This window comes from Acidimicrobiia bacterium (genome assembly GCA_040902765.1).
Lineage (GTDB): Bacteria > Actinomycetota > Acidimicrobiia > Spongiisociales > UBA11373 > DATKBG01.
On record JBBDWO010000029.1, the window covers coordinates 1 to 55,831 of the forward strand.

Annotated in this window: 58 protein-coding genes; 29 read left to right on the top strand and 29 right to left on the bottom strand. The window is 66.6% G+C overall.

The genetic code is table 11. The annotated features are described in order from the left end of the window. Window positions 1-93 precede the first annotated feature (93 nt). Together WEA29_08820 and gap are read left to right on the top strand one after the other, a co-directional pair. Window positions 94-1,107, top strand: a complete 1,014-nt coding sequence (locus tag WEA29_08820) for a glyceraldehyde 3-phosphate dehydrogenase NAD-binding domain-containing protein (GenBank protein MEX2323853.1) — start codon at window positions 94-96, stop codon at window positions 1,105-1,107. Next, window positions 1,104-2,114 carry a type I glyceraldehyde-3-phosphate dehydrogenase gene (gene gap, locus WEA29_08825; protein ID MEX2323854.1) on the top strand — a complete coding sequence of 337 codons (1,011 nt, stop codon included), beginning with the start codon at window positions 1,104-1,106 and terminating at the stop codon, window positions 2,112-2,114. The genes WEA29_08820 and gap overlap by 4 nt, the downstream gene beginning before the upstream one ends. A 4-nt stretch (window positions 2,115-2,118) precedes the next feature. Here the strand turns inward: gap and WEA29_08830 are convergent, their stop codons facing one another. The 4 genes from WEA29_08830 to rpsP all read right to left on the bottom strand — a co-directional run bounded on the left by WEA29_08830 (window position 2,119) and on the right by rpsP (window position 5,054). Next, window positions 2,119-3,672, bottom strand: coding sequence for a glycerol-3-phosphate acyltransferase (locus tag WEA29_08830; GenBank protein ID MEX2323855.1), 1,554 nt, complete (start codon window positions 3,670-3,672; stop codon window positions 2,119-2,121). A 146-nt stretch (window positions 3,673-3,818) separates the two neighbouring features. Then, entirely contained in the window at window positions 3,819-4,352 is a 534-nt protein-coding gene (gene rimM, locus WEA29_08835; protein ID MEX2323856.1) for a ribosome maturation factor RimM, read from the bottom strand. Continuing rightward, on the bottom strand, window positions 4,312-4,560 hold the full coding sequence (locus tag WEA29_08840) for a KH domain-containing protein (GenBank protein ID MEX2323857.1): 249 nt from the start codon (window positions 4,558-4,560) through the stop codon (window positions 4,312-4,314). Before WEA29_08840 ends, rimM begins: the two co-directional genes overlap by 41 nt. Beyond that, window positions 4,557-5,054: a 30S ribosomal protein S16 gene (gene rpsP, locus WEA29_08845; protein ID MEX2323858.1), complete on the bottom strand. Its 498-nt coding sequence runs from the start codon at window positions 5,052-5,054 to the stop codon at window positions 4,557-4,559. The genes WEA29_08840 and rpsP overlap by 4 nt, the downstream gene beginning before the upstream one ends. Window positions 5,055-5,241: 187 nt before the next feature. Between rpsP and upp the strand changes: the two genes are divergently transcribed. The 6 genes from upp to WEA29_08875 all read left to right on the top strand — a co-directional run bounded on the left by upp (window position 5,242) and on the right by WEA29_08875 (window position 10,092). Further along, entirely contained in the window at window positions 5,242-5,859 is a 618-nt protein-coding gene (upp, locus tag WEA29_08850) for a uracil phosphoribosyltransferase (protein MEX2323859.1), read from the top strand. Continuing rightward, window positions 5,856-6,140, top strand: a complete 285-nt coding sequence (locus WEA29_08855) for an MGMT family protein (GenBank protein MEX2323860.1) — start codon at window positions 5,856-5,858, stop codon at window positions 6,138-6,140. Before upp ends, WEA29_08855 begins: the two co-directional genes overlap by 4 nt. Continuing rightward, the gene (locus WEA29_08860; protein ID MEX2323861.1) at window positions 6,137-7,441 is read left to right on the top strand and encodes a thymidine phosphorylase; all 1,305 of its coding nucleotides are present in this window, start codon (window positions 6,137-6,139) and stop codon (window positions 7,439-7,441) included. Before WEA29_08855 ends, WEA29_08860 begins: the two co-directional genes overlap by 4 nt. Continuing rightward, complete coding sequence (locus tag WEA29_08865; GenBank protein ID MEX2323862.1) at window positions 7,438-8,268, top strand: purine-nucleoside phosphorylase; 831 nt, start codon at window positions 7,438-7,440, stop codon at window positions 8,266-8,268. The genes WEA29_08860 and WEA29_08865 overlap by 4 nt, the downstream gene beginning before the upstream one ends. 98 nt (window positions 8,269-8,366) lie before the next feature. Next, the gene (locus WEA29_08870) at window positions 8,367-9,143 is read left to right on the top strand and encodes an electron transfer flavoprotein subunit beta/FixA family protein (GenBank protein ID MEX2323863.1); all 777 of its coding nucleotides are present in this window, start codon (window positions 8,367-8,369) and stop codon (window positions 9,141-9,143) included. 1 nt (window position 9,144) lies between these two features. Further along, complete coding sequence (locus tag WEA29_08875; protein ID MEX2323864.1) at window positions 9,145-10,092, top strand: electron transfer flavoprotein subunit alpha/FixB family protein; 948 nt, start codon at window positions 9,145-9,147, stop codon at window positions 10,090-10,092. 60 nt (window positions 10,093-10,152) lie between these two features. On the opposite strand, the gene WEA29_08880 is transcribed toward WEA29_08875, so the two are convergent. The 13 genes from WEA29_08880 to recG form a co-directional block, all read right to left on the bottom strand. Beyond that, window positions 10,153-10,404 (bottom strand): hypothetical protein, encoded by a 252-nt coding sequence (locus WEA29_08880; GenBank protein MEX2323865.1) that lies wholly within the window; start codon window positions 10,402-10,404, stop codon window positions 10,153-10,155. A gap of 67 nt (window positions 10,405-10,471) precedes the next feature. Then, window positions 10,472-10,855 carry a cytidine deaminase gene (locus WEA29_08885; GenBank protein ID MEX2323866.1) on the bottom strand — a complete coding sequence of 128 codons (384 nt, stop codon included), beginning with the start codon at window positions 10,853-10,855 and terminating at the stop codon, window positions 10,472-10,474. Beyond that, window positions 10,852-14,316 carry a chromosome segregation protein SMC gene (smc, locus tag WEA29_08890; GenBank protein ID MEX2323867.1) on the bottom strand — a complete coding sequence of 1,155 codons (3,465 nt, stop codon included), beginning with the start codon at window positions 14,314-14,316 and terminating at the stop codon, window positions 10,852-10,854. The genes WEA29_08885 and smc overlap by 4 nt, the downstream gene beginning before the upstream one ends. 89 nt (window positions 14,317-14,405) lie before the next feature. Beyond that, entirely contained in the window at window positions 14,406-15,080 is a 675-nt protein-coding gene (locus WEA29_08895; protein MEX2323868.1) for a hypothetical protein, read from the bottom strand. Next, window positions 15,077-15,907, bottom strand: a complete 831-nt coding sequence (gene mutM / locus WEA29_08900; protein ID MEX2323869.1) for a bifunctional DNA-formamidopyrimidine glycosylase/DNA-(apurinic or apyrimidinic site) lyase — start codon at window positions 15,905-15,907, stop codon at window positions 15,077-15,079. The genes WEA29_08895 and mutM overlap by 4 nt, the downstream gene beginning before the upstream one ends. A 5-nt stretch (window positions 15,908-15,912) precedes the next feature. Next, window positions 15,913-16,602 (bottom strand): ribonuclease III, encoded by a 690-nt coding sequence (gene rnc, locus WEA29_08905; protein ID MEX2323870.1) that lies wholly within the window; start codon window positions 16,600-16,602, stop codon window positions 15,913-15,915. Continuing rightward, window positions 16,595-17,575 (bottom strand): phosphate acyltransferase PlsX, encoded by a 981-nt coding sequence (gene plsX / locus WEA29_08910; GenBank protein MEX2323871.1) that lies wholly within the window; start codon window positions 17,573-17,575, stop codon window positions 16,595-16,597. The genes rnc and plsX overlap by 8 nt, the downstream gene beginning before the upstream one ends. Window positions 17,576-17,585: 10 nt before the next feature. Next, on the bottom strand, window positions 17,586-17,762 hold the full coding sequence (gene rpmF / locus WEA29_08915) for a 50S ribosomal protein L32 (GenBank protein MEX2323872.1): 177 nt from the start codon (window positions 17,760-17,762) through the stop codon (window positions 17,586-17,588). A gap of 15 nt (window positions 17,763-17,777) precedes the next feature. Beyond that, on the bottom strand, window positions 17,778-18,281 hold the full coding sequence (locus WEA29_08920; protein MEX2323873.1) for a DUF177 domain-containing protein: 504 nt from the start codon (window positions 18,279-18,281) through the stop codon (window positions 17,778-17,780). 249 nt (window positions 18,282-18,530) lie between these two features. Beyond that, window positions 18,531-19,052: a hypothetical protein gene (locus WEA29_08925; protein ID MEX2323874.1), complete on the bottom strand. Its 522-nt coding sequence runs from the start codon at window positions 19,050-19,052 to the stop codon at window positions 18,531-18,533. Then, a complete protein-coding gene (gene coaD, locus WEA29_08930; GenBank protein MEX2323875.1) occupies window positions 19,049-19,522 on the bottom strand; it encodes a pantetheine-phosphate adenylyltransferase in 474 nt (157 codons plus the stop codon). Before coaD ends, WEA29_08925 begins: the two co-directional genes overlap by 4 nt. Next, the gene (rsmD, locus tag WEA29_08935) at window positions 19,519-20,061 is read right to left on the bottom strand and encodes a 16S rRNA (guanine(966)-N(2))-methyltransferase RsmD (protein ID MEX2323876.1); all 543 of its coding nucleotides are present in this window, start codon (window positions 20,059-20,061) and stop codon (window positions 19,519-19,521) included. Before rsmD ends, coaD begins: the two co-directional genes overlap by 4 nt. Then, window positions 20,058-22,145, bottom strand: coding sequence for an ATP-dependent DNA helicase RecG (gene recG, locus WEA29_08940; protein MEX2323877.1), 2,088 nt, complete (start codon window positions 22,143-22,145; stop codon window positions 20,058-20,060). The genes rsmD and recG overlap by 4 nt, the downstream gene beginning before the upstream one ends. A gap of 160 nt (window positions 22,146-22,305) precedes the next feature. Between recG and rpmB the strand changes: the two genes are divergently transcribed. The 3 genes from rpmB to WEA29_08955 all read left to right on the top strand — a co-directional run bounded on the left by rpmB (window position 22,306) and on the right by WEA29_08955 (window position 23,083). Further along, window positions 22,306-22,494: a 50S ribosomal protein L28 gene (gene rpmB, locus WEA29_08945; GenBank protein MEX2323878.1), complete on the top strand. Its 189-nt coding sequence runs from the start codon at window positions 22,306-22,308 to the stop codon at window positions 22,492-22,494. A gap of 73 nt (window positions 22,495-22,567) precedes the next feature. Then, a complete protein-coding gene (locus WEA29_08950) occupies window positions 22,568-22,780 on the top strand; it encodes a cold shock domain-containing protein (GenBank protein ID MEX2323879.1) in 213 nt (70 codons plus the stop codon). Between the two features lie 69 nt (window positions 22,781-22,849). After that, entirely contained in the window at window positions 22,850-23,083 is a 234-nt protein-coding gene (locus WEA29_08955) for an Lrp/AsnC ligand binding domain-containing protein (GenBank protein MEX2323880.1), read from the top strand. Here the strand turns inward: WEA29_08955 and WEA29_08960 are convergent. Genes WEA29_08960 through WEA29_08970 form a run of 3 tightly spaced genes read right to left on the bottom strand, consistent with a single transcriptional unit; the run spans window position 23,080 to window position 25,301 of the window. Next, a complete protein-coding gene (locus WEA29_08960) occupies window positions 23,080-24,111 on the bottom strand; it encodes a D-alanine--D-alanine ligase family protein (GenBank protein ID MEX2323881.1) in 1,032 nt (343 codons plus the stop codon). The genes WEA29_08955 and WEA29_08960 overlap by 4 nt on opposite strands. Window positions 24,112-24,116: 5 nt before the next feature. Then, a complete protein-coding gene (gene fabI, locus WEA29_08965; GenBank protein ID MEX2323882.1) occupies window positions 24,117-24,908 on the bottom strand; it encodes an enoyl-ACP reductase FabI in 792 nt (263 codons plus the stop codon). Between the two features lie 39 nt (window positions 24,909-24,947). Beyond that, a complete protein-coding gene (locus tag WEA29_08970; GenBank protein ID MEX2323883.1) occupies window positions 24,948-25,301 on the bottom strand; it encodes a hypothetical protein in 354 nt (117 codons plus the stop codon). A gap of 46 nt (window positions 25,302-25,347) precedes the next feature. Here WEA29_08970 and WEA29_08975 point away from each other — a divergent pair, with 46 nt between their 5' ends. The 6 genes from WEA29_08975 to WEA29_09000 all read left to right on the top strand — a co-directional run bounded on the left by WEA29_08975 (window position 25,348) and on the right by WEA29_09000 (window position 28,994). Further along, the gene (locus WEA29_08975) at window positions 25,348-25,542 is read left to right on the top strand and encodes a hypothetical protein (protein ID MEX2323884.1); all 195 of its coding nucleotides are present in this window, start codon (window positions 25,348-25,350) and stop codon (window positions 25,540-25,542) included. A 10-nt stretch (window positions 25,543-25,552) separates the two neighbouring features. Then, on the top strand, window positions 25,553-26,098 hold the full coding sequence (locus WEA29_08980; protein ID MEX2323885.1) for a hypothetical protein: 546 nt from the start codon (window positions 25,553-25,555) through the stop codon (window positions 26,096-26,098). A gap of 68 nt (window positions 26,099-26,166) precedes the next feature. Next, a complete protein-coding gene (locus tag WEA29_08985; GenBank protein ID MEX2323886.1) occupies window positions 26,167-26,523 on the top strand; it encodes a type II toxin-antitoxin system RelE/ParE family toxin in 357 nt (118 codons plus the stop codon). A gap of 72 nt (window positions 26,524-26,595) precedes the next feature. After that, on the top strand, window positions 26,596-26,937 hold the full coding sequence (locus WEA29_08990; GenBank protein ID MEX2323887.1) for a helix-turn-helix domain-containing protein: 342 nt from the start codon (window positions 26,596-26,598) through the stop codon (window positions 26,935-26,937). A gap of 156 nt (window positions 26,938-27,093) precedes the next feature. After that, window positions 27,094-27,732 carry an NYN domain-containing protein gene (locus WEA29_08995; GenBank protein MEX2323888.1) on the top strand — a complete coding sequence of 213 codons (639 nt, stop codon included), beginning with the start codon at window positions 27,094-27,096 and terminating at the stop codon, window positions 27,730-27,732. Window positions 27,733-28,028: 296 nt separating this feature from the next. Continuing rightward, window positions 28,029-28,994, top strand: coding sequence for an LLM class flavin-dependent oxidoreductase (locus tag WEA29_09000; GenBank protein MEX2323889.1), 966 nt, complete (start codon window positions 28,029-28,031; stop codon window positions 28,992-28,994). Between the two features lie 143 nt (window positions 28,995-29,137). On the opposite strand, the gene WEA29_09005 is transcribed toward WEA29_09000, so the two are convergent. Then, the gene (locus tag WEA29_09005; protein ID MEX2323890.1) at window positions 29,138-29,644 is read right to left on the bottom strand and encodes a GNAT family N-acetyltransferase; all 507 of its coding nucleotides are present in this window, start codon (window positions 29,642-29,644) and stop codon (window positions 29,138-29,140) included. A 472-nt stretch (window positions 29,645-30,116) separates the two neighbouring features. On the opposite strand from WEA29_09005, the gene WEA29_09010 reads away from it, so the two are divergent. After that, the gene (locus tag WEA29_09010; protein ID MEX2323891.1) at window positions 30,117-30,704 is read left to right on the top strand and encodes a hypothetical protein; all 588 of its coding nucleotides are present in this window, start codon (window positions 30,117-30,119) and stop codon (window positions 30,702-30,704) included. Window positions 30,705-31,518: 814 nt separating this feature from the next. Here WEA29_09010 and WEA29_09015 read toward each other — a convergent pair. Next, the gene (locus tag WEA29_09015) at window positions 31,519-32,373 is read right to left on the bottom strand and encodes a putative phage abortive infection protein (GenBank protein MEX2323892.1); all 855 of its coding nucleotides are present in this window, start codon (window positions 32,371-32,373) and stop codon (window positions 31,519-31,521) included. Window positions 32,374-32,505: 132 nt separating this feature from the next. Continuing rightward, the gene (locus WEA29_09020; GenBank protein MEX2323893.1) at window positions 32,506-33,351 is read right to left on the bottom strand and encodes a DUF3800 domain-containing protein; all 846 of its coding nucleotides are present in this window, start codon (window positions 33,349-33,351) and stop codon (window positions 32,506-32,508) included. Between the two features lie 458 nt (window positions 33,352-33,809). Between WEA29_09020 and WEA29_09025 the strand changes: the two genes are divergently transcribed. Continuing rightward, the gene (locus tag WEA29_09025) at window positions 33,810-34,214 is read left to right on the top strand and encodes a hypothetical protein (GenBank protein ID MEX2323894.1); all 405 of its coding nucleotides are present in this window, start codon (window positions 33,810-33,812) and stop codon (window positions 34,212-34,214) included. Between the two features lie 267 nt (window positions 34,215-34,481). Here the strand turns inward: WEA29_09025 and WEA29_09030 are convergent, their stop codons facing one another. Both WEA29_09030 and WEA29_09035 read right to left on the bottom strand, forming a co-directional pair. Then, window positions 34,482-36,236 carry an RNA-directed DNA polymerase gene (locus WEA29_09030; protein MEX2323895.1) on the bottom strand — a complete coding sequence of 585 codons (1,755 nt, stop codon included), beginning with the start codon at window positions 36,234-36,236 and terminating at the stop codon, window positions 34,482-34,484. 74 nt (window positions 36,237-36,310) lie between these two features. Beyond that, complete coding sequence (locus tag WEA29_09035; protein MEX2323896.1) at window positions 36,311-36,757, bottom strand: hypothetical protein; 447 nt, start codon at window positions 36,755-36,757, stop codon at window positions 36,311-36,313. Window positions 36,758-36,863: 106 nt separating this feature from the next. Here WEA29_09035 and WEA29_09040 point away from each other — a divergent pair, with 106 nt between their 5' ends. The 5 genes from WEA29_09040 to WEA29_09060 all read left to right on the top strand — a co-directional run bounded on the left by WEA29_09040 (window position 36,864) and on the right by WEA29_09060 (window position 41,341). Continuing rightward, on the top strand, window positions 36,864-37,628 hold the full coding sequence (locus WEA29_09040; GenBank protein MEX2323897.1) for a hypothetical protein: 765 nt from the start codon (window positions 36,864-36,866) through the stop codon (window positions 37,626-37,628). A 333-nt stretch (window positions 37,629-37,961) separates the two neighbouring features. After that, window positions 37,962-39,245 (top strand): DNA sulfur modification protein DndB, encoded by a 1,284-nt coding sequence (locus WEA29_09045; GenBank protein MEX2323898.1) that lies wholly within the window; start codon window positions 37,962-37,964, stop codon window positions 39,243-39,245. Next, complete coding sequence (locus WEA29_09050) at window positions 39,215-40,183, top strand: hypothetical protein (GenBank protein MEX2323899.1); 969 nt, start codon at window positions 39,215-39,217, stop codon at window positions 40,181-40,183. The genes WEA29_09045 and WEA29_09050 overlap by 31 nt, the downstream gene beginning before the upstream one ends. A 204-nt stretch (window positions 40,184-40,387) precedes the next feature. Then, complete coding sequence (locus WEA29_09055) at window positions 40,388-40,789, top strand: excisionase family DNA-binding protein (GenBank protein MEX2323900.1); 402 nt, start codon at window positions 40,388-40,390, stop codon at window positions 40,787-40,789. Next, complete coding sequence (locus WEA29_09060; GenBank protein MEX2323901.1) at window positions 40,790-41,341, top strand: PIN domain-containing protein; 552 nt, start codon at window positions 40,790-40,792, stop codon at window positions 41,339-41,341. A gap of 73 nt (window positions 41,342-41,414) precedes the next feature. On the opposite strand, the gene WEA29_09065 is transcribed toward WEA29_09060, so the two are convergent. Genes WEA29_09065 through WEA29_09075 form a run of 3 tightly spaced genes read right to left on the bottom strand, consistent with a single transcriptional unit; the run spans window position 41,415 to window position 44,419 of the window. Continuing rightward, window positions 41,415-42,332, bottom strand: coding sequence for an LLM class flavin-dependent oxidoreductase (locus WEA29_09065; GenBank protein ID MEX2323902.1), 918 nt, complete (start codon window positions 42,330-42,332; stop codon window positions 41,415-41,417). A gap of 31 nt (window positions 42,333-42,363) precedes the next feature. Further along, window positions 42,364-42,825: a YbaK/EbsC family protein gene (locus WEA29_09070; GenBank protein ID MEX2323903.1), complete on the bottom strand. Its 462-nt coding sequence runs from the start codon at window positions 42,823-42,825 to the stop codon at window positions 42,364-42,366. Then, window positions 42,818-44,419: a long-chain fatty acid--CoA ligase gene (locus WEA29_09075; protein MEX2323904.1), complete on the bottom strand. Its 1,602-nt coding sequence runs from the start codon at window positions 44,417-44,419 to the stop codon at window positions 42,818-42,820. The genes WEA29_09070 and WEA29_09075 overlap by 8 nt, the downstream gene beginning before the upstream one ends. Window positions 44,420-44,524: 105 nt before the next feature. Between WEA29_09075 and WEA29_09080 the strand changes: the two genes are divergently transcribed. The 3 genes from WEA29_09080 to WEA29_09090 all read left to right on the top strand — a co-directional run bounded on the left by WEA29_09080 (window position 44,525) and on the right by WEA29_09090 (window position 48,435). After that, window positions 44,525-45,343 (top strand): M15 family metallopeptidase, encoded by an 819-nt coding sequence (locus WEA29_09080; protein MEX2323905.1) that lies wholly within the window; start codon window positions 44,525-44,527, stop codon window positions 45,341-45,343. A 1,049-nt stretch (window positions 45,344-46,392) separates the two neighbouring features. Further along, on the top strand, window positions 46,393-47,574 hold the full coding sequence (locus WEA29_09085) for an MFS transporter (GenBank protein ID MEX2323906.1): 1,182 nt from the start codon (window positions 46,393-46,395) through the stop codon (window positions 47,572-47,574). 63 nt (window positions 47,575-47,637) lie between these two features. After that, on the top strand, window positions 47,638-48,435 hold the full coding sequence (locus WEA29_09090; GenBank protein ID MEX2323907.1) for a PD-(D/E)XK nuclease family protein: 798 nt from the start codon (window positions 47,638-47,640) through the stop codon (window positions 48,433-48,435). A 9-nt stretch (window positions 48,436-48,444) separates the two neighbouring features. On the opposite strand, the gene WEA29_09095 is transcribed toward WEA29_09090, so the two are convergent. Further along, on the bottom strand, window positions 48,445-49,719 hold the full coding sequence (locus WEA29_09095; GenBank protein ID MEX2323908.1) for a Glu/Leu/Phe/Val dehydrogenase: 1,275 nt from the start codon (window positions 49,717-49,719) through the stop codon (window positions 48,445-48,447). A 100-nt stretch (window positions 49,720-49,819) separates the two neighbouring features. On the opposite strand from WEA29_09095, the gene WEA29_09100 reads away from it, so the two are divergent. Both WEA29_09100 and WEA29_09105 read left to right on the top strand, forming a co-directional pair. After that, a complete protein-coding gene (locus WEA29_09100; GenBank protein MEX2323909.1) occupies window positions 49,820-52,756 on the top strand; it encodes an ATP-dependent DNA helicase in 2,937 nt (978 codons plus the stop codon). After that, window positions 52,753-55,830 carry an ATP-dependent DNA helicase gene (locus WEA29_09105; GenBank protein MEX2323910.1) on the top strand — a complete coding sequence of 1,026 codons (3,078 nt, stop codon included), beginning with the start codon at window positions 52,753-52,755 and terminating at the stop codon, window positions 55,828-55,830. The genes WEA29_09100 and WEA29_09105 overlap by 4 nt, the downstream gene beginning before the upstream one ends. The last annotated feature ends 1 nt before the right edge of the window (window position 55,831 follow it).

A 55,831-nucleotide genomic window follows, 5' to 3' on the forward strand; every position in this document is an offset into this window, starting at 1 on the left:
AGACGGAAGACGGAAGACGGAAGACGGAAGACGGAAGACGGAAGACGGAAGACGGAAGACGGGTGGCGCGAGGCCGTCACTACCCTCCTCGGCATGACGACGCGCGTCGGGCTCATGGGCTTCGGACGGATCGGCAGATCCGTATTCCGACAGATCGACGAGCGTTCCGACCTCGAAGTCGGCGCCATCGTCGACATCGCCGACCACGCCGCGCTCGCCTATCTCCTGCGCTTCGACACCATCCACGGGCGGTTCGGCAAGACCGTCGAACACCGGGAGGGGTTCCTCGTGGTGGACGGCACGCCCATCCCGATGCTGTCCGGTGCCGACCCCGGCGACATCGACTGGGGGGCCCTCGGTGTGGACGTGGTGGTCCAGGCAACCCGCAAACACCGCACCGCAGCCGAGTGTCTCCGCCACATCGAGGCCGGCGCCAAGCGCGTCGTTCTCGCCTCGACGCCGCTCGATCCGGGCGACATGGACACCATCATCATGGGCGCCAACGACCACCAGCTCGACGCCACCGATCGGGTCATCGCCCTCGGCTCGAACACGTCCAACGCTCTGGCGCCCGTCCTCAAGGCCCTGGACGCGAAATTCGGTGTGGAGCGGGCCATGTTCACCGTGGTCCACGCCTTCACCAACCAGTCCAGGCTCGCCGACGTCCCGGGGGACGACCTGCGCACCAGTCGGGCCGCCGCAGAGAACATCATCCCGTCCCACACCACCTCAGTGGAGATCATCGAAGGCGTGCTCCCCGAGTTTGCCGGGAAGCTCTCGGGCATGGCCCTCGGGGTGCCGGTCTCCGACGGGTCCAACGTCGACATGGTCGCCATGCTCGCCACCCCCACCGACGTCGAAACGGTCAACGCCTACATGAAGTCCTTCGCCGCCGGATCACCGGTCATCGACTACACGCACGAACCGATCGTGTCACGCGACATCGTCGGCGATCCGCACTCGGGGATCTGGGATGGCCTGGCGACGATGGTGGTGGGCGAGACGATGCTCAAGTGCGTCATCTGGTTCGACAACGGGTGGGGTTACGCCGCCCGTGTCGTGGACGCGATCGCGGCCTTCGCCGCCATCGACCGGGAGGAATCGTGACCATCCGCGTCGGCATCAATGGCTTCGGCCGGATCGGCCGCACCGTGTATCGGGTGATCAGCGGCCGCCCCGACTCGGACATCGAGATCGTCGGCATCAACGACCTCGCCGACGACGAGATGGTTGCCTACCTCCTGGAGTACGACACGGTGATGCGCCGGTTCCCCGGCGAGGTCCGCCACGAGCCCGGCTTCGTGATCGCCGGCGGTCATCGGGCGCAGCTGTTCACCGAACGCGATCCGGGGGCACTCCCCTGGGGCGAGCTGGGCGTCGACGTGGTGGTCGAAGCGACCGGCGTGTTCCGCACCCGCGAGAAGGTGACCAAGCACCTCGACGCCGGGGCCGGCGCCGTGGTGCTGTGCGTGCCGCCCAAGGACGAGCTCGACGCCATGATCGTCCTCGGGGTCAACGACGACGACCTGGTCCCCGGAGTCAGGCTGGTCTCCAATGCGTCGTGCACCACCAACTGTCTCGCCCCCATCGTCAAGATCCTCGACGATGCCTTCGGAGTGGAGCGCGGGCTGATGACCACGGTCCACGCCTACACCAACGACCAGCGCCTGGCCGATGTGCCGCATTCCGACTTCCGACGGAGCCGCGGTGCCACTGAGAACATCATCCCGACCACGACGGGCGCCGCCCGGTCCGTGGGCAAGGTGTTCCCGCGACTCGCCGGCAAGCTCGACGGCATGGCGATGCGGGTCCCGGTTCCCGACGGGTCGACCGTCGACCTGGTCGTCGAAACCAGCCGGGCGGTGAACGTCGACGAAGTCAACGCCGCGGTGCGCACCGCCGCCGAGGGTCCGATGCGCGCAATCGTCGAGTACTCGGAGGCAGCCATCGTCTCCTCCGACGTGATCGGCAACCCCCACTCGAGCATCTTCGACGCACCGCTGACCCAGGTGCTCGGCGGGACCCTCGTCAAGGTGATCGCCTGGTACGACAACGAGTGGGGATACTCGAATCGGGTCGTCGATCTGATCGAACTCCTCGGCGACCTGGAGTGACGACTCAGTCGTCGCGGTCGTCGTCGCCTCTCGGGCCCAGGAACGTCATACCCCCGACCACCAGCCCGGCGGCTGCCGGGATCCAGTAGGAGACGACCCGAAAGACGAGGACGGGTCCGAGGGCGACCGCCGCGGGAACGCCGAAGATCGCCAGCCCGCCCACCAGACCCGCTTCGGTCAGGCCAAGACCACCCGGCGTCCCGGGCAACCCGCCGACGATCTGCGACGCCCCGAAGGCTGCCACCGTCTGACTCGGCTTGAGGTGCAGCCCGAAGGCGGCGAGAGTCAGGCCAAGGGTCGCTGCCTCCGAGGTGATTCGGGCGGCCACCATCCCCAAGGTGCGAGCGTCCACCCCCTCGTTGGTGAGCGATGGGACGAAGCGGTCGCGCAGCCGCCCCGGAAGGATCCGGGCCAGCGAGGCCAGGCGTGTCGAACCGAACAGCACCGCCATCCCGATGAGGAGCGCCACCGTGCCCATTCCGGCGATCCCCTCCCGATGGGCCGTGGTCGGATGCCGCGCCCACACCCAGAGCAGCGCACCTCCCGTGCCGACGAGGAGTCCCCCATAGTTGAGGGCGGTGGCCCGCACGGCGGCCCCGGCGGTGCCCCGCACCTCCTTGCGGGCGGTCCATGCCATCGCCACCGGTGTGATCGCACCCCCGGCGGGAATGAGGCGGGCGACCCCCGACCCGACCAGCGCCGCCCGGAAAGCCGTGCTTCGCGACACTTCGCTCCCGCCGCGGTGGACACCGTCGCGGAACATGGCGCCGAACATCCACTTGCCGATGAACTCGGTGCCCACCGCCGCCACCAGGAGCAGACCGCCGATGATCGACAGAGTGCCGATCTCGCCACGGGTGAACCACCACACGCCGACCGTGTACCCGCTGAGAGCCAGGCCGAGGGGAACCAGGTAGCGCCACGCTCGACGGCTCCCGGCAGGTCCGAGATCCTCGGAGGCGAAGCCCGGCCAGGGCCTGTCGGTGTCGTACACAGCCCGGAAGAAGGCGGCGGCATGCACATAGCCCTCGTTGCCCTGCATCCGCCGGAAGGCCATCGCCAGGGCAAGGCACACGGTGAGCACCACGATCTCGGTCGGCTGCTGCCACACGACGGCGATCACCGGCAGGAAGCCCCACCCGAAGAACCCGGCGAATCCCCCACCGATCTTCCAGCCGATCACCGACCAGATGAAGGGCCACAGGAGCAGCCACGGCTGGATGGTGACGATGATCCCGGCGGAGGCGGCGAGACCCCTTCCCCCTCGACGCGCCGGAGGCCAGTTGTTGCCGACGACGAGAGCGACGGCGGTGAGCACCACCCCCCAAAGCGGCAGACCGAACGCTCGGGCGACCACCACGGCGCCGATCCCCTTGAAACCGTCGAGCAGGGCGATACTCGCCCCGGCGAGCAGACCGGCGGACCGCGCCGCGTTGCCGGCCCCCATGTTCCCCGTCCCTGCCCGGCGCAGGTCCACGCCGAACGCCCTTCCCACGAGGAGTGCGAGGGGAAGGGAGCCGACGATGTAGGCGCCGAGCGGCACGAGGTAGTTCTTCATGGGTGGTGCGCGGTCCAGTGCCCGCCGGTCCATTCTCGCGGATAGCCGAGAGCAACGACAAAGAAAACGGCTATTGGCTATTGGCCAGAGTAAGACCGCCTGGTGGATTCGTGGCGAGAGGCTCCCCCCTCGCCCCTCGCCCCTCGCTACTCGAACAGTCCCTCAGGGGGATCGACCACCACCGTGTCATCCCCCACCTCGCCGACGATGGCGTCGACGAATGGGACGAGCACCTCGGTTCCGTCGGGGGTGGTCACCACCAGCCGGTCCTGCGCATCACCGAGATCGACCCCGGACACGCGACCCAATACGGCACCGTCGGGGTTCACCGCGGTCAGTCCCACGAGGTCGTCGGGCCAGAACTCGTCATCACCGAGGGAGCGCCGGTCGGCGGCATGGACATGCAGCACCAGCCCACGCAGCCGCTCGGCTGCGGTGCGATCGCCGATGCCTTCAAAGGCGAGGAGGTAGCCGCGGTCGCGATAGGGCGCTGCGGTGCGCAGCGTCAGTGAACCACCGTCGGCGAGAAGGAAGACGGCTCCTTGCTGGAATTCGCCAGGACCATCGGGAAGGACGCGGACGGTCACCTCGCCGCGCACGCCGTGTGGCCGTCCGATACGGGCGACCGGGACCAGGGGATCAGTCGATGAATTCAACCCGGGCCTGCAGGCCCTCTTCATCGGCCGCGACCTGGGCGATCTCGCGAATCGCCTTGGCGACCCTGCCCCGACGACCGATGACCCGCCCCATGTCGGGCTTGGCAGCCCGCACCTCGGCGGTGACCTCTTCGGGACCGTCCTCGACGATCGTGACGCTCACCGAGTCGGGATCTTCGACGATCTCCTTGGCAAGGAACTCCACGACGCGCTCGACGATTTCGCCCTTCATGGCTTTTCCTCCTCGTCGGTGGCGGTGTCATCGGCGGGCTCTGCGGCTGCCTCGTCGTCCTCGGCGACGGGAGCGGCTTCGGCTTCGGCCGCGACCTCGACCTCGACCTCGACGACCGGCTCGGCCGGCGTCTCCTCTATCTCGACATCCTTAGCGTCGGTGACCGCCGCTTCCGCTTCCGCCTCCGCCTCGGCCTGACGCTGTGCGTCTTCACCGACCACGTGCACGGCGCGATCCTTCTCGGGTCGAGCCTCCATGGCACCGCTGACCTCGAGCAGCTTGCGTACCTGATCGGACGGCTGGGCGCCGCTCGCCAGCCAGTAGGCGGCGCGCTCGTTGTCGATCTCGATGATCGACGGCTCCTGGCGGGGGTCGTACCGTCCGATCTGCTCGATGAAGCGGCCGTCGCGCGGGCTGCGCGCGTCCGCCACCACCACCCGGTAGGTCGGCTGGTGCTTCTTCCCCTTGCGGGTCAGGCGGATCTTCACCGCCATTGGGTCACCTCTTCCTTCAGATCTCCGCCGGTGGTCCGCGGCGTGACAGCAACATCGTCACACCCGACCATCGGTCCTGGATGCGTCGGCACGAAGCATGACCGACGGGGCAAAAGCATACCAGTAGACAGACAGCAGGCGGCAGACAGCAGACCCGGGACTGCGAGCCTGAGTAACCTCGGGGGCCATGCCAATCACCGTGCTCGATCACCCGCTCGCCCAACACTACCTCTCCGTCCTGCGGGACAAGACGACCGAGCCGGAGACCTTCCGAGCCGCCGCTCGAAGGCTCACCTACGCGCTCTTGATCGAAGCGACCCGCGACCTGCCGACCAGGGCGACCACCGTAGAGACCCCCCTCGAGCCGACCGAGGGCAAGGTCGCCTCGCCGGTGGTGGCGATAGCCGTCCTGAGGGCGGGCCTCGGCCTGCTCGACGCCGTCGTCGACATGATCCCCCATGTGAAGGTCGGATTCGCCGGCGTACAGCGCAACGAAGAGACCGCCGAGCCGATCGAGTACTACTTCAAGCCGCCCGACCTGGAGGATGCGACGGTGCTCGTACTGGAGCCGATGCTCGCCACCGGCGGGTCCCTCTCCTGGGCGGTCTCCAAGGCAAAGGAGTCCGGTGCCACCAACATCATCTGCCTGTGTGTGGTCGCTGCGCCGGAAGGTGTCGCCGCCATGGAGTCGGCACATCCCGACGTTCGCATCGTGACAGCGACCCTCGATGCCGGACTCAACTCCAGCTTCTATATCACCCCGGGCCTCGGCGACATGGGGGATCGCCTTTTCGGAACGACATGACGGACTGGGAACGGGCGATCGCCAGCACCCTCGACGCGCTCTCCCCGGGCGAGGTCGTCACCTATGGTGAGATCGCGGCCCAGGCGGGCCGGCCCGGAGCGGCGCGGTCGGTGGGTCGGTACCTGAGCGTCTCCGACGGAGCTCACCCGTGGTGGCGGGTGGTCACCGTCACCGGCAGGCTCGTGCCCGGTCACGAGGCCGAGCAGGCCCGCCGGCTGCGAGCCGAGGGCGTCGCCGTCACCGCCGGGCGAGTCGTCAAAGCCGGAAGTGACCGACGATGAACATCCTCGACCTGATCACCCGCAAGCGCGACGGCGAGCGGCTCGACGCCGACGAGATCGCCTGGTTGATCGACGCTTACACCAGAGGCAGGTTCGAGGACTACCAGATGGCAGCGATGCTGATGGCGGTGTTCATCCGTGGCCTGGACGCCGACGAGCTGAGCGCGTGGACCAGCGCCATGCTCCACTCGGGCGAGGTGCTCGACTTCTCCAGCCTGTCGCGGCCCAAGGCCGACAAGCATTCGACCGGTGGCGTCGGTGACAAGATCAGCATCCCGCTGGCGCCGACGGTCGCCGCCTGCGGTGTCGCCATCCCCATGATCAGCGGCCGGGGCCTCGGCCACACCGGTGGCACCCTGGACAAGCTCGAGACCATCCCTGGCTTCCGCACAGCGATCGACCCGGGCGACTTCGCCACGATCCTGGCGGAAACGGGCCTGGTGCTCGCCGGCCAGTCGGAAACCCTGGTCCCCGCCGATCGCCTCATCTACGCCTTGCGCGACGTGACCGGGACGGTGCCGTCGATCCCGCTGATCGCGTCGTCGATCATGTCGAAGAAGCTCGCCGAGGGCATCGATGCCCTCGTCCTCGACGTGAAGGTCGGGGAGGGCGCCTTCATGCGCACCATCGAAGACGCCCGCGACCTGGCGCGCACCATGGTGGGGATCGGGGCGGCCTACGGCACCGCCACGAGCGCGCTGATCACCGACATGAACCAGCCGCTGGGCAGGGCCGTCGGGAACGCCAACGAGATCGCCGAGTCGGTCGAGGTGCTGAACGGGGGTGGTCCGCCCGACGTGGTCGAGCTGGTGATGGCGCTCGGCGCCGAGATGCTGGTCCAGACGGGCGTGGCACCCGATGCCGACACGGCGCGCCAGGCGCTCGGTGACGCCATCAGCAGTGGACGCGCCCTCGAGACCCTGGTCGATGTGGCCCGGGCCCAGGGTGGCGACCCCGCCTGCCTCTACGACCCGTCGCTCCTGCCGCGCGCCGACGGCGAGATCGTCGTGACCGCCGAACGCGACGGGATCGTCGAACGCTGCAACGCCTACGACATAGGCCTTGCCGCAGTGCGACTCGGCGCCGGACGGGCCGTCATCGAGGAGGTCATCGACCCTGCCGTCGGGCTCACCATCGAGGCGCGGATCGGGATGGATGTGTCTGCCGGCGACCCCCTGGTACGGATCCACTACAACGACGAAGGCCGCGTGGGAGAGGCCGAGCGACTGGTTCGCCGGGCCCTGGTCATCGGAGATGGCCCGGTGGCGGCACCCACCCTGATCCATGAGGAGATCCGATGACCTACGAAGCCCTCCAGGCCGCCGCCACACACATCGCGACCGCGACCGGCCGCGACCGTCATCGGCTCGCCGTGGTACTCGGGTCGGGCCTGAGCAGCTACGCCGCAGGCCTCCCGTCGGCGATCGCCGTTCCCTACGACCAGATACCGGGCTTCCCGCAGCCCCGGGTCGACGGCCATGCCGGGACTCTGTTCTCGGTCGCCCTGGACGGCGAGCCGGCGATGATCCTGGCGGGGCGGGTGCACACCTACGAGGGCTGGGAGATGGGCGACGTCGTGTTCGCGGTGCGAACCGCCATCCTCGCCGGCTGCGAAACGGTCATGCTCACCAACGCCGCCGGCGGCATCGGCGAGGACATGAACCCCGGTGACCTCGTGCTGATCCGGGATCATCTCAACCTGACCGGGCGCAACCCGCTCGCCGGAGACAACGAAGCCCGCCTGGGCCCGCGCTTTCCCGACATGACCGACGTCTACCCCCAAGAGCTGCGACGGGTCGCCACCGAGATCGCCGCCGAGCTGCGACTCGACCTCGCCGAAGGGGTGTACGCCTGGTTTCTCGGGCCGTCCTACGAGACCCCGGCCGAGGTGCAGATGGCGCAACGCCTCGGCGCCGACCTGGTCGGGATGTCCACCGTCCCCGAAGCCATCGCCGCACGCCACATGGGTGCCCGGGTCCTGGGCATATCACTGGTGACCAACCTCGCCGCTGGCATCTCACCGACACCCCTCAGCCACGAGGAAGTCACCGAGGTGGCGGAAGCGGCCAAGGAGCGCTTCACCGCCCTGCTCGATGCGCTCCTCCCGAGACTGGCGAGGAGCGAGTAGCGAGACCTTCCTGGCTCTTGCCTCGGCTGGAGGACTGGAGCCTGGCGCCTCTCCTCTAACATCCTCCCCGCCGACGGTCCACGAGGAGCTCCTACCGCATGAAGATCGCCGTTTGTGTCAAGCAAATCCCGGATCCGGCGACGCCGTACGGTCTCGATCCGGAGACCCACCTGGTGCAGCGCCCCGAGGATCAGGTCCTCGACGACACCGACCGCTACGGCATCGAGGTGGCCCTCCAGCTGGCCGAGGCCTCGGAAGGCAGCGTCGTCCTGGTGTCGATGAGCCCGGCGGGAACCCTGCAGGGCATCCGTCAGGCTCTCGCCATGGGTGCCGACGAGGCGGTGGTGGTGAGCGATCCGGCGCTACGCGGATCGGACGCCCTGGTGACGGCCCGAGTTCTGGCCGCGGCCATCCGCCGCCTCGACGCCGACGTCGTCATCGCCGGCACCGAGTCCACCGACGGTTACAGCGGCGTCGTCCCTCAGCAGGTGGCGGAGCTGCTCGACCTCCCCGCCCTCACCTTCGCCCGTAGGGTGGAAGCGACCGGTGACGGCATCCGGATCGAGCGCCAAACCACCACCGGCTACGACGTCGTCGAGGCGCCGCTCCCCGTGCTCATCTCGGTGACGGCTGCTGCGGTGGAGCCCCGCTACCCGACGTTCAAGGGGATCATGCAGGCAAAGAGCAAGACGGTCGAGCAGCCGACCGTCGGCGACCTCGGCCTGACCCCGGACGAGGTGGGGCTAAAGGGCTCCGGGCAACGGGTCATCGAAGTTCGGCCAGCGCCGGCGCGGTCGGCGGGAACCAAGGTCGTCGACGATGGCGAGGCACATCTCGCCATCGTGGAAGCACTCGAGAAGGCGAAGGTGATCTGAGATGAAGACACTCGTATTCGCCGAGGGAACGCCCGCCGGGCCCTCGGCGTCGTCACTCGAGCTGCTGGCAAAGGCCCGCGAGGTCGGCGACCCCAGCGTTTTCTTCGCCGGGGAAGGATCGGATGCGACCTGGGCGGCGCTCGGCGCCCACGGGGCCACCACCGTCCATCACCTAGAAATCGGTGACTCCCTCCCGGCGGCAGGCGCCGCCGCGTCGATGGCGGCGCTGATCGAACTCGAGGCGCCCGACCTCGTGCTCTTCGGACTCAATCCGACCGATCGCGACACGGCAGGACGACTGAGCGCGCGCCTCGGCGTGCCGCTCATCTCGAACGCCGTCGAAATCGATACCTCCAAGACGCCGATCACGGTGACCAACGAGATCCTCGGTGGTACCACGCTCGTGGAGACGGAGTTCACCGCCGGATCCCCCCACCTGGTCGTGGTGCGGCCCAAGTCGTTCATCGCCACGGAAGTGGGCGGCGGAACACCGACCGTGACCGCGGCACCTCCGACCGGGGATGGACCGGCGATGTCGGCTCGTGTCGTCGAGCGCCACGAAGAGGCGTCGACGGGTCCCAAGCTGACGGAAGCCGACGTGATCGTCAGCGGCGGACGAGGAATGGGCGCCCCCGAGAACTTCGAGATAATCGAGCGGCTCGCCAGGCGACTCGGCGCTGCCGTCGGAGCGACCCGGGCGGTGGTCGACGCCGGCTGGGTGCCCTATTCGATGCAGGTGGGCCAGACGGGAAAGACGGTGAAGCCCAACGTCTACATCGCCTGCGGCATCAGCGGCGCCATGCAGCATCTCGTCGGGATGAAGGACTCGAGCGTGATCATCGCCATCAACAAGGACGAGGAGGCACCGATCTTCGGGGTGGCCGACCTCGGCGTCGTCGGCGACGTCCACAAGGTACTCCCCAAACTGCTCGAGGCGCTCGGGGAGTAGCGAGGGGCGAGGGACGAGGGGCCAGGAGCGAGGGGCGAGGGGCGAGTAGCGAGTAGCGCGCTAGGGCGTGCTTCGCATGACCGAACGCCGTTCGCTCAGCATGTCGTGGGGAACGGGCTCGGGAAGGGCGATCCCGATGCCGAGCGCCACGAAGGCCAGGGCGGCAACCGGTCCCCACAGTTCGGGCCGATCGAGGACGATGGCGGCGCCAGCGAAGAAGCAGGCGGCCGTGGCCAGCAGCCATCCGAGGCCGACGAGGGCGCGGTGGGCGCCCGTCACTTTCCAATCAGAGGTGTGCTCCAGCGGGGTCATGCGAGCACCTATCGGCGCGCGCAGCCTCCGAGTAAAGCCCCACTCGCCCCTGGCCCCTCGTCCCTCGCTACGGCGACAGCCGGAACCCGTGCGGTAGGAGGTCGTCGAACCGGTGGACGATGGGACCATCGGGACCGTCCACGATCACCGTCTCGACACTGAACTCGACCATCAACTGTCGACAGTTGCCGCACGGATAGCCGGGCTCGTCGGCGTCGAGGCAGGAGACGGCGACGGTGTCGATCTTGCGCACCCCCGAGGAGACGGCATGGCTGATGGCGCTGCCCTCGGCGCAGATGGCCGAGCCGTGAGCACTGTTCTCGACGTTGGCGCCGGTGTAGGTGGATCCGTCGTCGGCGACCACCACCGCCCCGACCCGGTAGTTGGAGAACGGTGCGTAGGCGTGCTCGGCGACGGCTCTCGCCTGCTCGATGAGTTCCTCGGGTGTCATCGGTTCCTCCCCGACGTCGAGCCGACCCCGCGATCGGCGGTGGTGAGGCGCTTGGCGAGCACCTTCGACGACTCGCCCGGCTCCATGGTGACACCGTAGAGGACGTCGCCCGCCCCCATCGTCTGCTGTTGGTGGGTGACGATGAGCAGCTGTGAGTTGCCGCGTGCCGAGTCGACCAGCCGCAGGAAGCGGCGCAGGTTGGCATCGTCGAGGGCCGCCTCCACCTCGTCCAGCACGTAGAAGGGACTGGGGCGTGCTTTGAACACGGCGAACAGGAACGCCAGTGCCGCCAGCGAACGCTCGCCGCCGGAGAGGAGGCTGAGCCGCCCGACCTTCTTGCCCATGGGCTGTGCGTGTACGTCCACCCCGGTCGTCATCGGATCGTCCGGGTCGGTCAGAGCCAGACGACCGGTACCGCCCGGGAAGAGCACCGCGACGTTCTCGGCGAACGTCGCCGAGATCTCCTCGAAAGCCTCGAGGAACAGACGGGTGATCTCTTCGTCGACCGCTCGGATGACCGTGCGCAGCTCGGCGCGGGATGACTCGAGATCGGCGAGCTGCTCCTGCATGAAGGTGACCCTGGCGGAGAGCTCCTCGTACTCGGCGGCGGCCAGCGGGTTCACCGGACCCAGGCGACGGAGGGAGGCGGCCAGGGATTCGAGTTCCTGCTCGGGGTCGGCGCCCTCGTCCAGGTCGGGGCGCGGAGCCGCCAGCGCCTCATCGTCGGAAGCATCCACCTCGCGGCGCAGCGCTTCGGCGGTCGCCTCCAGGCGGACCTTGAGCTCCGCCGACTCGACGGCCATCCGGGAAAGCTCCTCGCGCGCCGTCTCGATCTCGATGCCCAAGGCTTCGCGACGCTCCCGGGCACTGTCGAGACGGTCGCCTGCGGTACCCAGTTCCGACCGTAACGACGGCTCTCTCGCCCTGAGGGCATCGAGATGCTGGCGCACGATCTGCCCCACGACCCTGGCGCGCTCCTCCACAACGGCGAGAGCGTCGCTCGCCGTCGACTCTCGAGGATGTGCGGCCGCCAGGGCTGCGGTGAGCTCGTCCCGGCGAGCGGTGAGCAGTGAACGCCGCTCGGTGGCGGCGGCGAGCCGAAAGGTCGCCTCATCCCGCTGGTGTTGCACCTCTTCACGCCTGGCGGCGACCTCGGCCCGCCTCCGGCTCGAGTCCTCCCAGGCGAGGTGTCCGTCGCTGCTGGCGTCGTCGAAGTCTCCGAGGCGAGACCTCAGCTGTTCGGTCCGATCGAGTCTGGACGCCGCCTCCTCGGAGAGGATCCGCAACCGTCCATCCAACCGCTCGATCTCAGCCTGGTGCTCCGCCATGGAGCGCCCGACCAGGCGAGCCGCCTCCTCGGCACCTGCGCGCCGGCGGCGAATCGCCTCCACGGCGGAGGCCGCCGCCCGCTCCGCCTCACTCGAAGTGGCCACGGCGCGCTTGGCCGTTGCGTGGTGGCTCCGCGCCCGAGCGAGCTCGTTCGCCGCCCGATCCGAATCGATCCGTGCGGCCTCGACGGCTGCGCTGCCGGCGCCATCGGGGTGGGCGGCCACCATCCCCACCCGGGTGATCAGATCCCCTTCCGGTGTCACCGCACGAACGGTCGGATGTGCCGCCACAATGGCGCGAGCCGTCGCCCAGCCCTCGGCGACCACCACGTCGCCCAGCAGGGACGCCGCCAGCCGGGCATCACCCCGAGGACCCAGCCGATCGACGAGTGCTTCCAAACCTGAGGCCGCAGCGACCTCGCGTGCCGGTGTCGGCACCTGCTCGTCCACGGCGACCAGGGCCACGCCGCCAAGCCCCGCCGACTTCAGGTCACCGGCCACCGTGCCCACCGCATCACGGTCGGAGGCGACGAACCCATCGGCCCACGGACCGAGGGCGGCAGCCGTGGCCAACAACAGTTCGGCGGGTACGTCCAACCGATCGATGACCAACCCGATCACCGATCCGGCCGACGACACCCTCCGGCGCGCCTCGGGATCGGCGAACCCGTCACGCGCCGCTTCGAGAGCCTCGAGGCGAGCCTGAGCGGCTGCGGCACGCGCCTCTGCGGAACGCCACCTGGTGAGCGCGTTCGCCTCGTTCCCGGCGTCGGACCCGGCCCGGGTAGCGGCTCTCTCGAGGGCGGACTCGGCGGCAGCGAGATCCCCGGCGAGAGCGACCGTCTCGTCGGTGAGTCGCCGAGCCTCGGTCGCCTCCTGATCCATCACCGCGGAGACGGCGGCGCGGCGCCGGGTGAGATCACCCCGCTCCCGGTCATCCCGAAGCGCCGCAGCCTCCAGGGCGGCGAGGTCACCGCGCAGCGACGCCGCCATGCCCTCTGCGGGCAGGCGATCGGCATCGGCGAGGGACCGCTCCTCGTCTTCGAGTCCTCTCACCAGGGTCCCGGCGCGGTCGGCGGCTTCGGTCGCCTGCCGTTCCTCGATGGTCGCCGCCTCGATGCTCGACTCGACATCGGTGAGTTCGGCAGTGACTGCCTGGCGGCGCTCGGCGCCGCCGAGGGCGTCGCGCTCGATGCCGAGACGGCGCTCCCTGGCGACCAGGGCGATCGTCTGCAACCGCTCGGCGGTCGCTTCGAGGCGGGCAGCCGCGGCCCGATCCCGTTCCAGTGCCTCGCCGGCGCCGCCGGCCGCCTCCTGCATCTCGGCGATCTGAACGGTCAATCCTTCGCGCTCGGAGATCGCAGCGTCGAGTCGCCCCCGCACGGCCTCCTCGAGGACCGTCAGTTCGTCACGACGGCCCCGGAGGCCCCGGAGCCTCTCACCGCCCCACCACAGGCGGAGTGCCCGCCACTCCGCCTTGACCGCGCCGTGCCGTTCCGCGGCATTGGCCTGACGCTTGAGCGGCCGGAGGCGCTTCTCCTCCTCGCCGAGCAGCTCTCGGGCCCGGACGATGTCGCCATCGGTGGCCTCGAGCCTGCTCACCGTTCGCTCGCGGCGGCGGCGGTGCTTGATGACTCCGGCGGCCTCCTCGATCACGGCGCGGTGGTCCTGGGGTGCGGCGTTGAGCACATCGTCGATCCGCCCCTGCCCAACGATCACGTGCTGGTGGCGTCCGACCCCGCTGTCGGCGAGGAGCTCCTGGATGTCGAGCAGGCGGCAGGCGACGCCGTTCACCTCGTACTCGCTGGTCCCGTCGCGGAAGAGCCGTCGGCTGATGGTCACCTCGGACATGTCCAGATCGAGCAGGCCCATCGAGTTGTCGAAGGTGAGGCTCACCTCGGCGCGGCCGAGGGCCGGGCGGGTGGCGGTCCCGGCGAAGATGACGTCCTCCATCCGCTGGGTGCGCAGCGTCGTCGTCGCCTGGGTCCCCATCACCCATGCCACTGCGTCGACCAGATTGGACTTCCCGGAGCCGTTGGGACCGACGATGACGGTGACGCCCGGTTGGCACTCGATCCGCGTTCGATCGGCGAACGACTTGAACCCGGCGATGGACAGCGTCTTCAGATGCACGGAAGTACCAAGGCTAGCGGGGAATGACACGCTTGTTGTTCACGCTCAACGCTCAACGCACGATCGAACTGTCTTGCGTTGATTGAGCGTCAGTCGTCCAGTCCGCCCAGGAACTCCATCACCGCTTCGAAGTGACGCGGGCACAGGTAGTCGACGGCGGCAGCCAGGACGACGCCGACGACAGCGCCCCGGTCGGGATCGAGCCCGGCGGCAGGGAGGTCGGCGAAGGTCGATGCAACGACGCCGTACAGACTCCTGGCCGCCACCAGGACGCCCAACTCCCCGGTCGGGATCGACCCTCCGGCGGCGTCGAGCGCCGCGCAGATCGCCGGGCCGGCGTCGCGCACGATGATGGCGTCGACGATCCCGTCACCGATGGTGTCGAGCACGACCTGCTGATAGCGCCCCACCAGACCCTCCGGGCTGACCCGCTCGGGACACACCTCGACGACACCCGCCACCACCACTTCGACGGCGACGCCGTCGTCGGTCGGCGTGGCGTCGACCGCACCGATCCCGGCCACCGCGCTCAGCACCGCAGCGTCGAACGGCGCCGTCGACAGGCACACAGCCTCCACGGCACGGGCGAGATCACCCGGTGACACAGCCTCGTAGGCAGTGCCGGCGAAAGCACGCCCAGCCGACGCGGCGAAGTCGCGGGCGCGCAGACGCAGGTCGATGTCGTTGGTGGCGCCGGTGCCGTCGCCACCGCAAGCGGTGAGCACCACGGCCACGACGATCGCGACGAGCGGTCGCCGCCTCATTGCTGGCATCCCGCGCACCAGAAGGTGCTGCGGCTCCGGATCACCGACCGCTCCACGGTGCCGCCACATCGGCGGCACCGCTCGCCGGCACGACCGTAGACCCGGAGCCTGCGGAGGTAGTCGCCGGCACGACCGTCGGGCAGGAGGTAGGCGAGATCGTCCAGGCTGGTGCCGCCGTGGCGCAGACCGGCCTCGAGCACCGGACGAACCGAAGCGCGCAGGCGTCGGACCTCGTCGGTGGTGAGCGATCCGCCCGCTCGGCCGGGTCGGATCCGGGCCCGGAACAGCACCTCGTCGGCATAGATGTTGCCGAGGCCCGCCACCAGTCGCTGATCGAGCAGCAGCGCCTTGATCGGGGCCGACCGGCCCTCCAGGGCGTCGGCGAGTCGGCGGGTCCTGGGGAGGTCGTCGAGGGCATCGGGACCCCAGCCGGAACCGACCCCCGTACGCATTTCCTCGGGGGTGAGCACGGCGGTGAACCCGAAGGTACGCGGGTCCACCATCCGCACCTCGGTGCCATCGCCCACCCGGACCACGACGTTGGTGTGGGGTGCCTCGGGATCTTCGGAGCGATGGATCGCCATGCGCCCGGACATCCCGAGATGGATCACCCAGGTGAGGTCGCCGTCCAGCGATGCCCTGAGCAGCTTGCCGACCCGCCCGAGCGACCTCACCGACCGACCGGTGAGCCGATCGGCGAAGTCTCCGGGACGCTCGTGATGGCGAACCATGCGATCACGCCGGACCGATACCCCGACGATGCGCTGGCCCTCGAGCACCGGTGCCAGGTGACGGCGGGTGGACTCCACTTCCGGGAGCTCGGGCATCGCCGTCAGCCGGCGTCGAGGCCGAGCGCGGTGAGCGCCTCGCTGGCAGCGACGGCCTCGGCACGCTTCTTCGAAGAGCCCGTCCCACGCCCCACCACGACCCCATCGACCAGGACCTCGGCATCGAAGATACGCTCGTGATCCGGGCCGCTGCCTTCGGTTCGGTACACCGGTGCCTCGCCGCGGACGGCGAGCGCCTCCTGCAGGGTCGACTTGTGATCGGCCTCCCCGGGAGTCGCCGCCCCCTGTTCGATGAGTGGCCGCCACAGGCGGAGGATCACCGCAGAGACGGCATCGAACCCGCCGTCGAGATAGACGGCAGCGAGTACCGACTCCATCACGTCGGAGACGATCGCATCCTTGTTGCGCCCGCCGGATACCTCCTCTCCCTTCCCGAGGTACATCGCCTCGGGGAGGCCGAGCTGGGTGCCGAGGACGGCGAGCGGACGCTCGCTGACCACCGCGGCGCGCGTCTTGGTCATCTCTCCCTCACTCATGTCCCACCGGGTGTAGAGCTCGGTGGTCACCACCAGGTCGAGGACGGCGTCGCCGAGGAACTCGAGTCGACCGTACGAGTCCGCCAGCTGCTCCTGCTCGGCCCCGTACGACGGGTGCGTCAGGGCGACGATCAGCAGCGACCGGTCGACGAAGGAGTGGCCGAGGGCAGCCTCGAGGCGGTCGAGTGGATCATCCACCGATACCAGCCTCGATCCGGGCGACGAGGCCCCGGTCGGCCCCATCGGCGGCGACGCGCAAGGCGTTGGCGATGGCGACCCTGGAGGAGGCACCGTGGGCGATCACCACCGTCCCCTTCACGCCCAGGAGGTGGGCCCCACCGTGCGCCTCGGGATCGAACCGCTCCCTGAGACGCATGATCTTGGGCAGGACCGCACTCGCCGCCGCCTGCACCTGTGCGTCTTCGTCCGATGCCAGCGCCTCCAGGACGGCCGTACCGACCCCCCGGGCGACACCCTCGACCGCTTTGATCAACACGTTGCCGGTGAAGCCGTCGGTGACGAACACGTCGGCCACACCCGCTCCGAGATCGCGCCCCTCGACATTGCCGACGAAGCGCACCGGCGCATCCGCCAGCAGCGCGTGAGCCGCCTTCTCGAGGTCACGCCCCTTGGACGGCTCCTCGCCGATGTTGAGCAGACCGACGGTGGGGTGATCGATGCCCAGGTACACCTGTGCCATCACCGATCCCATGACGGCGAACTGGGCGAGATGTTCGGGGCTCACCTCGAGGTTCGCCCCGGCGTCGAGGACAACGGTCGGGATGCCGATCGGGTACACGGCGGCGATGGCCGGCCGGCTCACGCCCCGGATCCGTCCGATCCCGATGGCCGCCGCCGCCATGGTGGCACCGGTGGACCCGGCACTCACCATCCCCGCGACCTCGCCATCGGAGACCAGCCGGGCGCACACGAGCACCGATGCGTCCTTCTTCTCTCGCAGCGCTGCCGCGGGATCCTCCCCCATCCCGATCACCTCGGCGGCGTGGACGATGGGCAGTGAGGCGCCAGCGGCGGCGAGCTCTGCCGTGAGAACCGCCTCGTCGCCCACCAGGACGACGTCGACACCCGACCCGGCGGCGTCGATGCCCCCGAGGACGATCTGGTGCGGCGCATAATCGCCGCCCATCGCGTCCAGGGCTATCCGAGCCATCAGGACCGACTCAGGCGGTCGGCGTCACCTCGCGCCCCTTGTAGGAACCGCACGTCGGGCAGACGCGGTGCGGCAGCTTGGCTGAGCCGCACTGCGGACACGGTGAGCTCTTCACCACCGTCGCCTTCCACCCCGCCTTGCGCTGGCGCGTGCGGGACCGGGACATCTTCTTCTTGGGGACCGCCATGGCGCGCCCTTTCCATCACTGGGGTTCTAGCAGTTCACGCAGGACGGCGAACGGAGAGTCGCTCTCCGCTTCGTGCCCGGCGCAAGCTTCGGCATTCAAGTCGCCTCCGCACACAGAGCAAAGTCCGAGACAGCCCGGCGCGCAGGTCGGGGCGAGGGGAAGCTCGAGCAGGAGGGCGTCACGAAGCACATCTTCGATGTCGGCGACGCCGTCGCGCAACGGATACCCATCCGGATCGTCTTCGACTCCCATGAGTTCCATGACCTCGACGTCGATCGTCTCGTCCCACTCGGTCAGGCACCGGTGACAGGTGAGCTGGGCGTCGATGGAGACGGTTCCGCGCACCAACACGCCGCCGGCACCGCCTTCGACGGTGAGTCGTGCCGCCACGACGGGCCCCACGGTCGTGCTGCCGACCATCCACTCGACGGGAGCCGCGATCTCGACGGGACGACGGATACCCGGCTGGGCGAGCAGGTCGTGGACGGGAATCCGGAACGGAGAGGATCCGGGGGACATGGCGCCATCGTAGATGGCGGATGGCAGAAGGCAGAAGGCAGAAGGCGGCGTGCAGCAAGCAGTGTGAACGGGTACTTGGTACTTGGTTCGGTGTATGCGATCCGACTCTCCTCCCCCGAAGGGGGAGGTGGCAGCGGCCGCAGGTCGCTGACGGAGGGGGAGGCCAGACGCGCCGCGGGGTCTCCGTAGCGTTCCCCCTCCCCCCTCCCCGCCTGCGGCGGTACTCCCCCCTACGGGGGGAGAGAGTGGCTACTCGTCCCCGTCCCGCCGACGCGCCTGGTGGAGTTCGCCGCGGGCGCGGCGCACCTGGGAGAGGAGGTCCGACAGCACGGCCTCGGTCTGCTCGAACGCCTGATCGCTGTAGTCCTCGGCTTCGAGTCGGATGCGGGTCGCTTCGGATTCGGCGTGCCGTACGAGCACGTTGGCCTCGTCGACCGCCTCCTTGACGATGTAGGACTCGCTGATGAGTTCCTCGGAGTGCTCCCGGGCCCGTTCCAGCATCTCCTTGGCCTTCTCGTTGGTTCGGGCCACGAACGTCTCACGCTCCCGCACCATCCAGCGGGCCGCCCGCATCTCCTCGGGGAGGTCGTCGCGCAGGCGGTAGAGCATGTCGAGCAGGAGATCGCGGTCGATCATGACGTTGCTCGACAGCGGCACGTTGCGGGCGCCCTCGACGGCGATGATCAGCTCGTCGACCAGCTCGAGGAGTTCCCCCATCCTTGGCGGGACCGGGACCTCGTCGGGCTGAACGGCGTCGTGCTCGTCGGTCATGCCGGGAACCGATCCGCCAGTGCCTTGGCCACGACGGGCGGCACCAACTCGTCCACGTTGCCCCCGAACGAGGCGACCTCCTTGACCAGGGAAGACGAGAGGTAACCGAGGTCCGGACGGGTGGGCACGAACATCGTGTCGATTCCGGAGAGGTGCCGGTTCATCTGCGCCAGCTGGAGCTCATAGTCGAAGTCCCCCTGGGCTCGTAGGCCCTTGACGATCACGTCGCCGCCGACCTGCCGGGCGAAGTCCACGAGGAGTCCCTCGAATCCCGCCACCTCGATATTTTCCCACGGGCAGGCCTCGACGAGCATCGCGTTGCGCTCCTCAGGGGTGAACATCGGCTGCTTGGACGGGTTGATCACGATGCCGACCACGACACGGTCGAAGATCGCCGCGCACCGGGCGATCACGTCAACGTGACCGTTCGTCGGTGGGTCGAAGCTTCCCGGTACCAGAGCCGTCGTCACGCCTTCTCCTTCGACAGCCTCGTGATCTCCGCGCCGCCGTATCGCCGCCTGTCCGTCACCACCAGGCCTGGTGGGAGCGGCGATTCCACGCTGCCCGTTCGTCGGTGCAGTACGACCACACCTCCGTCGTTCAGCCGTTCGCCGAGCGCGGCGAGCACCTGTTCCACGGACGGTAGTGGTGCGTCATACGGAGGGTCAACGAATGCCAGGTCGTAGGTGGCGGTGTCCGACGCCAGGAACCGTTCGACGTTCCCTCGGACGACGGTGCCACCGAGACCCACCGCCTCGATGTTCGCCTCGAGCACTCGAAGCGCTTCGCGGTCGGACTCGACGAAAACCACCGCGTCTGCGCCGCGACTGAGCGCCTCGAGGCCGACACTCCCGGTCCCCGCATACAGGTCGAGGACGGCAGCGTCGACCACGAACGAGGCCAGGGACGAGAAGATCGCCTCCCGCACCCGGTCCATCATCGGGCGGGTCTGGCTACCCCGAGGACTGCGCAGCCGGCGCCCCTTGGCCGTGCCCGCGATGATCCTCATGAGATCATCAGCCAATCGACCGCGTCGCCGAGCAGCGCTTCGAGCTCCTCGCGGAGCTCCTGGTGACCGGTCAGTTCCGGGTCGTTGGCGACCAGCTTGAACGCCTCGCGGCGGGCCTCGACGAGGATCTCGAAATCCTCCAGGATGTCGGCGAGCCGCAGGTCGGCGAGGCCGGCCTGGCGCATGCCGAAGACGGTGCCCTGACCGCGGATGCGCAGATCCTCCTCCGCCAGACGGAACCCGTCGCCGGTGGCGGCCATGGCCGCCAGCCTCGCCTCGCCTTCCTCGGTAGTCGGCTCGGCGATCAGCACGCAATGCGACGGGTGCTCGCCGCGGCCCACCCGCCCCCGCAGCTGATGGAGCTGGCTGAGCCCGAACCGGTCGGCGTCCTCGACCACCATCACCGTCGCATTCGGGATGTCGATCCCGACCTCGATGACGGTGGTCGCCACCAGCACGTCGATCTCACCCTGGCGCATCCGGGCCATCACCGCCTCCTTGTCGGCGGATCGCAGCTGTCCGTGGATGAGCTCCACCCGCAGGTTGGAAAACACCGCCGACAGTCGCTCGTGCTCGGCGGTGGCCGACGCCGCCTCCAACTTGTCCGAATCCTCCACCAGCGGGCAGACCACGAAGGCCTGCCGGCCCGCCTCCACTTCGCTGCGGATCAGCCGGTAGACGCGCTGGAGACTCGGCGCGTCCTTGCCCATGACGGTCGTCGTGATCGGTTGGCGACCGCCGGGCAGCTCGTCGATGGTGGTCACGTCGAGGTCGCCGTACAGGGTCATGGCTAGCGTCCGCGGTATGGGCGTCGCCGTCATGATCAACAGGTCGGGCGTCGGCCCCTCGCCCTTCTCCTTGAGCATCACCCGCTGCGCCACCCCGAACCGATGTTGCTCGTCGACCACCGCCACCCCGAGGTTGGCGAACCGCACCCCCTCCTGGATCAGCGCGTGGGTGCCGACGACGACATCGATCTCACCCTTGGCGGTGCGCTCCAGGACCGACTCCCGATCCCTGGACGAGCCGGTGAGGACCGCCATGCGCACGCCGACCAGCGAGGCGAGGTCGACCATCCCCAGGTAGTGCTGGTCGGCGAGTACTTCGGTCGGGGCCATCACCGCGCCCTGGTAGCCGCTCTGCACCGCGATCAACAGGGCGGCCATCGCCACCACCGTCTTGCCCGACCCGACTTCGCCGAGCAGCAGGCGGTGCATCGGGTGCGGCGCGGCCATGTCGGTCTGGATCTCATCGATAGCCCGGCGCTGGGCTCCGGTCAGCTCGTAGGGCAGGGCGTCGATGAAGGCGTCGACCAGGCCACCGGAGAGGGAATGCACGATGCCCATCGCCTCTTCTGCCTGACGGTGCTTGCGCATGGCGAGCGCCACCTCGAGCCGGAACAACTCGTCGAAGACGAGCCGATCACGGGCCCTGGCCGCCGCCTCGAGGTCGGCGGGGAAGTGGATGTCCCGGATCGCCGGATCCCGGTCGACGAGCCCCAGCCGCCGACGCACCTCCTCGGGGACGGGGTCGACGAGCGACTGGACCCGGCCAAGGGCGTTGTGCACGGCTCTCCGCAGGTAGCCGGGGGCGACGCCGCCAACGGTGGAGTGAACCGGCATCACCCGGCCGGTGACCAACGATTCGGCCGACGAGGCGAGGACGTCGACGTCAGGTGACTTCATCTGGAGCCGCCCCCGGGCGCTCTCCACCTTCCCGGAGAGCGCCACTTCGCTCCCCGGCGAGAGCTGCCGCTCGCGGAACCCCTGGTTGAACCAGGTGGCGATCAGGGGCCGGCCGGAGTCGTCCTTGATCGTGGCCTCGATGATCTGGAGGTTGCGCCGCGGGCGACGACTGGTCACCTTGGCGACGGTACCGATCACCGTCACCTCCTCTCCCAGCGGAACCTCGGCGATGCCCACGGTCTGCGACCGATCGACATATCGCCTGGGTGCATGGAGGAGCAAGTCGGCGACGGACTCGACCCCGGCCTTGCGCAGATCCGCCCCCCGCTTGCCCGACAGCCCCTTCACCTGGTCGATGTCGACGGTCGACAGGTAGGCAAGGGAATGGTCGGAGGTCACGGTGGAGAGGGTATAGGAGCGTCCGGCTACCAGCTACCAGCCGGAGGACGACACCGCCAATACCTACGCTCGCCGAGCGATGCCGGTAGCCGGTAGCCGGCAGCTGGCTGGTGGCTGCTATTCTGCCCGCCCGTCCCCCTTCGACTAATGAGGTTTCCCCGTGTCATACCGTTGCGAGGTCTGCAACAAGGAGCCGTGGGTCGGCAAGCAAGTCAGCTTCTCGCACAAGCGCTCGAGTCGGCGCTGGCTGCCGAACATCCAGCGCGTCCGGGTTCGCCACGGCAGCAACTCCCGCCGGGCCCGCGTGTGCACCTCCTGCCTGAAGGCCGGCAAGGTCGAAAAGGTCTAGCCAGGGCCCCAGGCTCCAGGCTCCAGACCTGCCGCGATACGATGGATCCTCAGCCGATCAGGAGTCCGGGCAGGTGCAAGGCGTAGTCAAGGTGTATGACCCCAAGACCGGTGTCGGCATCGTGATCACCGAGGCCGACCGTCGCGAGGTGTTCCTGCGTCCGGGGAGCCTCAAAGGCAGCGTGTTTCGCACCCTTCGCCAGGGTCAGCGCATCGTGTTCGACACCGAAGCCGACGGCGAACGCATCTACGCCACTTCAGTGCGCATGGGCTCCGACGGATCCTGATTCGGCCGGGACTCCCCTGCCGACCGAGCGGTATAGTCCGAACTCGTCCACCTAATCAGAGGGAGTGAGATGGTCGAGGCGTACATCCTCATCCAGGCCGAGGTCGGCAAGGCAGCTCGGATCGCCGCAGAAGTCGGAAAGATCGACGGTGTCGCACAGTCGGCAGCGGTCATGGGACCCTATGACGTCGTCGTGCACGTCACCGCCGACGACAACGACGCCCTCGGCAACCTCGTCGTGGCCAAGATCCAGGCCGTCGAAGGCGTGACCCGTACGCTCGCCTGCCCGGTCGTCCGGATCTAGGGGGCGGCCGCAGGTCGTCCACCGAGGGCGATCGACACCAACTCGTCGCACAGGTCGGCGTACGGCAGGCCGGTGGCGTCCCACATCATCGGGAACATCGACTTCGGCGTGAACCCCGGCATGGTGTTCAGTTCGTTGACGAGGAACCCGCGCCCGCCCTCCTCGTAGAAGAAGTCGACGCGAGCGAGGCCGCGGCACTCGAGGACCTGGAACGCCCGGCAGGCAAGGTCCCGAACCATCTCTTCGGCTGCCTCGCTGAGCGGGGCAGGTACCAACAGCTCGGTGGCGTCGTCGCGGTACTTTGCGTCGTATGTGTACCAGCCGTTCTTGACGACGATCTCGCCGGGAACCGACGCCCGCGGTCCCTCGAGCACGGCCACCTCGATCTCGCGGCCCCGGACCTCCGGCTCGACCAGCACCTTGTCGCCGTGCCGGAACGCCTCGTCGATGGCATCTTTGAGCGACCCCCCCTCGTCGGCGCGCCCGACCCCCACCGACGAACCGAGTGATGCCGGTTTGACGAACACGGGGAAACCGAGATCGCCGGAGGTGTCATCGACGACGCCCGCGGGATCGTCGAGCCAGGCGGCCCGACGGATGACCACGAACGCGCCGACGGGAAGCCCGGCATCTCGGAGAAGCCGCTTCGCTACGTCCTTGTCCATGGCGACGGCGGAACCGACCACCCCCGCCCCCACGTACGGAAGATCCGCCATCTCGAACAGGCCCTGAATCGTGCCGTCCTCCCCGAACGGGCCGTGGAGGACCGGAAAGGCCACATCTACGACGTCGGCGCGACCCTCGCCCACGATCCTCCCCCCGGGGACCTCCAGCCTGGCGAGCGGTCCATCGGCGACCAGCGGCCGGCTGTCCGGGTCGGCGTAGTGCCAGGTGCCCGCCTTGCCGATGCCGATCGGAATCACCGTGTGGCCACGCGACTGGAGCGCCTCCAGCGTGGACACCGCGGACACGCACGAGACCTCGTGCTCCTCGGAGCGCCCACCGAAGAAGAGTGCGACCCTGGCCACCGGCGCTACTCGCCGTCGGTGCCGGGGCCGGCCGCCACGGCATGGAAGCCACCGTCGACGTGGACCACTTCGCCGCTGGTCATCGGTGCCCAGTCCGACAGCAGTACGCAGTTCATCATGGCGACCGGGCCCGGATCGCCCACGTCCCACCCCAGCGGGGCTCGCTCGCCCCACACCCGTTCGAAGGCCGAGAAGCCAGGGATGTTCTTGGCCGCCACCGTGGCCAGCGGGCCTGCCGACACCGCGTTGACCCGGATGCCGTGGGGTCCCAAATCGCGAGCGAGGTAGCGGGTCACGGACTGGAGGGCCGACTTGGCCACCCCCATCCAGTCGTAGGCCGGCCACGCCTGCGAATTGTCGAAATCGAGAGTGACGAGGGCGCCGCCGCCCGCCTTCTGCATCAGCGGCAGGAGCCCGACGGCGAGGGTCTTGTAGGAGAAGGCCGAGGTGGTGAAGGCGGTCGCGGCGCTCTCCGCCGGCGTGTTGAGAAAGTTGCCGCCGAGAGCGTCCTCGGGGGCGAAGGCGATGGCGTGGAGCGCCCCGTTCACTCGCCCCCACCGGCTGTCGAGGTCGGCGACGATGGCCTCCATGTGGGCGGGATCGTTGATGTCGAGTTCGAGTACGTCGGGTTCGACGGGGAGTCGGCTCGCCACACGCTTGGTGAGGCTCATCCCCCGGCCGAATCCGGTGAGAACCACTTCGGCGCCCTGCTCCTGGGCGATCCGGGCGGTGTGCCAGGCGATCGAGTCGTCGGTGAGCACACCGGTGATCAGCAGGCGTTTGTCCTTGAGGAGCATCGCTGGGAGGTTACCCGTATGCGATCGGTCGCCCGGGCACTACGTGTTCGCCCAGGCGCGAAGCCCCAGTCCCATCACGAATAGGAGCAGCAGCCCGTAGGCGAGCGCTGGTCGCTTGGCCAGTTGGCTGCGGTAGATGTAGGCGAAGGTGAAGGTGAACACGATCACCACCCCGTAGAACAGGTGGAAGTCGTCGGCGGGCCGCACCCCTTGGGCGTACATGGCGACGCCGAACCCGACCTGGGCGAGCATCGCCACCACGGCGGCGCCGACCGCGTATCGGGACCATGACGGTGGCTTCCGTTTGGCCAGGGCGAAGATCAAACCGCCGAGCCCGACGAGGCCGCAGACGACCACCGCGACGTAGAACCAGTTGGCATGGAGTGTGCGCATCGAGCGGCAGCCTACCGCCCCCACCCCGAGCGCCTACGCTCACTCCGTGACCACTGATCAGCCGAGTGACGCCGACCGCGAAGACCAGCGTCGACGCGACAGCCTGGAGGCCGAACGCGTCCAACGCGAGGAGAGCCTCGCCGCCGAGGAGCGACGTAAGAACGACAGCGCCGAGGCCGAACAGCGCCGCCTCCAGGAGCGCAGCGACGACGACGACCGCCAGCGCGGCGACACCGCCTGATCCCGCGGCGATGGAGCGGATCTCGGTCATAGGCAGTTCCGCCTCGGGCAAGTCCACCATGGCCCGCACCCTGGCCGATTGCCTCCACCTGCCGTACCTCGAACTCGACGCGGTCTTCCACCAGCCGGGCTGGCAGCCGAAACCCGACGACGAGTTCCAAGCCGATGTGTCGGCGTTCGTCGCCGCGGACCGCTGGGTCGTCGACGGCAACTACACGAGTCATGGCGTATCTCAGCTCGTGTGGCCGCGTGCCGACACCGTCGTGTGGATGGATCCGCCGAGGCGCGTGGTGATGATCAGGGTGATCCGACGCACGCTGCGAAGGATCATCACCCGCGAGGAGCTGTGGAACGTCAACCGTGAGCCCTGGAGCAACCTCTACAGCACGAAGGCAGAGAAGAACATCATCGTGTGGGCATGGACCCGCTTCGAGCACACACGGGCCAAATACGAAGCAATGCTCACCGACGGCACCTGGGCGCACGTGAACGTGGTGCGGCTTCGGAAGAAGCGAGAGGTGCGGGACTTCGGTGGAGCGCTCCGCTCAGGGGCGTGATCGCAGGCCTCACCCAGCGTGCGGGAATGTCATCCGAAGCGGACTGATACTCGCAGTAGCGTTAGAGCGTGGGAGCCAAGAGACGCTGGCGTGACTACCGAACCCCCGGCGGACGAAGACCGGTCAAGCAGTTCATCGATGGTCTGTCAGATGCGGATGCCGCTGCAATCGTCGCTGCCATGAAGGACGTGGAGGTGAATGGCAACGAAGTCGCGCACCATCTTGACGGTGACATCTACGAGGTGCGTGCTGCTGGTGACAAGCAGGCTTTCCGCATCCTGTACGCAACGGAGGGCAAGGAGGACCAAGTGCTTCTGGCCCTTGAATCGATCTCCAAGAAGACCCAGAGGACTCCCCGGCAGGCCATCCAGCTCGCGAAGCGGAGGCTTGCCGACTGGCGATCGCGTGGCCGGAAGCAGTCTTGAACTGCTATATCGTATTTGGTATATCGCTAACGATATGCCAATGTGATGCCGAAGAAGTACACGGGAGGGGCAATGACCGACTTTCTCACTGAACTCATCGAAGAGCGAGGCGAAGCAAACGAGCACTTCGCCGAGCTGGTCGCCGCCGCCTTCAAGCGACGCGAGCTCGTTCGACAACTTGCTGAGATCCGCACCGAACTTTCGATCTCGCAGACACGGCTTGCCGCACTGATGGGAACGTCACAGTCCGCGGTTGCGCGACTTGAGTCCGGCGACACTGACGCGCGCGCCTCCACCCTTGCACGATATGCAGCTGCCCTGGGGCACCGAATCGAGTTTGAGATCGTTGAGGAGTCCATCCCGCGAAGCGATGGCAAGCCCCAGAGGCGCCGTCAAGAAATCGCCTCGGCCTGAACTGCGCCAGCCGCACAACCGGCTCGTCGGCACGCAGCACTGATCACGTCGCGGCACCCTCGCCGAGCGTGCGGGAATGTCACCTGAGTGGCGACGAGCATATGTGGAACCCCGACGACCGAGGGGGTGTCGTAGCCAACCCATACGATGCCACGAGTGGCAAGGGTCAATGTGTATGTGGACGGCTTCAATCTCTACTTCGGGGCTCTCAAGGATCATCCTGATCTGAAGTGGCTCGATCTCGCTGCGCTCGCCAAACGCCTACTCAAGGACGACGACACCGTCAACCAGATCAGGTACTTCACCGCTCGGATCGACTCGAGAGGTGATCCGCAGGCGCCCCAGCGACAGGAGACCTACCTCAGAGCGCTCAGGACCATCCCGAACCTGTCCATCGACTACGGACGGTTCAAGACGCGAACGAAGATGCAACGCCTCGCAAATCCACCCGCCTCGGGTCCGAAACGCGTCGAAGTGCTCGTCACCGAGGAGAAGGGATCGGACGTCAACCTCGCGACACATCTGCTCTGGGACGCGTTCAACGGCGAAGGCTCGACGTCCCTCGTCATATCGGGCGACACCGACCTCGTTCGCCCCATCGAGGTAGTGGCTCGACGTCTGAATAGGAAGGTGGGGGTCGTCAACGGGACGCTGAACGCCGCACCAAGCCATGAGCTCGTGAGAGTCGCCTCGTGGATCAAGCGCCTGAGGATCGGAGTCCTCCGTGACTCACAGTTTCCAGAGAGCCTTTCCGACTCCACCGGCACATTCCGTCGGCCCGCTGGCTGGACATAGGGAATCAGCCAGAAGGAGATAACGCAGAGACCCGCCTCGCGGCGGGTCTCGCACCCAGCCACCGAGGCGACTGGGGGTCTGCAGTCATTATCGGGGTCATAGCCTGCTCAGTCAAGCGAATAGGTTCCGCAGTTGTTCGATCAGGTCTCGCCCAGGGGTGATCGTGGCGTAGTGCTCCTCGACGAGTCGTTCGATGGGTAGGGTTCGGCGTGCGCTACGTCTGCCTTGGGGTGGTGCGCGGTTGCGGAAGGAACCATGACAGCGTTCGGCCTTCGTTCGTTGGGGAGGGGTACTGCGTGGGTGAGGATGTTCGTCCGGCGCTCAAGTTCGGTGCTGACTGCTTCAGTCAGCACACAGATTGGCCGTCGTATCTGAGGGCAATGCAAGCTGCTGAGGATCTGGGCTACGACTCCCTGTGGACACCGGATCATCTGATCCCCACCCCGCCCGATGCCGACCCCGAAGGTGCGATTCTGGAGCCTTACATGTGCCTGGCCGGAGTAGCCGCCATGACCTCGAGGGCCACTCTTGGCTGCCTGGTCAGCCCGATCAGCCTCCGCCAACCGGCGCTCCTGGTGAAGATGATCACGGCCCTCGACCACATGAGCAACGGAAGAGCGATCCTCGGTTTGGGTGCCGGATGGCATCAGGAGGAGCATCGGCAATACGGATTCGAGTTCGGGAAGGGATTCGGGGAGCGGCTCGACTGGCTTCGGCAGGCTCTCCCGGTGATGCGGGGAATGCTTGACGGAACTCGTCCGTCGTCTTTGGGAGGTCGATATGACATCCAGGAAGCGGTGAACTCCCCCGCACCCGTCCAGGCCCGCCTTCCTATCCTGATCGGCGGCACCGGCCCCAGGGTGACACTCCGACTCGTGGCCGAGTACGGAGACATGTGCAACCTGATCGGATCGCCGGACCAGGTCGCCACTGCCGAGGCCAAGCTGATCGAGCACTGTGAAGCGATCGATCGGGATCCGGCCCAGATCGAACGAACGGTCGCAATCCGTCAGCCCGTCATCCGCGATTCCCGCTCGGAAGCCGAACAGGTGCTGAACGAGATCTTCGCTCACAACGACTCCGAGCCGTGGAGCAGGGACATGATGGGAACTCCGCAGGACCTGGTTGAGAGATGTGCTCCATATGTCGAGATGGGCTACCGGCACCTCGTCTTTCAATACCTCGCCCCCTTCGATGCGCAGACGATGGAGCGCCTCGCTACTGAGGTGAGGCCGCAGCTCGAGGCCATCGCCAACGCCTGACCCACCAGGACCTTCTGTGCGGCCCCCAAGTGTGGATCACCTGACTGGCGTGAGACGGAACGGAATCACAGCGAAGTCCTGACAGGGGTGCTGAAGGACCCGTGACTCGTGATCGCCGCCGCCTCGGGGAGAGTGCGGGAATGTCACCGGAGGGATTCCCGCCGCGGCGGATCCTGAGCGCGGGAGTGCAGCAACGTCACCGAGTGATTGTCCGTCCTTACGACCTCGAAGCCGAACCGCTCGTACAGGCTCACGGCCCGGTTTCGGTCGTCGACCGAGAGGCTGCACCGAGTTACAGACCCCAGCAAGCGTCCCATGAGTGCGGTTCCCAGCCCATGTCCTCTCCATTTGGCAACAACCGCGATCGAGACCTCGGGCGTGTCTTCGTCTACGAATCCGTAGCCTGGTGCGTCACTCCCGAACCGGCGTACCCAAACCGCTCCCGCGGGGTCGCCTGACACGGTCTCAGCAACCCAGCCAGCATCTCCTGGCTGGCTGCCGAAGTCCCGGACGTACCTTGCAAGCTCGGGTTCGTCGACGACGGCCCTCCGCAACCGTGGATCTCCGCGTGGTACGAACAGCGCCTCGTACAACATGTCCACGAGAAACGGCTCGTCGTGCTCCGTCGCCTCACGGATACGGAACTCCATACGCAGTGACGCTAGCGACATGCCCGCAGACAGCTCCGCCAGGTTCGGCCAGAGCCTGGAATTGTTGTATGCGTACGCGGCCGTCGCCCTCGGCTGGCGTTGCGACTGCCCCATGATCTCCCCGATCGCGGCTCTGACTGCGAGATGATCGACGGTGACCCGCAGGGTCGTCGAGGGTTGCCTACTCCGACGCGATGCTGAAGAGCCGGACGAGTTCGTGGTGTGGGTATGCGACTGCCTTGAGATCCAGTTGTCGCCACAGGACACATGGTTACCGGTCCGAGCTGGCTTGCCCCTCGCTACGGTCTACGCCATGGCTGGCTACGGAACGCATCTCTTCTGCCGGTCTTGGGCGGATGATCTGATCCGTCGACTACTTGAGGTGTCACGAGGCTGGGCAAGAGAACTGCGCCTCGAGATGCACTACCGAACTCGCGCGGTTGACGGAGATAGCACGCGGTGGGAACTCTGGGTGGACGGCAACTCCTTCGCCATCGCAGCTTGGAGCAGACAACTGGAGCGCGAATTGCCGACGGTCGCTCGAGGATTCGACCGCATTCGCGAGAGCACGGCAGCGGCCATCGCTGAGTCTTTGGCAACGCGATGGATCGGTTGGTGTGTCGGCGATGAAACGGATCCCCGAGTCCGGACGTCCACACGCGACGAGGGCCGATGGATCTGGCCCATCGTTGACTACCCCCTCGACACGCCGAACACTGCCCGACTGATCATGGCCGACGACTTGCTCGCGAGATGGCTTGTCGGAGAACTTCCCGAAGAGACCGTGGTTGAAGAGCTGCACACCATTGTCGAGGCGCTGTTACGCCACCGGCTCAGTGCGGGTCGATCAGTTCGTTGGCCCGAACTGCTTGTCCGGGCAGACGACGCGGGCCTACTGAGCCCGACTGAAGTCAAGGTACTGGAGGTGTTCAACCGTACGTGGCGTCGTGAGCTGAAGCACATGGGACGGGTGCTCACGACCGAGGAGCGTAAGGAAGCGAAGCGATTGTTGTGGAGTGTCCTATCGATTGCAGAGAACGCGCTCGGGAGTGCCAAGTGACTCTGGTGAGATCGTGTGCCGGCTAGGCGGCACCTCGGTCGTCGACCAGCGTCTGAGCGAGACGACGAGTCCAACTCCTGCGCCTCGATCGTGTCGTCAGCCTCTGGAACTGTGGCCGGTGATGTACTACTTGAGACCTGTCTTGGCCTTACGCGATCGCATTTCATGCTTCGAACTAGCACTCAATGACCACGGTTCCCACTCCCACGTGCCTTCCCCATCCGCTTTTCGTTTCGAACTCCACTGCGCGCGACAATTCTCTGGCGTCCCTGAAGCAGGGGCGGTTGCACTTGAGGCACAATATCCCTGGCGAGCCTGCTCTACCTCGGGGTGGCCCGGGTGTGCAACGGATGGGCTCAGGGACTGTGCGGTTGATCTGAACACACACTTCCCTGGATTCGCCGCAGCCGCCGCAGACCAGTCTTGCCTTGACGACCGCCGCAGACCAGTCTTGCCTTGACGAATCGCTCCAAGTTGCACCTCCAAGTCGAGATGGGCTCAACGTATCTCCAAGGTGTGACACGTTTGTGCAATCTCATCGGTTAACTGGCCAACGAGGATGAGGTTCACCGGCTGCAAGTTCGTGTTCTGAGTGTCTCGCGGGTGTCAAGTCGAGACAGACGGAATGTCCGCTCCCTAATCTGGCGGGGTGACTCCCGATGTAGACCACGTGGGCGCCCACCACGATCTCGAGCTCTCGATCTAGCTCGGTGCTGAGGCACTGAGGACATCACCGCCACCTCGGCCGACGTACGTAAATGCCATCAGAACCTTGGGCCGACGGTGGTCCTGGATCTGGGTCGGCCGCGCCGACCTATTCAAACCTACCGGATGACCTGAATGACAACTTCTCGGAACCCATGCTGACCGCAAGCTCATGCCAAGCGGTCTTGAGCCACCCGTAGCTCGCATCGATGGCCATGAAGTGCAGTCCTCGGAAGATGCCGAACTCCTCGGCATGCTCGGCGATGTCCCCATCGCGCTCGTTCACATCTCCCGACAGCATCCAGACCATCAAGAGAAGAAGCTCGTCGGAGGACAGTTGGGCTCGTAACAGCCGGCCGTACGTGAGGGCGCGATCGGTGTCCTCCATCGCGCCGAGAAACCTAAGTATCTCTCCCACCAACCTGAAGTAGTGGCCCATGTAGGGATAGCTGTCGCTGCTCAACTCGCCATAGGCCTGCTCTGCACGCTGGACGGGAGACAGAGATCCGCTGGTCTCTTGAAGCAGGCGGTGCATCTGCAGAGCTAGGTGGTGGAGCGCCTGCCTTCCTGTGACGATGCCTCCAAGGTCGAGATCGCTCACCGTGTCACGATGCATTTCTAGCAGAGCGAAGAAGGCCGCTTCAGTGCGCTGTGACTCGATCGAGGCAAGCTGCGTCGCCACGACCTCACGTTGCTCCTCCATAGCCTGGCGGGCTCGTGCGATCTCCGCGCTTTGCAGTTCCAATTCGCGATTCTGGAAGAACAGCGCCACGACAACGCCCGCAAAGGCCAAGCCCGAGAACAGCGCTCCGACCAGGCCGAAGGCATCGCCCCACAGGGCGCGTTCACGCAGTCCGGGCCAGATCAGAGGCGGCCCAAACCCGACAACAATCCACAGCAGCATGACGCCGCCGAAAGCGACGATCGCAACGGGTGTGACCCTGCGGAGCTGCCGTTCGGTCATCGGCTAGACAGCGTAGACCGAGCGAACAGGATGGCACGTGACGAACAGAGATGGCCCGACAAACTCGCGGAGGTGATGCACCCCGCCTCAGCCAGCGTGCAGGAATGTCACCAGCGGAGAACGCCGAGTCGGCTACGGGGGTGAGAATAGGGCTGACCCAGGCTGGCGCCCCACCGGGTCGGAAACCGTGATTCCTCCACGCCACCGACCGCTGATATCGGAGTAGCGATACTGCAAGTCCTGAAACCGAGAGCCATACCGCATCCGCAAGGTGTCGTACTGCGGTGCGACGTGGACGCCTGTGATTACGCCTGCGCAGTAGGTCCTCGTTGCCATCGGGAACAGCACGCCGTTCACCAGATCCGCGATCTGTAGTCCGACGTGATTCCCGCTGCGTCCGAAGGTCGGCACTTCTACAACCCGGTTCAACTCGTCACCGAGGACTCGGTGCTTCATCGTGTACAGAGAATGGGCCACTCTCTCATCCAGCTGGTGAGTCCGGCTGTCCGCGACAACCATGCCTTCTCCGTCGTTGGAGATCAGGTATTGCTGGAACGCTCGGCACAGTGCTTGCATCGAGTAGGTGTAGGTGGAGCGACCATTGAAGGAGGCGCCGGGTGTCTTGACCCACACTCGGGCGATCAGGCGGGCGTCGTGTGTTTCGAGTAGGTCGAACACTCGGTCCACAAACCCGATCGCTGTCCTTCTCTCGTCGCGCGAGCCGCTCCGCACGGCCCTGCGGATATCTGAAGCCTTGACCTCAACCAACACCGAGTCCAGATGGTGGCTCAATGACGACATCAGACCGGGGTAGAACCGGGTCTTGAGATCGAGGTAGGCCGCTGAAAGCGCTCCGACCTCGCTTGCGTCGATGATGAGGCCACCCAGCACGAAGACCGGCGCAACTACGGTCGGGCTCGCGCTTGCCAAGGGTATCGGCTGAGCATCACCCGCCTCATCGACGTAACAGAGGTACATATGGGGCCACTCTGCCAGATGCAGGCGGTGTGGGCCAGGCCTACAGGCACAACTGTGGCCCGACACAAGGCCGGGCCACAGGACTTGCCGTCTGAGCCGAAGCCCCCACGGCGAACGATCAATGTCGCTGCCACAGAGCTTATCGCAAGGGCTGTGGCTCTGCAATAGGAATCGGTCCCATTGGCCCTGCAGTTGAGTGTTGTCGGTGTGATCGCTCCACCCTCGGCCAGGGTGCGGGAATGTCACCAGGCCCGAGGGGCACCCCGTTCGCCAATGGGGCAATGGACGTCACTCTCAGCGCTGGTGTCTTCTCGTACTCCGATTCCGGCGGCTCCCGCGATCCTGTCGCACTACTCCACGCCATGGGCCGATCCGCGGCCGACTGGCAACCGGTCTTCGACCGAGTGTGAGGGCAAGTACCTGCAGTGGAGATAGGGGCCACGCACTACCCTCGGCAGGTGACATCATTCGAATCAATTCGGCAGGCGGTGACGAGTCACGAACAGCTCGCCATCGCCATGGCAAGCGCCACGGCTCTCGACGAGCAGGCCCGCAAGCTTGCCGAACCGCTCACCGCCCAATTCAAGGTTCTCATGGGCGAACACAGCGCCCTCGCCGCCGCGATGCGGGGGTTCGCGCGCGCGGAGTTCTCCTTCGGGAGTCTTGATCAAGCCATCCTTGGCAAGGCCGTGGACATGGCGGGGTCGTTGAAACGGCTCGCCTCGGGATTCGCCAGGCTGACGAAGACGGCATCGGCTCTGGGGCCGCAGTGGCCATCGATGGGCTTGAGGAGCGCCACGCCGGGTTGGTCTCAGCGGTCGCGCAGGAGGTTGCGGACAGGGCAGCGCCATCCGATGTCCTGACCGATCGCGGAAACAACGGCAACCTCCAACTGCAAGACGTCGCTCAGCTGTCCGGCCTTGTTCTCTTCTCCTTTGCCACCGTCCTAGCAGTCAGGGTCGCCTGGCTTACTACCGAAGGAGCCACATTCGTTGGCAGCGTTGCTGCTCTCGCCTTGTTGTGGGAGCGGGTGGTTAGCAAGTTCAACGAATAGCACACACTCTCCACGGCCAAGCGTGTGGGGATGCCCCCCAGGTCCGAGGCCCTATTAGCCGTTCGCCCGCTATCGCTCAAAATGGTTCGTCGTCTGGTCCGTAGTCGTCCCGCGCCACCGGAGCTGAACGAGTCGCAGCGGCGTCTGCCGCTCTGGTCACTCCAAGGTGCTGCACGAGGACATCAAGAATGCGCTCGCCACCGCGGCAAGCGTCAAGGAACACCTCCGCCCAAGAGGCACCAGCCTCTAACGCAAGGTCGGCCGCGATCACAAGGTCGGGGCGGAAGGCTTGTGGACACTGCTTCCATAAACGGGCAAGGTCGACTCGCGTGAGCTCGCCGCGCGTGCCCAACAGACGGATCGCCGCCGCTCTGCGTGCCCAGTGTGCTGCGCCGTCCTCTGCATCGCGCCGCGCGGCCTCGATGAGTATTGCCGGGCAACTGCCGGAGACGGTTTCGGCGACGCGGTAGAGCCAGGCGGCCTGGGACGCGAAAACGAACTGCTTCTCCGCGAGGACCGCTGCGACCACCTCGGCAACGTCACCGGCCTGCGAACTCGCCACGGCGAGGAGGTAGGTCGCGATCGCGTCCGTCTCCGACGGGTAAGCCCGCAAGAGATTGGCGCACTGATCGATTGCGAACCCGTCGTCAGCCGCGGCGAGCGTCGTTAGCGACTCTCTGAGGGTCGTGTGAAACACCTCCTTGGGCCAAGCCTTCTTGCCCGAACCGGGCCGATGCTTGACAGACTCCCGAAACAGGGCCTTTGCTGTCTCGACGTCGCTGGGAGTGAGATCGTCGCGCAGAATCTCGATCGCCTCACTCATGTCGAGACGCTGGTATGGCCCCAAGCCCTCGGTCCACTCCGCGGCAAACCGAATGAGGGTGTCGGGATCGTCACCGAGCTCATCGATCATCTCCTCCGGGACTTGGAGGTGGATGAGTACCCGACGGATCTCCGCCGGCTTGCCGGACTGGAGTGCGGCGAGCTGTGCCTGCTCGTAGCGCTGCTGAAGTGCGGACTTCTCTCTCTCGTGGGCTCCAAGGGTTACCGCGTAACCGGAGACAGTCTCAACGCTGCTCTTCTCGCCGTTCAGGTTGAGACCCAACTCTCGCAGGTTGTCCTCAAAGAGAGCGAGCGCCTCGCGACCGCGCCCGTATGACGAAGCGGCGATGCGAACATCGTCGCCATGTCGCCAGTAGTCATGACCTGCAATCAACATTGAACGGTCGACGGGGGAGAGAAAGAACGTTGCGAGGACGTCTGATTCGACTAAACCCTGGGGAATGCCTCGATCTGATCGGGTGACCCTGCCAAGGAACTCTTCCAGGGCATCGACCACCTCCCGCTGGCCAGTCGCCTCGATCAAGAGGGATGCCAACCGAGAGTGGCTAATGGTCTCGTAGAAGCCTGCAACGTCAGCGACGACGATGTGAGTTGGTCGCGACTCAAGAGGCACACGCAAGAACTCGGCCCATCTCTTCGGTACCGGGGCTGATCGGGGCCACAGGCTCGCCTCTGGGCTTGCCAGGGCCAACTCAATCCGAGGGGCGAGCCCTCTCGTGAGAGCGGCGTAGACCACTCGATCTTCGAGGGTGAGGAGCGCAGCGGAGCGCGTAGTGAAGTCGCTCTTCGGCACAGGAACCCTGATGAGAGCGACCGGCTGATATTGACCCCGTTCCATCGCACGACTTATCCGCTCCCAAAGCCGCCTGCCAACTTGCCCGAGCAACTTGTCCTCCGGTCGGGACGGCAGAAGATCGTTCCGAGTGACGGTTTGAGCCGCAGCCCCGATGTCAAGGTGGGGTGCCGCTCTTGAGAAAACGTCAGCCATGCTGAAGAGCCTAGGACCCTGGGCCTCAGGCAGCGTGTGGGCATGTCATCCGAGGAGGGTTCCCTGTCCGAGATTCAGAGTCCGGAGTCCCTCCTGAGTTGGAACTCGGCGTAGGACCGGCCGAGGATCCGTTCGTGAAGGAGCTTCCGCAAGTCCTGAAGGTGCCGTAGCAGGTCAGACTTCCACTGCTCCTGCTCCTCCGTAAGCGGCGAACCAGGGTCGGTGTGAAGGCGAGTCTCAGCATCCCATCTGGTGAGCGTGTTGAACACAGAACGCGCTCTGTCGATCAATAATTGCTCCTTGACCCCAAGAGCCCATCCCTTTGAGATCAGCCGACCGAATCCCTGTCGCGCCCGCGGCCAATTCTCACTACTGACGGACGACGCGAGCGGGGATAGGATCTCAGCCGCCTCAATTCTCGACTTCCTGATGAATTCGCGCCGGCTCACGAACACAGCCCCCGCCAGGGACAACGCGCCACCGAAGAGCGCGCCGATCAGCCCCAAGAAGATGTTGTCCATGTCATCACTCCCCACTCCGAGTCTACGGGCTGGATTCAGCCAGCGTGCGGGAATGTCACCGGAGCAGGCTGTGTGAGGGATGAGGTTGCCGGGATACGATCTCCAGATGTACGACCAGACCCGAATCGTCGATATCGACTCTGTGGACTCGTGGCCGCCCTTGGTGCTTGAGCTGATCGACCGGGTGATCGACAGCTTGGTGGGCGATGATTGGCTCAGGTATCCGAGGGATCACTTCAGGACCGGGGACTTCGAGGAGGAGGAGCGCCTGCTGAGAGAGGCGCTGTCGTCGCATCGCCTTCTCGCGCACCACGCTGCCCGGCTACTTCAGCACGAGATTGATGACATTCAGGAATCGTCCGGGCTGCGCGTCCTGACGGAGGATCTGCGGCTCGCAAAGGTGCAATCTGCTCTGGAGCATTATCCGGAGCTCGCAGCCCTTGACCCGGGAGGGACAAAGATCCTTTCCGATGGGCCGAATTCCTGGCAGGGAACAGCAGGCGGCCGGATCGGCACGATCGACTTTGTGGCGCCGTTCAGCATCTTCGAGCATCAGACGTGGGGCTTCTGGAACCTCTTTGACACCTGGGGTGGCGAGACACTGGGATGGCTCAAGGACGGCAGGGAGTCGAGCGAACTCCTGATGCGCCTCACGGAGGCGAGCAAGCCCGTCATCGTCGAGTTCGGCGCGCGAGTCGCGACACTGAATACGTACAAGATGCTGCTTCCCGCGTTTGTCGGGAGTCGTGGCAGCGCGGACGACTACTGGGGTCAGTGGCGAACCAACGAGTCGATCCCGCCGGATTGGGTCGGGGAATTGATCACGCCCGATAGCCCACGGTGGCCGGATGGGCACGTCGAGGTGGCATAGGGAACGGAGCGCCAGGACTAGGTCCGAACCGCGGTCAGGCTGGCTGCAAGTGCCATGCCGAGCGCAAGCAGCGCGAGGAGAGTCTCCCCGCCGAGGAACGCCCCAAGTCAGATCACGACGACGCCGAGCAAGGCGAGCGCAGGAACGGAGCGGATGACGACGACCGCAGGCGCGGCGTTTACGGACTGAGCGGCGCCTAGAAGAGCGCTCGCCTTCTCCTTTCTTGGTGCCTTCTCGAGATGGGAATCTGCGTTTAAGATCTTAAGTGGATTGACAGACGCTTAAACTCACGATTAGTCTCTTGCGAAGTCCCACCAAGGAAGGTAACGCCCCATGTCCACACCAGATATTCCGACGCTTCCTAAGACTCTTTCGGGTCTTCAGCCGACGGATGACTATGTCGCGCAACAAACGTCCCAGGGCGGGCGGCTTCACTATGCGGTCGCGTTGCCACTTTCGCAGGTGCCGGTGGTGCTTCCTGTTCCGGACCCGGCCATACCGCTCGAAGACAACCGACAGGTCAGGGTCAATCACGCTCAGTCCTTCGCCGAGTACATCAAGAAGAACGCGGAGTGGCATGCCGGTCCCCTGACAGTTCGGACCACAGCGCGCGCCGTCTCGTTTGAGCCCTTTCCCGGGGGGGACTACGGGACTTTGAAAGTCGGCGTCCTGAAGGTGCCACGAAATGACCGGCGCAGTTTTCGCATTGTCGACGGGCAACACCGTGTCCTAGGCGTGTCTCGGCTCCTTGAGCAGCTGAGCAACGAGGTCACCAACCAAGTGTCGAAGGTCGCTGCCGCCAAGCGAAACGGTGAACCCGCCGCGGCTGTGAACTCGCTGCAGGAGAAATTGCGTGACTTGGAGAGAATTCAGAAGCGGGTGTCGGAGGACTCAATCTTCATGGACCTGATCATTGAGAACGACACGGAGAAGGCACGTCAGATCTTCGTTGATGTCGCCAACAACGCCGTCGGAGTCACGAAGTCCGTCACCTCGCGCTTCGACTCGAGGAAGGTGGTCAATCGCGCTCTCCATGGCCTTCTAAGCGATGGCGACCTGAGCCCGGCCCTGATCGGTCGAGTCGACCTGCAGCAGGACCGAATTGGAGGAGCCAATCCCAATCTGTTGGGCGCCAAGCACGTCGCAGACATCATCCGGATTGTCGCGGTGGGGCCTACCGGCCGTGTCTCTCGGGCCCAGGAGAAGACGCTTGACGCCGAGCTACTCGCCAGGCAAGCGAACCGGTTCTTTGAAGTGCTATCGAAAGGCTTCCCCGAGATTGAGGCAATCGCAACCGGTAGGAAGGGTCCGGCTGAACTCCGGCCCCGCAGTCTGGTGTTGTCGACCACGATGCTTCGGGTACTGGCTGGCGTCTACTACAACCTGAAGACCAACTCCGCGTCGGAGGCGGACATCGTGTCCTTCTTCAATCGCCTCGCAAAGCACATGGAAGCCCCAGTTGATGGGACGACCCCGAGTGGCCAGCTCCTTCTAGGCGCGACGACGAGCGAGGCATTCACAGACGGTGCGACGGCGCCGGGAGCTCGGGCGCAGCAAGTGCGGGAGTTGGCAACCGTATTGACAGAGTGGGCTACAACGCCACCACCGGGGTTTTGATGGGCGCAAGGAACTGGACAACTGGAGCGCGAGACTACCCAATGAACCTTGAGGATCTCCGTGGCTCTCAGGTAGGCGATGTAGCCCTCCTCTTCGATGACAGCACGGTCGTGTCAGCGGCCTTCCATTACCACGCGCAGATCGCCTTCGCTCACACCGTCAACGAGCTGATTCGCCTTAGTGGCCAATCGGTGCCGATGCACTGGGATCCGAGAGTTGGCTCAGTCGAGTGGTGGCGAGTGATTGAGGGAACGGTTGCACTGCTACACAGGGTGCTTCTCCGAGAGCGAGAATCGGGGTTGCGGCCGGACCTAGCTGACTCAACAGATGAAAGAGCCGACGTCCTTGACAAGTGGTCGGCGATCGCTCGATGGTTCTCGAACGGCCTTCACTCTCCACCATCCCAACTAACTGGGCTGGTGGTAGAGCTCAGGGACTTCCGGAACTCCTTTGAGCACGCCACGCGAGCAAGCACTCGCACCCGCAAACACTCGAAGCTCGCAGAGGCCCCCGCCGCAGCGAATGTCGCTGATGCCATGGAGGCCATGGCTATCTGTGTGGCCGCCTCCGCTTACTTCCGCTACGTCCTCCCGGGGACTGACCTTATGCCGCAGATAGTCGCCCCCTCGCGAGAGCACGTGATGTTTGAACCACTGGATGTCGTCGCGCGCGAGGCCCTGTTCCCAATGTACCTGCGACTTCTTGAGGCTCGCGGCCTTGGGACCGACATCTCCCTCTACAACGGTCTTGGCCAGATCAGAGGGCAGGCCCTCGTGAGTACGGCCCTCATCGTTCGGTATGAGGACGAGAACAGTCTGCCCGACGCGGTGCAAACGATCGATGTGCTCAGCGATCTCGGAACTTGGGTGGAGACCCGAGAGACCCCGGATCCAGGCATGTTTCGCCTACCTTCGTACGGCGTCCGGTCGCAACAATAAGCGGTGACCGAACCCGCCCTCGACAGGTGGTGGGAGGCCATCCAAGTCAAGGACTCATGTGCAAGGCTCAGTAGCTCGATCTGTGTTGCGACTATTTCGACTATTGCGTTAAATGCGGTGATCGTGTAGGTTTGCTGCAGGAGGTAGATCATCAGCAACCAACCCGCCGCGAGAGTCTCGGAAGTCAACGATACGGCCCCCGGCGTGCTCGCCGACTTCCTGCGTCGTCATCCCACCCCATCCACACGCGTGATGCTCGTCGCTGATGATGTTGGTGCTCCAACCATGATCACAGTCCCATCTGAGGCTCTCAAGATGTTCATCGAGGTCCTCGACCACTTGAAGGACGGCGTGGGAGTCTCGATCGTGCCACAGAGTGCAGAACTCACGACTCAGCAAGCCGCGGACTTGTTGGGCGTGTCCCGGCCATTCCTGATTGACAAGGTCCTGCTGCCGAATGGACCCCTTGAGTTTCGCACTGTGGGGCGTCACCGCCGGATTCGGTTTGTCGACCTGGACACATTTCGGAAGGCCGAGGCTGCCCGACGGAAGAGGGCCGCCGATCGCGTAACCAAAATTGGCATAGATGCCGGGTTGGACGACTGAGTGGCCTTCCGCGTCCTCTACGACGCAAACGCCGTATTCGGTGCGCTGCAACGGAGCATTCTTGTTCGTGTTGGTGTGGCGCAGGCCAGGTTCAACCTTCGGGTCCTTCTCACTGACGCCATCCTTGACGAGATGGTTGACGCGGTTCGACGGAAGTACTCGGACTTCAGTGAGACGCAGGGTGAGAGCCTGAAACTCGCGATCAAAGAGGCCATCCCAGATTGCCTGGTGACCGGGTACAACTACGCGATCGAGAGCGTCACCATCGCGGACCCTGACGATGGGCACGTTGTGGCCGCCGCAATCCACTCAAACTCACAACTGATCATCACCGATGACGTAGCGTTCACATCCGACGCCCTCGAACCCCACGGTCTCGAAGCACAGAGCCCAGACGACTTCCTCACCGACCTGTTCGACCTAAACCCCGCGACGGTCCGACAGATCGTCAACGACGAGGCATCTGAAAGGAACTGTGACACCGAGGAGCTAATCGACCTCCTGGAGCAGCGCGGCTTGATCCGCCTCGCCCAACACCTGCGCCGCGACTGAGGACTCCACGCCTTGACCTAGCGTCGACAAGACCAGGGACGTGCGCCGACTCTCAGATGTGAAACCAGCGCTATCAGCAAGCGTGCACTCTCTCGACTACGTCGGCCATCGCCTCGACGGCTTCTACGGTCTTCGGGTAGAGGTCGCAACGTACTTCGGTGAAGCCGAGGGACTGGAACCCGAGGAGTGTGCTGGTTATCTCCTCGGGCGAACCGGAGAGTGGGTGTCCGATCCCTGTCGCTCCGTCCGCCTCGGCGCTATTCATGGGATCCAGGGTGTAGGCGTCGAGGGTCCGCACCAGAGTGTCGGGATCTCTGCCGACCTCTTCGCAGGCTCGTTCAAGCTCTTCTACCAAGGGGGTCAGTGTCTCTGTCGCGGTCCGGTGGTCGGTGGACCACCAGTTCCACGCGTCGGCGTACTGGGCGGCCAGCCTCATCATCTTCGGGCCCCCGGCGGCGATGATGATCGGCGGGCCACCCGGGCGCGGGCCTTGGAGTACCAGTTCAGATTGCTTGGCGGAGTGAAAGTCGCCGTCGTAGTCGACGGAACCCGACTTGAGCAGACCGTGGATGATCTCGATCGCCTCCGCGAAGCGTGAGTACCGGTGGTCGGTCGGGAACCCGAACGCCTCATAGTCCGAGTCCGGGGTGTTGCCAGCGCCGATGCCGAACAGGTAGCGCCCACCCGATATCTCATCGATAGTCACCGCCATCTTCGCGGTGAGGGCCGGAGATCGATAGGGAGCGTTGACGACGGACTGGCCAATGTTGATCCGGCCCGTAGCGGCTGCGAGCGCCGCCGCGATGGACATCGACTCCAGGCAGCCGTAGGTCTCCTTGGGACCGCGATACAAGAGTGCGTCCTCGAACACGAAGCTGTCGAATCCCACGGCTTCGGCCGCGCTGGCAAGGCGGAGAACCCGTTCCCAGGTGGGGGCCGGCTTCGACCCGTCTGGGCTTCCGTGCAGCTGAGCGATTAGCCCAATTCTCATCGTGACTCCAATCCCGATCTCATCGATCGTCTCATGTTTCCTTCGTCACCTCGGCCACCTCGGCCGCCAGGTGTTTGATCAGCGCTGCTGCATCCACGTTGATCGCTACGCCGTGGGCGCCGCCGCCGATCGAGGCGAGGCCGTCTATGGAGGCGTCGGCGATGACCGGCAGGGTGGTGGTGGAGCCGAAGGGGGTGATCGCGCCGGGGGTGTAGCCGGTGGCTGCCAGCGCTTCGTCTGCAGACGCCAGGGACAGGCGCGACACGCCAAGCACACTGCGCAGTTTCGCCCAGTCGATGACTCGGTCCCCTGGGACCAGAACCATGAGGAAGTCGCCTTCGCCGCGGCGGACCACGATCGTCTTGACCACCTGGCGGAGGTCGACACCACGGGCCTCGGCCGCCTCCTCCACGCTGGCCACCGGGCCGTACTCGATGACCTCATGGTCGAGACCCGACTCCGTCGCAGCGCGCGTGGCCGGTGTCTCAGTCATCGAGCAGGACGTCGGCGAAGCGATCGCGGACGACCTTCTTGTCGAACTTGCCGGTGCCCGTCTTGGGCAACTCCTCGGCGAATTCGATCACATCGGGTAGCCACCACTTGGCCACCCGACCGTCCAGGAACTCCAGCAACTCCTCGGCGGTCACTTCGGAGCCAGGGCGCCGCACCACCAGCGCCAGCGGCCGTTCCTGCCACTTGACGTGCTTGACGCCGATTACCGCCGCCTCGGCGACCCCTGGATGGGCCATCAGTTCGCGCTCCAGGTCGAGCGACGAGATCCACTCCCCGCCCGATTTGATCACGTCCTTGGCACGGTCGGTGATGACGATGTATCCCTCGGGAGTGATCTTGCACACATCGCCGGTCCGCATCCAGCCGTCGACGAACGCCTCCTGGCGTTCGTCCCGGAAGTACTGGGCGGCGATCCACGGGCCGCGAATGAGCAGCTCGCCGAACGCATCACCGTCGTGCGGCAGTTCGGCGCCGTCCTCGTCGACGATCTTCACCTGGAGCCCCGGCACCGGCAGCCCCGCCGTTTCCAGCCTGTCGAGGCGTTCGTCGAGGTCGAGATCCCGGTGCTCGGGAAGGAGCAGTGAGATCGAGGCCACCGGATTGGTCTCGGTCATCCCCCACCCCTGCTGCAGAACGATCCCCCGATCGCGCTGGAACCACTCGATCATCGCCCGCGGCACCGCCGACCCTCCACACATCAACGCCCGAATCGAAGAGGTGTCCGCGTCGGGATGGTCCATCAGGTGCTGCTGGATGCCCGCCCACACGGTCGGCACTCCTGCCGAGAAGGTCACCCGCTCGCGCTCGTAGAGGCCGACCAGCCCTTCCGGCGAGAGGTCGGGTCCCGGGTAGACGATCCGGGCGCCGACGGTGGTCGCCGAGAACGGGTACCCCCAGGCGGCGGCGTGGAACATGGGAACCACGGGCAACACCGTGTCCGCGGCCGAGATCGAAAAGACGGCGAGCGACGAGATCGTGTGCAGGTAGGTGGACCGCTGCGTGTAGGCGACGCCTTTGGGGTTACCGGTCGTGCCTGACGTGTAACAGAGCATCATCGGGGATCGCTCGTCGAGGATCGGCCAAGCGCCCCAGGACGGGGCATCGGCGATCAGGTCGTCGTAGGCGATGGCGTTGGGGAGATCACCGACCACCTCCGGCCCCATGACCACGAAGTGCTCCACTGTCTCCAATTCGCCAGCGAACCGCTCCACCAACGGCACCAGGTCGGGGTCCACGAAGAGCACGCGATCGGCAGCGTGGTTGACGATGTAGGCGAGCTGATCGGGGAACAGCCTGATGTTCAAGGTGTGGCAGACGCGGCCGGTGTTGGCCGTCGCCCAGTAGAGCTCGTGATGGCGCTGGTTGTTCCAGGCGAAGGTGGCCACGGCATCCCCCGTGTCCACCCCGAGATCATCGAGGGTGGCAGCGAGCCGCCGAACCCGCTCGTCAGTGTCGCCGTAGGTGGAGCGACGGATGCTGCGGTCGTACTCCACCGACACGATCTCGCGGCCCGGGTGCACCCGCACCGCGTTGTCGTACAGCGTCGACATGAGCAGCGGGAAGTCGTCCATCATGTGGGGCACGAAGCTAAATCTAGAGGAGCGAGGGGCGAGAGGCGAGAGGCGAGAGGCGAGGGGCGACGGGCGATAGGCGGGCGCCGACCTACCCTCCAAGCCGCCATGGGAACTCGTCGCCCGCCGGATCGCCGCCTACCGAAGCACATCTACGTGCGCCGCAGGATCGCCGTCGGCGTGGGTGTCATCCTCGCCGTGGTGCTCGCCACGACCCTGATCGGGCGACTGTTTGGTGCCGGAGGCACCTCCCTCCTCGACACGACGACGCTCGCCACGCCGACTACCACCACGATCCCGGCACCGCCGCCCTGCACCACCGGTGACCTGGTGATCTCCGAGGACCCGGCCACGGCATGGGCGACGGTGGTCGTCGACACGGCTCGGCGCCTCCCCGCCACTTATGCGCCAGACGATCTCGTGTCGGCAGCCAACGCTGGCTTCGCCGTCGGCGAAGGCGTCCTCGTCCGCTCATTCTTGATCACCGACCTCGTTGCGCTGCGCCAGGCTGCTGCCGACAACGGAACACCGGTGACGATGCTGGCCGCCTACCGCAGCTTCGATGCGCAGCAGCAGATCCTCGACCAGCGGATCACCGAGTTTGGCGAGGAGGAGGCGCTGCGCCGTGCCGCCCGACCGGGCCACTCGGAGCATCAGCTGGGCACCACGGTCGACCTCACCAGCGAGGGACTGAGCGACGTCGACCAGGCATGGGGATGGTCGCCCACCGGCCTTTGGGTGGCAGCCCATGCCCACGAGTTCGGATTCCTCGTCACCTACCCGGAGGGAGCCGAAGCGTTCACCTGTTACACCTACGAGCCCTGGCACCTTCGATATGTGGGGCGCGACCTCGCAGCCGCGGTGGTCGAGTCCGGCCTCACTCTGCGGGAGTACCTCTACGCCTTTCACACCCCGCTCGGAGCCTGACCGAGCCACCTCCCCGCCTTCGGAGGCCGCACGCGACGCGTGAGCCCTCCCCCTCCGTCTCGGCCCTTGCGGGCCGAGCCACCTCCCCCTACGGGGGAGGGGAACGCGGAAAATCCCGAGAAAGTCACTGGCCGGAGCCAGAACCCTCTCGGGATATTTCCGTCTGAGCGGAGCCTTGCGACTCTGCCCTCCCTCGATCTCGAGCCGAAGCTCGGTGCCGAAGTTGGTCCGGCAGTCGTCCGGTCCTTTCGGCCGGTGCGACCCTCCCGAAGGAGCTGGGTCGGAACCGCCGCCGACCGTTGCCGGTCGTTGGCACCACCACATCGCTGTAGTGACAAGGGGAACCTTACGACCCCGACAGGGCCGGGTCAAACTGAACGGCTAGTCCGTTTTCGCGCCCCACCGGAAGTTTTCACGCACTGCTTTCGCGAGCTCACAGCCACAGAGAGCTCGCACCACACAGCTCACAGCAAACAACTGACAGCCAGAGCGGCTCGAGACGAGGAGCCAGGGACGAGGGACGAGAAGCCAGGAGCGAGGAGCCAGGGATGACGGATGACGGACAACCGTCTGGCTGTGGAGCTGGTAGCCAGTAGCTCTGAGCTGGTAGCCGGTAGCCGGTAGCCGGTAGCCGACCCCGAAAAAGGTGGAACCCCGAGGAAGCGTTGGCCGAAGCCGCTGCCCCCTCGGGGCTCCATGTCCCCCTGTCGAACTCTCCTTGCGGAAAGCTCCCCAGGGGGAACCGTCTCAGCGTTGCCGCCGATCCGGCACCCTCCGTCAGACCGAAGTCTTCAGGTGGGCCGTGGCCCCGCTGAGTGCCGAGTCGGACCCGGAGGCCCTCCACTGCGACCCCTCGGGGCCGCCTTCCCGTTTCCTTGCGGTCCCGGGAAGGAGTGGGGGGAAGATAGGCGAGTACGGCAACCGGGTCAAATGGAACGGGTAGGTAGTTTTCGCGCTCTTGCGGCCGATTTCGCGGGCGTACCTGAGTTCCACCGATCCTCCCCCGGCGCGACTCGCAGCGCCCTACCGGCTCCTAGGCTCGCTCTGCCATGCCCGGATTCCTCACGCCCCGGTTCGTCTCGACCTGGTTTGCGTCTCTGTTCCAGGGCATGTCGTTCTTCCTCTTCGTCCACTTCCCCGGGTTCCTGCGCGACGACCTCGGCGCCTCCGAGCAGCAGATCGGTGTGATCTTCGCGGCCACAGCACTCAGCGCCATCGCGGTGCGCCCCTGGATGGGTCGCTCGATCGACCGCCTCGGCAGGCGACCGCTCTTCATGGCGGGCAACGCGCTCAACGTGCTCGTCGTTGCCGCCTATCTCAAGGTCGACGCCATCGACCCGTGGCTGTTCACCGTTCGCATCGGGCACGGCATCGCCATCGCCCTCGTGTTCTCGGCGATGCTCGCCTACGCCGCCGACCTGGTCCCGCCCGAGCGACGCATCCAGGGTCTCTCGCTGTTCGGGGTGGCCGGACTACTTCCCATAGCGATCGGCGGCTTCCTGGGGGACCTGGTGATAGGGAGGTGGGGCTTCGACGGACTCTTCATCACCGCGCTCGCCCTGGCCGTAGTAGCACTGCTACTCACTCTCCCACTCTTGGAGGTGGCGCCGCGGCTGGAGCCGGGAACCGCGGTGTCGTTCACCCGTCCCCTCCGCCAGCGCGATCTGCTCCCCATGTGGTGGATCTCGTTCGTCTTCGCGATGACCCTGACCGGCTACTTCACCTTCATTCGGACCTTCGTCGACACCACCGGTGTCGGCTCGGTGGGCGCGTTCTTCGGCACATACGCGGCGACGGCCATCCTGCTCAGGTTGTTCTTCGGCTGGGTGCCGGATCGGGTGGGCCCGAAACGGGTCCTGTACCCGGCGATCGCCATCTTCGGCTGCGGTCTCGTCGTCCTCTCCAGCGCCGGCAGCACCGGGGGAATCATGCTCGCCGGCGTGCTGTGCGGAGCCGGTCACGGCTCGCTGTTTCCCATCCTGTTCACCGAGTCGTTCGGGCGAGCGGCGCCGCGTGACCGCGGATCGGCGTCGGCGATCTTCACCGGCGTCTTCGACCTGGGCACGCTGGTCGGAGGGCCGATCCTCGGCTCGCTGATCGTGCTCGTCGGCTACCAATCCATGTACCTGATCACCGCCGGTTGGCTGGTGGTCGGCACCCTGGTCTTCGCCGTGTGGGACGGCGATCTCGCTCGCCGCAGGCGACGCACCCCCGACCCCGTCGGTACGTGATCGAACACCGCGGCTCGAGCCGAACTACATTCATGTCACTCCCTCCACCTAGGCTTCCTGACCATGACGCTGGAGACCCTGTCACCGAGTCGGGCTGGTGACTTCAAGCACTGCCCGCAGCTGTTCAAGTTCCGTGCCATCGATCGGCTCCCCGAGCCGACGACGGTGTACCAGGCGCGGGGGACCACGGCCCACCTCGCGCTCCAGCGGCTCTTCGACCTCCCGGCTGAGCAGCGGACACCCGACACCCTGTTCGATCTGTTCCGTGCCGCGTGGGCCGAGGTTCGGGCCGGGGAGTACGAGGGGCTCTTCGAGTCTGTCGAGGACGAGCGTGCCTGGGGGATCGAGAGTCTCGAGTTGCTCGCCAACTACTTCGCCGTGGAGGATCCGACCGCTTTCGACCCGATCGAACGGGAACTCGACATGCTCGAAGACCTCGGCGGCATCACGATCCGGGGGATCCTCGACCGCATGGAGAAAGACGCCGCCGGTCGGCTCGTGATCACCGACTACAAGACCGGCAAGGCTCCCCCGGAGCGGTACGCCCTACCGGCCTTCTTCGCCCTGAAGATCTATGCCCTGCTCATCCGCCAGCGGACCGGAACGACACCCGACGCCATTCAGCTCATCTACCTCAACGGTCCGACCGTGTATCGGATCGACATCAACGACGCCCAACTCGATGCCATGGACCGTCAGTTGCGCGCCCTGTGGTCGGCGATCGACAAGGCGATCACCACCGGGCACTTCCCACCGCGGCCGAGCCGGCTCTGTGACTGGTGCTCGTTCCAAGACCTATGCCCGGCGTTCAACAAGAGCGTCGACGGCACGGAGCGGCTGGCGGTGGCTGTCGGAGAGTGATACTCCGGATCAGGGGAAGACGCCGCGAGCGAGCTTGGCGTCGACCACCCGCCTGATCCCCTTGATCAGCGCCGCGGTACGCATGTCGGTCTGATACTTTTCGGCGACGGCGACCACGTCGGCGAACGACCGGCCCATGATCTCGCGGAGCCGGCCGACGATCTCGTTCTCGGTCCAGAAGTAGTTCTGCAGGTCCTGCACCCACTCGAAGTACGACACGGTGACGCCACCCGCGTTGGCGAGAATGTCGGGGACCACGAACACGCCGTTCTCGAGGAGGATCCGATCCCCTTCGATCGTTGTCGGCCCGTTGGCTCCCTCGAGGATGAGCTTCGCCTTGATGTCGGCGGCATTGCCCTTGGTGATCACCCCGCCGGTGGCGCACGGCATGAGCACCTGGACGTCGAGCTCCAGGAGTTCCGCGTTGGTGATCCGCTCGCCGCCCCCGGTGAACCCGGCGAGGTTCTTCTCGTTCTGAACCCAGGTGACGGCGTCGGCGATCGGGATCCCCTTCGGGTTGTATACCCCGCCGGTGACGTCGGAGATGGCCACCACCTTGGTGCCGAGCTCGTGCGCTGCCACGGCGGCGTAGAGGCCGACGTTCCCGAACCCCTGGATGGCGACAGTGGCGCCCTCCACTGCGAGCCCGGCCCTGTCGGCGGCCGCCGGGATCAGGCTCACCATCCCCCTACCCGTGGCTTCGCGACGGGCCACGGATCCACCGAGGGCAGGGGGCTTGCCCGTGACCACCGCCGGCTCCGAGTGGCCGACCTGCTGGCTGTAGGTGTCCATGATCCAGGCCATCGTCTGCTCGTCCGTGCCCATGTCGGGCGCGGGGATGTCCTTGTTGGGGCCGATGAAGTTGATGATCTCTGCGGTGTACCGACGGGTCACCCGCTGCTTCTCGGACCGCGACAGGATGGTCGGGTCCACCCGCACGCCACCTTTCGCCCCCCCGAAGGGCAGGCCGACGATGGCGCATTTCCACGTCATCAGCATGGCGAGGGCGGCGACTTCGCCGAGGTTCACGTCGGGAGCGAACCGGATCCCGCCCTTGGTCGGGCCCATCGACAGGACGTGCTGCACCCGATACCCGAACAGGCTCTCGACCTCCGAGTACTCGTCCTTACGGTACGGAAAGGTCACGACGAGGGACCGCTGCGGCACCCTGAGCCGGGTGGCCACGTTGGCGTCGATGGCCATCATCTCGGCTACGCGATCGAACTGTTCGACCGCGTCGTGATACAGGGGCGAGTCCCACTCTCGGAGTCCGACGCCGTCCATGTCTCCCACGCTCCTCAGTGGCTGCTGTACGCGAGCCAATCTACCCGGGTGCGTGCGCGACCCGCCTGGTCGTGTCACACCCACCGAGTACCTTGGCCCGGTGCAGGGTTCAGAGACGCGGATCGACCCGGATGCCTGGGATGCAGCCATCGCCGACACCGACGGACCCCAGCTGGTCGTCGGCGGCCCCGGCTCGGGCAAGACCGAGTTCCTGGTGCGACGCGCTCGGCATCTCATCGACGTCTCCGGAGCTCGACCCGACCATCTCCTGCTGTTGTCGTTCTCGCGTCGCGGTGCTGCCGACCTGCGAACCCGGCTCGCAACCACGCTCGACCGCTCGTTCAGTCGGATCCCAGCCCTGACCTTCCACTCCCTCGCCCTCCAGATCATCGAAGCCCACGGGGCCGAGGGAGACTGGCCGACCCCGCCAACGCCGCTCACCGGTCCGGAGCAGGTCACCCTCGTCGCCGAGGTACTGGCGGGTGAGGATCCGAAGGCCTGGCCGCAGCCCTTCCGTGGGCTCCTCGGCACTCGATCCTTCGCCGCCGATCTCGCCGACTTCTGCATGCGAGCCGCCGAACGCCTCATCGGGCCCGACGAGATCGAGGGGTTCGCCCGGGCCGACTGGCGGGCCGTCCCCGGGTTCATGCACCGCTACCGCGACACCCTCGTCGACCGCGGCCGTATCGACTACGGCTCGTTGCAGGCGGAGGCCATCCGGCTCCTCGCCCGACCGGAGGTGCGGCAGGAGCGACGCAGGATCCCGACGCACATCCTGGTCGACGAGTACCAGGACACCACCGTCTCACAGGCGACGCTGCTCGACCACCTCGCCGGCCCGGGTGGCAACCTCACCGTCGCCGGGGATCCCTACCAGTCCGTCTACTCCTTCCGGGGCGCAGAGGTGGGCAACATCGGTGCCTTCCCCACTCGGTTCGGCAGCGCCGAACACCCGGCTCGACGGCTGGTGCTCAACACCTCGTTTCGCGTTCCCGAGGCGATCCTCTCGGCGGCGGTGCGGGTCACCGCGGGCACCGGACTCCCCGGTGCGGCCGGTCCGGTGATCCCGGCTCCCGGGGAGGGATCCGTCGAGACCTACCGCTTCGATCAGCAGTCGCACGAGGCCGAGTGGATCGCCGCCGAGATCCAGCGGGCGCATCTGGTGGGACGCATCCCCTATCGCAACATGGCGGTACTCGTCAGGTCGAAGCGCAGCCTGCTCGGAGAACTGGCGAGAGCGCTCCATCGCCGTCACATACCCCACGAACAGCCCAACGACCGCCTCGTCGGTCACCGCCTGGTGCGATGCATCGGAGATCTGGTGGAAGCGGCCACGGCCGACGGAGCCCGTCGGACCGATGCCCTGCGACGGGTGCTGCTCGGACCCCTGGTGGGATTGCCGTTGGGGCGGGTCCGCGAGATGGAGCGCACCGCCTTGCGGGGCGCGGCGTGGACCGACGTGATCGCCTCCGACGACGGCGGGAGTGAGATTGGCGAGCTCGTCACCGATCCGACCTGGGCTGCTACGGCACCCGCATCCGACGGCTTCTGGACCGTGTGGACGACGCTCGGCGTGTTCGACCGTGTAGCGCGTGACCCGGCAGCAGTCGACGACCGAGCCGCCCTGGCATCGTTCGGGCAGGCACTGGAACGCCTCCGCGACCGCGACCCGACGTCGACGCTGCGCGACTACTTCGCCGCGGCGGACGCCGAGGACTTCGAGGCGGAGCCGCTCCTCGAGTTTCGGGCGTCGGACACCGACCAGGTCACCCTCACCACGCTCCACCAGGCCAAGGGCCAGGAGTACGACGTCGTCTTCATCGCCGACGCCCGAGAAGGCGTCCTCCCCGACCTGAGGACCAGGGACTCGATCCTCGGGACCCGCCACCTCTCCCCCACCCACGGCGGCGACGATGGTGCCTACACCCGGTTCCGCATCCAGGAGGAGATGCGCCTCGTCTACACCGCTCTCTGTCGTGCCCGACGCCGCGCCGTCGTCACCTGCACGTCGATGGGCGTCGACATGACCGGAGGCGCCCCCAGCCGGATCCTCCCGCTCATCGCCGGCAAGCCCATGGAGGAGGCAGCCGGGGCCCCGGGGGAGCACCAGGAGCCGATCACGGCTCTGGAGGCCGAAGCATGGCTGCGCCGCATCGCGCGTGACCCGCAGAAGCCAGCGGTGGACCGGCTCGCCGCCCTCGCCGCCCTCACCCGCCCGAGTGCCTGGCGACCCCGCGATCCGGGGCACTTCGCCGGGGTGCTGGATCGTGGTCCCGACCAGGGCGTCACCGAGATACCCCTGCGAATGTCGCCGAGTCGGGCAGAGTCGTACCTGACCTGTCCCAGGCGCTACGTGCTCGAACGCGGGCTGGGCCTCGGCAACGCCGGGTCCACCTACGCCTCACTCGGGAGTGCCATCCACGACGCCCTCGAACGCGCCGAGTCGGCCGCTCTGGCCAGAGGGGACGAGCACGGAACGGCGGAAGAGGCGCGGGCCGCCCTCGATGACGTCTTCGAGCCGGCGGACTACGGGGGAAGCCCATGGGCCGAGGCGTGGCATGCCCGGGCAGCGTGGATCATCACCCGCCTGTACGACCTGTGGCCGGGGAAGGGGCCGGCCCTCGGCCTCGAGGTCTCCGTCGAGCGCGAGGTCGACGGGGTCCGATGGGTGGGCCGCATCGACCGCATCGAACAGCGAACCGACGGAGTGTGGGTCATCGACTACAAGACGGGCACATCGGCACCGAACAAGGCCGATGCCGCGGTGTCGGTCCAGTTGGGCTTCTACGTGAGTGCCGTAGACGCGCCGGAGGTCGCCGGCGCTGAGATGTGGTTCCCGGCCGCCAAGCAGGTTTCGATCAAGCGCCGCCAGTTCGACCTGTCCCGCCTCCCCGATGTCGAGGAGGCGATGCGAATCGCCCAGCAGGGTATCGGCGACGAGCGGTGGGACCCGGAGCCGGGAGCCCATTGCGAACAGTGCGCCCATCGGACGCTGTGTCCGGCCTGGCCTGAGGGCGCGGAGGCATACGCCGGATGAGACTCACCCCCGAACAGGAGCGCATCGTCGCTCACCCGCTCGAGCCGCTGCGGGTCACCGCGGGCGCCGGGACCGGCAAGACGCAGACCATGACCATGCGCCTGGTCCGCCTGGTGACGGATCACGACATCGCCCCCGAAGAGGCGCTCGGTATCACCTTTACCAACAAGGCCGCCGAAGAGCTCGCCGATCGTCTGCGCACGAACCTCCCGGATCACACCGCCGCCGGCCACGAGGTCCAGGTGCAGACGTACCACGGCTTCGCCCACGGCCTGCTGCGCGAGTTCGGACCGCTCATCGGCATCCCGCGCCAGCCCCGAATCGTGCCGCCGGGTTACGCCCGCCAGATGCTGCTCGACGCCCTCGGTGACACCCCCCACCGGGCGCTCGACCTCACCCGCTCCGCAACGATCGTCGAAGACCTGCAACGGCTGGCATCCAGCGTCGGTGACCATCTGGTCGACCTCTCCACCATCGCCGACGACGACGCAGACCCCGAGGACGACGTCCTCCTCCGGCGCAGCGACATGGTCGCCGTACTCAAGGCGTACGCGCGACGAAAGCAGGAGCTGGGCGCCGTCGACTACGCCGACATGGTGGCGCTGGCATGCCGACTCGTAGATGACGCCGCCATCGCCGAGCGCATCCAGAACCGCTACCGCGTCGTGCTGCTCGACGAGTATCAAGACACGAACCCGGGTCAACGCGAACTGCTCCGACGGGTCTTCGGCGGCGGCTTCCCGGTCACCGCGGTCGGCGATCCGGATCAGACCATCTACGAGTGGCGCGGTGCCTCACCGGCCAACTTCGAGGACTTCCCCCACCACTTCCCGCTGGCGTCGGGGGCCCCATCACCGTCGCTCCCCCTGTCGGTCAACTGGCGTTCCGGCCCGGAGATCCTCACCGTCGCCAACGCGGTTCGGGCCGAGATCTCCCGCGCCGGCGACATCGACGAGCTACGGGCTCGGACCGATGCACCGCCGGCCACGGTACGAACCCACTGGCTTCGCACCGCCCTGGACGAGGCGGCATGGATCGCCGACGAAGCCGTTCGACTTCACGCCACGGGACGCCAGTGGAGCGACCTGGCCATCCTCTTTCGCAAGCACCGCCAGATGGCGGCGGTGCGCGACGCCCTGGTCGCCCGCGGGGTACCGGTGGAGGTCGCCTCGCTCGGAGGGCTCCTCGAAGTGCCCGAGGTCGCCGACCTCCATGCCTGGCTGCGCCTCCTGGGTCGACCCCAGGATGGGATCGCTCTGGCGAGGATCCTCACCGGGGCCTCGTTCCGCCTCGGACTCGGTGACCTCGCCCCGCTCGCACGCTGGGCGGAACGCTTGCGGCGTCGTGCCGACGAGGACGAGCCGCTCGGCTGGGCGCTGGTGGATGCCCTCGAGCACGTCGGCACCATCGAGGGACTCAGCGACGAGGCTCGCCGACGACTGGCTCGCTTCATGGGACTCCACCGGGATCTCGTGGGTGCCGCCCAGTCGACGAACCTCGCCGAGTTGTGCCGACTCATCCTCGATCGCACCGGCGCCTGGGCCGAGGTCGACGCGCTCGGCGACACGGCCCGTCTGACCGTCCGGCTCAACCTGTACCGCCTCCTCGACCTGGTCGAGTCGTGGAGCCCGCTGGAGGGTGCGCCATCGCTCACCGCCTTCCTGCAGCACCTGGACCTGCTCGCCGAGGACGGCGCCGAGGACGGGCTCGACACTGCGAACGTGAGCGGCGAGGACGCCGTGCTGCTCATCACCGTGCACCGCGCCAAGGGCCTCGAGTGGCCCGTGGTGTTCCTCCCTGCCCTCTGTGACGGCACCTTCCCCGGCAACGTGGTCACCTACGAAGACCCGCTCAGCCGTCCCGAGGTCCTCCCCTACCGGTTCCGCCTCGATCAACGCCACCTGCCAGACCTGGGCGACGACCCGGAAGAGCGCAAGGAACTGCTCCGAGAACGCCACCGGGATCAGGAGTGGCGCACCGCCTACGTGGCCGTCACCCGCGCGCGTGAGGAACTCGTCGCCAGCGGCGCCTTCTGGTACACGACGGGACGGCCGAAGCAGCCCAGCCCGCTCTTCTCGCTCATCGACACCATCGCCGTCGCCGAGCCCGACCGGAGCGAGGATCCCGGCGAAGCGCCGACGAGCCTGATACCCGAGACCGGATGGCGGTCCGTGCCCGACCCCCTGTTCGCCGACGGGTGGCAGCGAGCCCTCGCCGAGGCGGTCGTCGACCCGGCGACCGTGGATCGCGCCGCGGGAGACGCCGGGCTCGTTGCCGAGTTCGAACAACGGGTCGATGCGCTCCAGGCACGGCTCGACGGCCTTCCGGCTTCACCGGAACCGGACCCTGCGTCCGATCGGCCCCGGATGTCGGTGAGTGGCGTGGTCACGTTCGCCGCCTGCCCGCAGCGCCATCACTGGGCATACGTCGATCGGCTCCCGCGACGACCCTCGCCCGCTGCCCGACACGGCGTCGACGTCCACAAGCGCATCGAGCGCCGGCTGCGCGGCATCCAGACGTTCGACGACCTCGACGGTGTGGTCTTCTCCGCGGACGACGCCGAGGTGGCCTCGGCCCGCGGTGCGGCATCCGCATACTCGACGTTCCAGGCGTCCCGGTTCGCCTCCCTCGAACCGCTCCTCGTCGAAGCCCCCTTCAGTCTGAAGATCGGTGACACGAGGATCGAAGGCCGCATCGATGCTGTCTTCGAGACCCCGGATGGCGTGTGGGAGATCGTCGACTTCAAGAGCGGGCGCCCATCCGACGACCCGACGCGCCGCGTCCAACTCCAGGCGTACGCCCTGGCGGTGGCACGGGCCGGGCTGGTGGAGGGACGGCGCCCCGGCCCGCTCCGGGGCACATTCCTGTACCTCGGCGAGGACGAGCCGACCGAGGTGTCGGAGGATGTCGACGACGCATGGCTCGACGAAGCGGCCGCCGCCGTCGCCGACGTCGTCGCTCGTGCGGGTGCCGGAGAGACCGCTCCGACGCCGTCACCCGGGTGCCGCTGGTGCGACTTCAGCCGGTTCTGCCCGGCGGGAACCGCCTGGCTCGCCGACAACGCCGCCGACTGAG

Excerpts from the sequence above, each read along its gene's own strand:
- WEA29_08820 (MEX2323853.1), top strand. The coding sequence starts at position 94 with ATGACGACGCGCGTCGGGCTCATGGGCTTCGGACGGATCGGCAGATCC.
- WEA29_08830 (MEX2323855.1), bottom strand. The coding sequence starts at position 3,672 with ATGAAGAACTACCTCGTGCCGCTCGGCGCCTACATCGTCGGCTCCCTT.
- rimM (MEX2323856.1), bottom strand. The coding sequence starts at position 4,352 with ATGAAGAGGGCCTGCAGGCCCGGGTTGAATTCATCGACTGATCCCCTG.
- WEA29_08840 (MEX2323857.1), bottom strand. The coding sequence starts at position 4,560 with ATGAAGGGCGAAATCGTCGAGCGCGTCGTGGAGTTCCTTGCCAAGGAG.
- rpsP (MEX2323858.1), bottom strand. The coding sequence starts at position 5,054 with ATGGCGGTGAAGATCCGCCTGACCCGCAAGGGGAAGAAGCACCAGCCG.
- upp (MEX2323859.1), top strand. The coding sequence starts at position 5,242 with ATGCCAATCACCGTGCTCGATCACCCGCTCGCCCAACACTACCTCTCC.
- WEA29_08855 (MEX2323860.1), top strand. The coding sequence starts at position 5,856 with ATGACGGACTGGGAACGGGCGATCGCCAGCACCCTCGACGCGCTCTCC.
- WEA29_08860 (MEX2323861.1), top strand. The coding sequence starts at position 6,137 with ATGAACATCCTCGACCTGATCACCCGCAAGCGCGACGGCGAGCGGCTC.
- WEA29_08865 (MEX2323862.1), top strand. The coding sequence starts at position 7,438 with ATGACCTACGAAGCCCTCCAGGCCGCCGCCACACACATCGCGACCGCG.
- WEA29_08870 (MEX2323863.1), top strand. The coding sequence starts at position 8,367 with ATGAAGATCGCCGTTTGTGTCAAGCAAATCCCGGATCCGGCGACGCCG.
- WEA29_08875 (MEX2323864.1), top strand. The coding sequence starts at position 9,145 with ATGAAGACACTCGTATTCGCCGAGGGAACGCCCGCCGGGCCCTCGGCG.
- WEA29_08880 (MEX2323865.1), bottom strand. The coding sequence starts at position 10,404 with ATGACCCCGCTGGAGCACACCTCTGATTGGAAAGTGACGGGCGCCCAC.
- WEA29_08885 (MEX2323866.1), bottom strand. The coding sequence starts at position 10,855 with ATGACACCCGAGGAACTCATCGAGCAGGCGAGAGCCGTCGCCGAGCAC.
- WEA29_08895 (MEX2323868.1), bottom strand. The coding sequence starts at position 15,080 with ATGAGGCGGCGACCGCTCGTCGCGATCGTCGTGGCCGTGGTGCTCACC.
- mutM (MEX2323869.1), bottom strand. The coding sequence starts at position 15,907 with ATGCCCGAGCTCCCGGAAGTGGAGTCCACCCGCCGTCACCTGGCACCG.
- plsX (MEX2323871.1), bottom strand. The coding sequence starts at position 17,575 with ATGGCTCGGATAGCCCTGGACGCGATGGGCGGCGATTATGCGCCGCAC.
- rpmF (MEX2323872.1), bottom strand. The coding sequence starts at position 17,762 with ATGGCGGTCCCCAAGAAGAAGATGTCCCGGTCCCGCACGCGCCAGCGC.
- WEA29_08920 (MEX2323873.1), bottom strand. The coding sequence starts at position 18,281 with ATGTCCCCCGGATCCTCTCCGTTCCGGATTCCCGTCCACGACCTGCTC.
- WEA29_08925 (MEX2323874.1), bottom strand. The coding sequence starts at position 19,052 with ATGACCGACGAGCACGACGCCGTTCAGCCCGACGAGGTCCCGGTCCCG.
- rsmD (MEX2323876.1), bottom strand. The coding sequence starts at position 20,061 with ATGAGGATCATCGCGGGCACGGCCAAGGGGCGCCGGCTGCGCAGTCCT.
- WEA29_08955 (MEX2323880.1), top strand. The coding sequence starts at position 22,850 with ATGGTCGAGGCGTACATCCTCATCCAGGCCGAGGTCGGCAAGGCAGCT.
- fabI (MEX2323882.1), bottom strand. The coding sequence starts at position 24,908 with ATGCTCCTCAAGGACAAACGCCTGCTGATCACCGGTGTGCTCACCGAC.
- WEA29_08970 (MEX2323883.1), bottom strand. The coding sequence starts at position 25,301 with ATGCGCACACTCCATGCCAACTGGTTCTACGTCGCGGTGGTCGTCTGC.
- WEA29_08980 (MEX2323885.1), top strand. The coding sequence starts at position 25,553 with ATGGAGCGGATCTCGGTCATAGGCAGTTCCGCCTCGGGCAAGTCCACC.
- WEA29_08990 (MEX2323887.1), top strand. The coding sequence starts at position 26,596 with ATGACCGACTTTCTCACTGAACTCATCGAAGAGCGAGGCGAAGCAAAC.
- WEA29_09005 (MEX2323890.1), bottom strand. The coding sequence starts at position 29,644 with ATGGAGTTCCGTATCCGTGAGGCGACGGAGCACGACGAGCCGTTTCTC.
- WEA29_09015 (MEX2323892.1), bottom strand. The coding sequence starts at position 32,373 with ATGACCGAACGGCAGCTCCGCAGGGTCACACCCGTTGCGATCGTCGCT.
- WEA29_09020 (MEX2323893.1), bottom strand. The coding sequence starts at position 33,351 with ATGTACCTCTGTTACGTCGATGAGGCGGGTGATGCTCAGCCGATACCC.
- WEA29_09030 (MEX2323895.1), bottom strand. The coding sequence starts at position 36,236 with ATGGCTGACGTTTTCTCAAGAGCGGCACCCCACCTTGACATCGGGGCT.
- WEA29_09035 (MEX2323896.1), bottom strand. The coding sequence starts at position 36,757 with ATGGACAACATCTTCTTGGGGCTGATCGGCGCGCTCTTCGGTGGCGCG.
- WEA29_09040 (MEX2323897.1), top strand. The coding sequence starts at position 36,864 with ATGTACGACCAGACCCGAATCGTCGATATCGACTCTGTGGACTCGTGG.
- WEA29_09045 (MEX2323898.1), top strand. The coding sequence starts at position 37,962 with ATGTCCACACCAGATATTCCGACGCTTCCTAAGACTCTTTCGGGTCTT.
- WEA29_09065 (MEX2323902.1), bottom strand. The coding sequence starts at position 42,332 with ATGAGAATTGGGCTAATCGCTCAGCTGCACGGAAGCCCAGACGGGTCG.
- WEA29_09070 (MEX2323903.1), bottom strand. The coding sequence starts at position 42,825 with ATGACTGAGACACCGGCCACGCGCGCTGCGACGGAGTCGGGTCTCGAC.
- WEA29_09075 (MEX2323904.1), bottom strand. The coding sequence starts at position 44,419 with ATGATGGACGACTTCCCGCTGCTCATGTCGACGCTGTACGACAACGCG.
- WEA29_09080 (MEX2323905.1), top strand. The coding sequence starts at position 44,525 with ATGGGAACTCGTCGCCCGCCGGATCGCCGCCTACCGAAGCACATCTAC.
- WEA29_09085 (MEX2323906.1), top strand. The coding sequence starts at position 46,393 with ATGCCCGGATTCCTCACGCCCCGGTTCGTCTCGACCTGGTTTGCGTCT.
- WEA29_09090 (MEX2323907.1), top strand. The coding sequence starts at position 47,638 with ATGACGCTGGAGACCCTGTCACCGAGTCGGGCTGGTGACTTCAAGCAC.
- WEA29_09095 (MEX2323908.1), bottom strand. The coding sequence starts at position 49,719 with ATGGACGGCGTCGGACTCCGAGAGTGGGACTCGCCCCTGTATCACGAC.
- WEA29_09105 (MEX2323910.1), top strand. The coding sequence starts at position 52,753 with ATGAGACTCACCCCCGAACAGGAGCGCATCGTCGCTCACCCGCTCGAG.